This window comes from Bacillus sp. UMB0728, assembly GCF_002858875.1.
Lineage (GTDB): Bacteria > Bacillota > Bacilli > Bacillales > Cytobacillaceae > Bacillus_AB > Bacillus_AB infantis.
Genome location: NZ_PKLA01000007.1, coordinates 115343 through 156904 on the forward strand (window position 1 = coordinate 115343; position 41562 = coordinate 156904).

The following is a 41562-nucleotide window of genomic DNA, read 5'->3' on the forward strand; positions in this document are numbered from 1 at the left end:
CAGAACTGCTAATCGAAAAAGCATTAAATGGAGTGCAGGTTTGTTTTATGAGAGATAGCTTGGGGAGTTATAAATTCCCGCGTGAAAAAATCCGGCAGATGGTTGAAGCAGGGATAGAATGCAGGACAATATTTCCTCTGCGATTTCCCTGGATTTTGTCCAATTGGAATTATCGGGATCATTGTAAGATTGTGACGATTGACAGAAAGGAATCCTTTACTGGCGGTATGAACGTTGGGTATGAATATACAGGATTAAAGCCAGACGTAGGATTTTGGAGGGACACTCATTTGCAAATTATAGGGGAAGCAACAGGCGACTTGCAGACTGTTTTTGATGTTCATTGGGAAATCGCTGTGCCGGAAAGAATAAAATCAAAAACAAATTTGAAAACAAAATCAGAGGTAACGAAAATCAATTCAATCGGCAGAGCAGATCATTCCAAATGGTCAGCCGAATTGGGATCAGAGTTGAGCACCCTTGATGATAAAGAAATGGACATATCCGGAAAAACTAGGACATTGCATAAAGCGTATATCCATACGTTGGAAGGAAACCCTGGAATTCCTACCCCAGTCATTCGGCAAGCTTACTTTATAGGTATAACACAGGCGATCAAGACTATTGATTTAACAACACCCTATTTTGTACCAGAAACGGATATTATCATGGCATTAAAGACAGCAGTAACTCGTGGTGTCCGTGTAAGATTGCTGGTTCCTCGCCAGAATAATCAAAAAATCGTGGGTCTTGCAAGCCGTACTTATTACGGAGAACTTATAGAAGCTGGAGTTCAAATCTACCAGTACGACAAAGGAATGATACATGCGAAGGTGTTGATTATCGATGAGGAGATTGCAGAAGTAGGCTCAGCAAACTATGATATGAGAAGTTTTCGCCTGAATTATGAGGTGTGTCAAGTCGTGTACAGTGCTGATGTGGCAAGGGAACTCACAGAGCAGTTCGAGAGGGATCTTACTGATTCTGTACCATTAAGAATTGAAGACTTGTTGCAACGATCCCTGACCGAGCGCATTGTTGAACAGGGTGCTCGCGTGCTTTCTCCATTATTATAAGTTGATGTATCCTGTTTTTATTGTTCTATGTTAAATCTAGATTTAAAAAATTTCATTGTTTTTAAAATATTTCTGATTCATTTGAAAAGAGTCGAAAACCCGTGTTAGAAGAACTTTCAATATGGTTTTTTTTACGATGGAAATTCATTACTAAAAAACGGTAATACTAAACAGGCTGCTCAAAGTGTTTGAATTCAAAAATATCTGTTACTTTTTAATTTAAATATAAGGGATGATATCAATAGATAATATATTTGATAAGGAAATACGTTTATTAGAGGATAAACTGTACCTTTTAGAATTAAATAATTGGCTAAAGAATGAATTTTTAACTTGGGAATGGTGGATATTAGTTGGTTTTTTAGTTGTACCTTGGATTATATGGTCTAAACTCGTTAAACGAGACATTATTTTAGAAATTTTGTTGTTTGGTACCATAATTATCATAACAACAACCTTATTAGATGTAGTTGGTGCACAATACAGTTTTTGGGATTACCCCATTGCATTCCTACCTTTTATTCCCAGGGCCTTTCCTTTTGATTTTTCAATGGTACCTGTAGCTTACATGTTGTTATATCAATATTTTAGAACATGGAAATCTTTTATTTTAGCCCAGATCATTATGGCACTAACATATGCCTATATAGGTGAACCCTTTTGCGAGTGGGTCAAACTTGTTAATTATTTAGAGTCGAGATACAGATATTCATTCATATATTACATCATTGTTGGAATTGTAACTCGAGCTTTAATACTAAAACTAGCCTCTTTATCTAAACCTCAAGATCTTACAACTAAGTAAAATTTAAATTGGAGGAAAAAACTTTGGAAGAAGTTAATATTGGTTTACTGACGATCAAAGTCATCGTTGGTTTTGCAACTTTATTTTTTATCATTATCATAACAGGCAGAACATCCATCTATCAGTTAACCCCGTTTCACTTAGTTTTTGTGTTAGTACTTGGAGATTTTTTAGGAAATAACATTTATGAAGATAAGGTAGGGATTTTTCATTTTTTATATGCCATCGGATTGTGGACGTTTCTTATGTTGGGAATAGAGTTTATGACTCTAAAAAATAAATCGACACGTTCTCTCTTATTAGGCAATCCTAACATCATCATTCGAGATGGTGTTATGGACAGAAAGTTACTTACAAAGAACAAATTGGATGTAAATCAAGTATTGAGTATACTCCGTCAAAATAATGTCTTTTCAGTTCGCGAAGTCAAATACGGTATATTGGAAGCTAATGGGCAAATAAGTTTATTATTAAAATCCAAGTATCAAAAACCAGACAAGCAAGATCTCAATCTTCCAGAAAGTCCAGTAGACCTCCCAACATCGTTAATTATAGATGGGGAAATTTTATGGGATAATTTACATGAACTCGGATTTGATCAACAGTGGTTAGATAACCAATTAACTACCAATGGATATGATAATGTAAAGCGTATACTTTACGCAGATTGGCGAGAGAGTGAAGGCATACATGTAAGTCCTAAATAAAATTTGTTAGGATAAGAGCACATCAATTTTCTTGGTGAATATAAACTTTAGTCTTCAACAATCAGGCGCTTTAATGAAGTAACTAAAGCCTAATTTTTCACTTATAACACCGAGAAATTAGACTTTTTATATTTTGGTTTCCTTAACGTTGTAAATCCGCATTTTCCTGACGCTACCCCAACTATCTTCTGTTCACAGTTTGCCCCCGAAGGGTGGCATTCCAAACTTGGGCAGGCACAAGTGGCTGATGCAATACTGGACCGGATAGTGCATGATTCCTACAAGATTCTTATTGATGGGAATATGTCCATGCGCGAACGGCACAGTTTAGTAGCCACACGTTAATTAAGTAACAAGAGAGCCATTGGTTAATATAGGTCAGCGGCTCTCTAATATGCATTCATTGGCCACATAATCCGCAAATAGTGGCTCAAAACTCCGCACGAGTGGCTGTTTCGTTTCGCAATACTCAACCGGAATGGGTATTGCTGTAAAATCACCCAATAAATCCTTTTATTTTGTCTTTTAACATGCTAAAATTAATGTTATAAACCAAATATTATTTAAAAAAGCGGAAGGACCGCAAGTAGGGATCATACCTTATTTGCGTCCTTCTTTTTTTACTTTAAGGAGGAACCAAAATGAATATAGTATCAAAAGAATCATTCCAAATGCTAAGAGAAGCTAGGAAGTCTAAACATCTGCTATTAATTGAAGTAGGAAAGGCGTGCGGTCTGAATCCGACCACCGTTGCTAGGCTAGAATCTGGAACGAACTCTAATCCAGAACATTTCCAGAAAGTAAGTCGATTTTTAAATGTGAACCCGATCACTTCTCTATAAAGGAGCAGCTATCATTGAATATCGCTTCTATGGGTAAAGGAAAACTCGTGTCTGCACATGAATATCAGGTTGAAAAGCATGGCGCTAAATTGTTTTGTATTGACTGCAAATCCCCCATAATCTTCATTTCTGCAAGTGAGAACACAATGCCTCACTTTAAAACTACTGGAAAAGGAGACTCTTCCCATAAAAAAAGCTGTGGCTTTGCTAGAAAACTCAGCTTTGAAGAGTCTTTAAAGAAGATAGGGCAATACCAACAAGAATATTTAGAGAAAAACCTGGATCAAGTAATTATTAAATTGAATTTGGCTCGTTTGGACCCTGATTATGAAACAAAAGCAACTGAGAGGGTGCAAAAACTACAGAATACTTCTGAAATAATCATTAAGACAGACAGCTCATCCTCTCCAAAAAGTATTTCTTCCCTTAAGACAGTAGTGAAGCTTATACAAGAAAATCAATTAGAACTACTAGCTTCCATAATTATTCGTGTAAAGGGAGAAAGCATTCCACTCTCGCAGCTGATTATTTCACCTGAAGAAGCATACAATCTCATCAAGAATCGCGAAAAAAAGACACCCTACTTTGTATATGGCACTATCAGCAAATTTATCAAGCGTGAAAAGGTCTATTACTTGAACTTTGAAAGCCAGCAACCATTTAGTTTGGTGGTATTTGAAAAAAATTTTAAACATTTCACTTATACAGAGAATCAATTGCTTGGTAGGAGAATTTTAGCTTATGGCTATCTACAAAGAAATACATATAAGGGCGAAAGAGCGGAAATGATTATTAAGTCTAACAAGTATATAGAACTTCTACCGCTCTAATGAGAAAGCAGGCCATTGACCTGCTTTTTCGTGTATAAAGGGAACTCCCCATATGTCCAGGATGTATCGAATCATAGAGCCTTTTATTAAAAATAAATAAGGATCCAAATGGGATCCTTATTGGCTACTTTTCTTTTTAAGAAACATATTAGAAAGGTTTTTTAAAACTTCTGCATTTAATTCGATGTCGTTTTCATAAGCATATTTTAGTCCATACCCTAACGCTAAAGTCATACTCCCGGCAACTCCAGCACCTACTAAGGGTCCGGCTCCGGGTATAACCTTGACAGCTTGCCTAAATAGACTTTTTCCTATGTTACCAGTCAAAGATGCAATGGCCAATTCCTTTGCCCGTTCTTTTGTAAGTGGTTTTTCATATAACGCTGCCAATTTAACCATTAACCTGACTTGAATACCAGTAAGGGGAACTATATCGGATCCTGGAATTGGGGCAGCACCTACTGCACTTGCGGAGGTTGCTGCAGCTATAATCCACTTGTTTGCTGTAGATGATTTTTGCTTTATAAGCCTAGCGAATAAAATATCTTTTTTTTTCTCTTCCAGGATATTTAGAATTTCACTTCTTAGCTTTTCAATATTTTCACCAGTTTTTGAGGATATCGGGACAACCTTATAATCAAAATTTGTTACTTCTTCAATAAATTTAATTAACCCTGGAATATCTTCTGCTGCATCAATTTTGTTTAACACCAAAATGATTCTCTTATTCAATTTTCTTATGTTTTCAAAAGATTGTTTTTCAACTTCAGAAAATACTGTTCCCGCTGCATTCAAGAAAAAAAGAACAATATCGACTTCTTTATAAAACTTTAGCGTTTCCTCAGAGTTTTTAGTATTTATATCGTTTAGTCCAGGTGTATCCGCAAAAATAATTTTATCTTTATAAGCATATTCCTCAACAACAGTCTGTACCCCAGGTTTTGGACCAACTGCAGAAACTTCTTCCCCCATAAGTTGATTAATGGTTGATGACTTACCCGCGTTAACATCCCCCACTAACGCAAACAAAATTTCTTTTTCAAGTTGAGCATTTATATTATTTATCTCTTCCTCGTAACTTCTTTCAAAATCGCTATCATCAAACTGCATTATAAACTCATCCCCAATCATTGCATATTTCATATGAAAATAAACTACTACTAACTTTGTTTGAAAGAATAGAAATGAGACCTTTATATAGTATCTCTAATAATTAGAAGCACATCTATTAAAGATGTACTCCCCGATTGATACAAAGAATGTAGTTAGTTAGGACAACGGTAAAGTAAAGTATTCCATGATATTGTTAGCAATTTCATGAACTAAAAAAGTTAGCTTAAACAAACCAAGGATACAAACAAAACCGAAAAAATAAGTGCATTTAGTAAGGAAAGTGTCAATCATACAGATCACCTCCTTGCCTAAAAATATATTCGACATAGTTCAATAAAACTCCTTTAAAAGTCTGAAGCTTCTTGAAAGATGTATTTGATTTTATGAGATTATTGTCGAAAAGTTCCCTTGAAGGGGTCGACCAAGTAGATCAATAAAATGGATACCGGTGAGTTCCCTATTGATTGCAGTCCAGCTGCTGCAAGCGTAATAATAAGGCCACTATACCGACACAAGGTGAAGTTTGTATTAGTGGAAGCGTTATAGATGTGGGGACGGGTCCATCACTTACCGCAAAAAGCACAAAAAAAGGTTAGCTACATTGTGGGTGGGGGTGTTCCCATAGTCCACGTAGGTCTAACCTCTAGTAAAATTATAACCTAATAGCTTATTTTAGGCAATTTGCTATTATGATCATTTGAATAGTTCGTAAAATCCTAAGTTCAAAGGCACAGCCCAAATATAGGCGCCAAAAAGTGCCGCGAGGCCAATAAAAATGTTATAAACTCCTCTTGGTAGCCACTTGAACAGTAAATGAAACAGTAGCGTTGTCCCAATCATCATTGCAATTAATATGACTATTGGCCAGAAAAATTGAGCTGTATTAAGTTCTACACCTTCAAAAACATTCATTAGTATTTCGCCTCCAACATAGGTGAAATGTACCAATAAAATGAGAGAAAGTAAAGGTTGTATTTCAAGAGGAGTTATATGGTCTGCTTATGTCAGACAATGGACTGGGGTGGCTCATCGTAGGCAAACACCCGGAGGAACAGCTTATGAGACTCTCTCTGATTCCAGTGCTTAGAATGTTAACCAATATCTGAGCTCAAATGCTAGCCAAGAGGTGTGTATTGTCTCCTAGTTCATTTGTTGAAGTAGGAAGGGTAAAGGAATTTATTCTTATTGCCAAAGAAACATAATGAAGGTAAAATTATCCTAAATCAATCTTTTTATTTCAGTTCACTCCACGCGGAGAGAAACCTTCGGTATAAAAACACTTTTTCAGTGATAGAATCCATTAGGACAATTGTGTCTAATTGACTCTTTTACTAAAAAAGTGTTTTTTTTTAACACAAAAAATTAAATGATAGGAGTAGAAGAGGATGACAGTTCTTTTAGATTTACTTTCTCTACAATATACCTGGTTTTTTCTTATAGGTATTATTTTATTAGTTTTCTTAATTAAGGTAGTTAAAAATATCATTGCTACTCTTACAGGTATCATATTTACTGCATTCACGCTCTTTAGAATTTACATTTTTCTGAGTGACAAAATCTAAATAAGCCAGTTTTTACTACTTCCACTGTTAAAACAATTATTTCTCTCGTATAATGGGAGTATTAATTAATTGCAACAATACTCAACCCAAGCGGGATGAGAAACTTATTACTTAAAGCACTTTATTCAAGTGATTAAACCTACTCTTAGTAGTAATGGATTAATCAATGGATAGAGTGCTTTTTTGCGTTTCCAAATACCTTTTAAGGAGTGTTTTTATGTTAATGAGGTCCTACTTGTTAAGTATGTGGGTATATCTCGGAATCCAGGTCGCTGTATATTCTTTGATCGGGGATTTAGTGAGCATGCTGACTAATTCAGTTTTAATGGTTCTTTTCGCATTATTGGTTACAAAGCTACAAAGAAGGGAGCAAAGAAAATGAGCAGCAGTTTAATCCATTTACTCTTTGGGTCAGAAACTTATCTGATTGAACAAAGAAAAAGAGAAATTATTTTTCAGGAGCTTTCGGAAGAGGAACAAGAAATGAATATTAGCATTCATGATGCTAGAGAAATCCCATTACAAGAAGCCATCAATGAATGCCAAATGTTTTCTTTCATTGGTGGCAAGAGAGTGATCATCCTAAAAGATTGCTATTTCTTAACCAGTGAGAAAAACAAAGAAAAGATCGATCATAACCTGGATACTCTACAGTCCTATCTAGAAAAACCAAATGAGGACTCAATTCTTATCCTTCAAGTGCCATATGAAAAATTGGACAATCGTAAGAAAGTAGTCAAAGAGTTAAAAAAGGTTGCTGCTGTATTTGAAGCAAAGCCTCTGAAGGGCTCTCAATTATCTAATTGGATACAAAAGCAAGCTAAGCGTGAGGGTATCTTAATTGATAAAGATGCGAACAGTTTACTGGTTTCTTATGTTGGTTCAAATCTATATCAATTAGAGCAGGAGATTAAAAAAATGACTTTGCATATTGGTATTGGCAAAACATTAGGACCGTTGGATGTAGAAAATTTGGTTTCCCGTACCCTCGAGCAAGATATCTTTAAGCTGATAAATGCCATTGTTTCAAAAAAAGCTGAAGATGCTTTCCAAATGCTAGAGGATATGTTTAGACAAGGAGAAAATCCCATTATGATAGTTAATCTTCTTGGTAGGCAATTTCGGATACTTTTCCAAATAGGTGAATTAAAGAAACTTAATTTATCAAGTAGTGAGATAGCATCCAAATTAAAGCTTCCTCCCTTTGTAGTAAGTATGAATATGAAATTAGCAGAGGGATATTCCTCCAAGGAATTACTAATAATCCTATCGGACATTTGTGATTTGGACTATCAAATGAAAACTGGCCAGGTACCTAAGCAAATTTCCCTAGAGACATTCATTACCAAGATTGCCTAGGGGATAAAATAACTTTTTAAGGAGTGTTTTTCATGAAATATATTTATCATGTTGAAAATAAAAGTCTTAGACAAAGAATTTATGAAGAGCATGGTCGCCGGCAAGAGGTTGCTGCTCGGATTAATGAAAAGGTCGCAAAAAAGGAGAGACTCAAAGAGATAACAGCTAATATTCTTATTGGTACTCTAGTTAGTGCTGTAATGGTGGGAATCGTTCTTCTAGCTGGCTGGATGGATTCTTTATAACATTCTAAAAGAAGCTCATTATAAAAACATAAAGAAGAAGTTCATTGAGAAGTAGCTCTTATACTTCTAAATGAGCTTTTTCTTTTGGAATCATACAGGAGGATTTATGATAAAAACATATGACGAAACACTAATGGATTGGATGTTTAATGAAAAAGAGAAGCTAAAGGTTTTTGATGATCTACGAGACCACATAAAGGATGTTTACCTCGCTGATGATAAGCCGCTCATGGCTGCCGTTTCATTCGGTAAGGACTCCGCTCTTATGCTGACATTGCTCTTTCAAATGCTACAGGGACTTAACCCAAGCCTTAGAACTAAAAAGGTATATATAGTTTCTGCAGATACATTAGTGGAGACAAAAGTAATGTCCGATTATATTAGGAAAAGTTTAAAAGCAGTCGAAATAGCAGGAAAAAATCTTGGTATTGAAACCATATTGAGTGTACCCGATCCTAAAGAGAAATTCTTTTACAATGTCATTGGTAAAGGGTTACCGGCACCAAAAGGAAATTCACGTTTTAGATGGTGTACAGGAAAATTAAAGCTTTCTCCTATGGACAAGATTATTGAACATGTATTAAGTCATAGTTCCGTTGACTTTGATATGAATGGATACGATGCCACTCTTGCAATAGGAACAAGATTAGAAGAATCAGCGGCACGAGCTCGAAGTATTAAAAAACATGAAACGAGTGAGTACTTTTCCACTCACCATAGCTTTCAAAACTTAAGAGTATACACGCCTATTAGGTATATAAACACTTTTGATTTATGGATATATCTCGAAAATTATGTGGTTACCTTCCCTTGGGGAGAAAAAGTATCAACTCTAAAAGAAATGTATGAAGATGGAAAAGAGTGCCCTGTTGTAAAGTCTGCAAATGACAAAGCATGTGGAGGTTCCTCTAGAAATGGATGCTGGACTTGTTTGCAGGGCGGCAGAAGGGATGAAATGTTAGAAATCCTAGCTGCAAAAGGAAATAAAGATGCACCTTATTTAGCAAAGTGGAAGGCTTTTCTTTGGGATGTATCGATAGATGTCCGCTATAGAGAGCCTCTCCGAAGAACTGAATATAAAGCTCATTTAAGAAGGGCTAACGAACAATATAGACCCTTAAGCATCTTTGATGAAATGGATCCATACCAGCAGTTCTACGATGATTTCAAACGAGCTACAAGAGGGAATGAAGCTGGTGAGTATCGTCCGGGTGGTTTTACTATTACAATGCGTAAAATCCTCTTAGAGAAGCTTCTATTCACGCAAGAACAGGTGAAGTACACGCTTATTACTGAAGAAGAAATTCAATCCATCCTGGAAGCTTGGGAAGAAGATGGCTTTGAGTACTCAAGACAGGATCTGCTCCCAATTGATCATTTATACGATGGAGCGATTGTCTTTAGACCGGACTGGAGCCTGAACCGAGAAGAGAGCACCAACCCAAACCCCATATTTCATGTTGAATATAAATTTAAATATGGATTTGATGAAATGGTTGCTTATATCAAAGAGCGGCAGCAATTCTTAAAGCACCAAATTTTTTGCTATTTCGATCACGAAGACATGGAATCAGAAAAGCTAGTTTGGAACAAAGCTATTTTTGTTGTTTGCCAAGAGGATATTAAGTCGAAGGAAGAAGCAAACCACCTGGTCATGAAATGGTTATTTACTGAAGGAATTATGACAACTGGCATCGATGGCCGGCCATTTAATAAAATGGTTGGAAAATCAAAGGATGCTGCTTTGAACTTCTTGATCATTGATGCATTAAGCGAAGGTATTAAGAATAGAAACACGAATCAAGTAGAGCTAGAAGCAGAATACACTATTTCAAGTTCTGGCCAATTAATCCTAGCCATTTAATGGAGGACTAACATGAGTACATCAGATTTCTATTGGATCTTTTATAAGATTAAGACCAATAAGTATGTTGTAGTTTCCGAAAAAGACCTGAAGAATGGTGAGTTATGGGACCTCCTTGAAGATGATTATCATATCGTATGGGACAGTGCATTAAGCAGAGATTCCGCACATGAAAATGCTGCAGATCAGATAGCTGCTTTTTTAGACTGGTACCAAAAAGATATACCTTTGGAGTCTATATTTTTAGAGCAGCCTCAACAATTAAGACTCCAAACGATCCCAATCACCTTAAAAATTGCGCAAGAGTTCATTAGTAAGTTTCATCGTCACAACCAGGCTCCTCAAGGTCACAAATTTTCAATTGGCCTTTGGGACCATGATGTGCTTATTGGAGTAATTATTGCCGGCTCACCAGTTGCTCGTCATAACAACAATGGTTTTACATTGGAAATAACCAGGTGTTGTTTAAAAAGCAGCATATATAGAAATGGCATATCAAAAATGATTGGTTCTGTATATCAGGTAGCAAAAGCAATGGGCTACACCAAGATCATTACCTATACACTTGATCACGAGAGTGGAGATTCTTTAAAATCATGTGGTTTTGAGTTAGAAGCCATTACAAGCGGGGGTTCATGGAATTCTACAGCTCGTAAAAGAGAGAATAAGGCGCCTACAACGCCCAAAAAACGCTGGGTCAAATACGTAGGCTAAAATGATGGTGGGTTGGTAGAAATTACTATTATTTTTTCTACCAACTCTCTTTAGCATATAAGGAGGACAAAGAATGTTTATTAAAGAGAAGCAGGCATTCAAATATCCATTTCAATCAGTAAAGAAGGCTATTCCCCTAGCGGAGATAGCTTCAGCTGATTCAACCATAAATTTAGTGGATGGCACTGAAGAGGACTCATATTTTTTTCGTTCATTAGAGCAAGAAGGTATCTTCCTTAACGGTAATCAATTAGCCGCTGTAAGGAGTAAAAATGGTCCACATTTAATTATTGCTGGGGCAGGGAGCGGAAAAACTAGGGTACTAACATGTCGTACTGCTTACCTTTTAACTTTTGACCATGATTTAGCCCCAGAAAACATCCTCCTTGTTACTTTCACTCGTAAGGCAGCTGAAGAGATGATTGACCGAATCAAAAGGTTACCAGGTATATCCAAGTCGATTGGTGATCGAATAGTGTCAGGAACATTTCACTCGATATTTTTGAGATTTTTACGCTCTAATGGCTTTAAACAAAATATTTTAAGTAGTGAAAAGTACAAGGAAGTAATGGTAAAGAATATACTTAGAAACCTCTCTTTAGGAGATTCTTATGAACCAGAAACCATATTAAGTTCAATATCTTTTTACAAATCTCAGATGATACTTCCCAAAGAGGTTGAAGCCAAGAACCCTGTTGAGAAAGAGATTAAACAAATTTACTATGAATATGAAAGACAAAAAGAGAAACAGAATTTCATAGACTTTGATGACATTCTTTTAGAAACATACTTTCTTCTAAAATATAACCAGGCAATAAGAGAAAATTTACAGCAACGCTTTAAATATATTTGTGTTGATGAGTATCAGGATACAAATCTAGTGCAGCATGAGATCATCAAACTCCTCCTCAATCCAGAAACCGAGAATTTATTTGCAGTAGGAGATGAAGATCAATGTGTATATCAATTTAGGAACTCAAATCCGGATTTTATACTCAACTTGAAACATGAATTTAAGCATTTAAAGCAGATTACCTTAGATGTTAATTACCGCTCTACCACTGGTATTGTAGGGTTAGGCAATAGCCTAATTAAACATAATACCAAACGTTTAGGAAAAGTTTTAAAATCAACTAAAGACGGTGAATATACGCCTTTTTACATGCGACCGATTAATTCCGATCATGAGGCAAAAATGATCGTCGATAATATCGTTTCTTCAGTTGAAGATGGTGGGAGCCGGCATAAAGATTTTGCCATCCTCTATCGAATGCATAGTCTTTCTCGTGCAGTATGGGATGAATTAGTTATAAGAGACATTCCTTTTATAGCTCATGGAACTGGTCAAGCCTTTTATGAGAACAACCTGGTAAAACCAATATTGGATCATATGAGATTGTCCCTGGATCCTAATAACATAGAAGCAATAGCAAACATATCACCTACAATGTATTTAAGTAGAGAAAAAGTACGTCAACATTTAACCATTAATGCTTTTACTCAAGATAAGCAGGATCTGTTACTCATGCTGTTAAGACTACCTGGGATAAAACCATATCATCAGGGACAGATACTAAATCGAATACAAAATATAAAAGATCTTAACAAGCTAGAACCGCTTAAAGCTATTCAGCTTATAAGAAGCGGGCCGATTAGGTATAATCATTATTTAGAATTAGATGATAGAAAAACATTCACTCTGCATAAAGAAATCGTTAGTGAAACACTCGACGAGTTGGAAGCTGCAGCAGCAAGATTCCAATCCATACAGGAGTTTATTGAGTTTGTGGACCTTATCATTCAGAAGCAACAAGAAATGGACAAACTTAAAAAAGACCCTCTTGCTGATGCAGTACAGTTATTTACTCTTCATGCCTCAAAAGGGTTAGAATTTCCCACAGTCTTTATGATAGGTATGTGTGAAGGTATCATGCCTCATAAAGCTGCTGAAAAGGCAGATGAGCAAAAGGATAGAGCCGGTGATAAAGGAAAGAAACAAGAAGATGCGATCGAAGAGGAAAGGCGCCTGGCATACGTAGGGGCCACTCGAGCTATGAACGAATTGTATGTTTCTTCTCCTAAAAAATACCGTGGAAAAGATGTTGAAATATCAAGGTTTCTCATTGAATCATTTAAACCATAACCCAAACAAGGGTTATGGTTTTTCTATTAAAAACTACAGATTTTGTCTAAGTTTCCTTTTTATGAGAAGATATGTAAAACAATTCATACGAGGTGTTAATTATGGAATTAGACAAGTATCCAGCAACAAAAAAATTGATTGAAGAAGCTAAACTCGAAAATGATATAGATCGTATTAAATGGCTACAATTATCAAAGGAAGAAGCTGCTGTCAGCATTGCAAAGCTTTATTACGTCTCTTTATTAAGTACTTCTAATAATAAGTTCCTCCACCAAAAGGCCAAAAAGTTCTCTGATCAGCTATATTTTTCGGTAGGATACAAACTTCATGGTTTTGCTAAAGCTCAAGCCAATGACGAGTTAAATTGTGATTTTGATGATGTAGCAAGGATCTATAAACATATTTCTTTTAGTGGAATTAAATATCGGCAGAAATCAGTGAAAGATCAATAAATCATACCAGAAAAATTGTTTTGTTCCGTCTAGGCATATTAATGTATATATCGGATAAGGAACGGCATTGGACTCATGCTGCGTCCAAAATAAAGGAGGAAGAAATGAAAGCGAATATTGAAGATAAAGATTTCTTACAATCCCACCAACCGAACTACGAGAATTTTATCAAAATCGGCAAAGGGGATGACTACATTTTCCAAGCACTTGCTCATATGGGAAATGCTTCACATCATATGTCTTGGGCGAATACTGTTGTTGCTGCTTTGACAGAAGTACCAGAAGAACTTAAAACCAAAATGAAACATATTAATCAATCAATTCATGAACTTCAAGAACTTTTACGAGAGATTAAGTGATATTCATTTCGATAAGCTAGACCTAAAATGTCAGGAATCAACGGAGGATTAACATGAAAAAGTATTTCGATATTCCAACAAAAGATAAACAAAAAAAACTCATGATTGATACTATTATTAGTAGTAGCAACATTGAACTAGAGAAACTATATAAAGAAGTAAATTACAATATAAAGTATTGCCCTTCAAAAAGCTTAATACCTGAATTTAAAGAGGAAAAAAAGTTGATCGTAGAGGAGATGCAGAATAGGAATATAAAAAAATTCACATTTTCCGATTCCCTTTTAATCTGGATTAAAAATTATGCGATAAGGAGGCCGATAAGTCGCAATTTAAAAAATTGAGCATATTAGAGAAGTGAAAGTTAGGAAGCGTCGTTATATATGTTCTATTTTTAGAAGCAAAGAAGGTGGATAACTTGCGAACGTATAGGCCAGATAAAAAGAATACAGAATTATTTAGGCTAATGGATAAATTACACGAATGCAACGAAGAGATTAGTTTTTACGGTATAGGGAGAAAGCATAAAAGATTAGATCAAATTGAAAAAAATGCTATAGAAGTTGAGAAAATAGCTTATGAAATGCAAGAGTTAATTAAAACCATGCGGAGAAAATGCCATAAATAATTACAAAATAATATTTAAAGTTGCCTTCTTGCTTTGGAAATATCTATTCCAATGTAAGGAGGTTTTTTAATTCTCTTAGTAAGAGCATTTTGACCCATTCCATTATTACCCAATATATTAATTGATTACTAATTAAAATACTCTTTATACTAAAATCAATTAAACATATACTGAAAGAAGAGATAGCTGAAATAAGGAGTAAAATATGGACAAAATATTATTAGGGAATCGGGTCCGCGAAATAAGGAAAAAAAAGAATATTACACTTAAAGAATTAGCAGAGGGAATTTGTTCAATAGGAAAAATGTCTTACATAGAAAACGGGATTACAGAGCCTTCGTCTGAAGAAATTGAATTGATTTGTAAGAAATTAGAAATTTCAAGTGAGGATTTACTTCCAAAAAGTGAAAGTATCTTCTTAAATGAGATTAAGTTAATATTTCATGAGATTGAAAATTCAATAGAGTTGGGCTTTTATGACCGAGCTAAGAAACATATTAGTGACTTAAAGACAAATCAGGAGATCCACAGAAGGGATTTACTTGAGCTTTCCTATTTAGAAGCTTTACTTGCATTTGAAGAAGAGAAATATATATTTTCTATGGAGTTATTGGAGAATTTGCTAACCAATAAACCCAGTAATAGTTTTGAATATCTAACTATTTCAAAGGCATATAATCTTTTAGGAATTATATATAACGAATTAGGAAACTATAATAAATCAATAAATATGTATCAACAGGCTTTAGATATTTGTAATAATCGTCAATTAGAATTTAAAATCCTTTTTAATCTTGCCATATGCCAAGCTACTAGGGGACATACTTCTGATGCTAGAATAACAATAGGTTTAATACAAAATAAACGTAAAAACTTTAGGTACCCTAAGTTAACATATCTTTCATTTTTATTGAATGTCATTGATGGTGATTATAACTCTATAGAAGAGATTTTTGATTTAAGAAATGAGTTATTTGAATCGAAAGACTATGATACTTTCTTGAGAACCCAGATGTTCTTTGTGTATATGGCTGACAAGGATCCTAAAACATTTGAAAGATACATATCTTTAGTGGATGAGTTTATTACTGATCAAATAAATAATACCTCTAACAATTTAAAAATTAGCAGCAGATTAACTATCCAACTGCTCCAGGCATTAATCTCCAATTATCTTGATAAAAAAGAAATAATAAAGGCAGAAACACTCTTAGATTATGTTTTAGCATTAACGTTAGAAAGTAAAAGTGAAAAAGATAATGCTTTATCCTATTTTTTAAAAGCAAAATTAATGGAGGAAACAACTTCTAATAAAGAACTTCAAAAAAAATGGTTAACTCGCTCCATTAATGAACTTAAAGCATCTGAATACTCGATATTTGCAGGCATCATTTACTATGAACTAGCTTCACTAGAAGATACTAAGCATGATTATTGGCAACTAGCTTCAGAAAACTTTTACAAATCTATGGTAAAAAAGCATCTAAATACTCTGAGGTTATCTGTCATACTCCCCCGTGCTCTTTATTGAAAAGAAAGGGACTGTTCTTTAATTTAAGCAAAACCCATGATATAATTTTCTTTAATTCACCATTTTTATTTTCCTGACCCACGCGGGACAGGCTAGACATATTTAAATCCGCTCAACAGAGTGATCATTTTTAATCTCAATGATCCTTTGTTGAGTTTTTTTATTTTCAAAACATTAAGGAGGGACCCTTTTGAGCTCAATCATTGAATACAATCGAGTTGTATTTAAAACTGCAAAAGGAGAATTATTGCTGTTTTTAAAGGAAGGACATTCACATAGTTTTAATCTTAACAATCTAAGAAAAAGGGATTGGGTCCTTGCTGCATTCGGAAGCGAAAAAGAGATCTGGAAGTTCATTGGGAAAAGAGCGGGATACACGGAAGGAGGAAAGCTCTTAAGAGCAACTGGATGGAGCGATGTAACAACATTTAATATTGAAGAATATGTTAAGTTATATCGATCTAAAATATCCCATGCAAAGGCTATAAACACTCTCATGGACTACTTTAAAATCCACTTAGTGGTCCAGAATGATGAATCACCTAAAGACTCTGTTACAGAGAGCTGCATGCAAAGAATAATAGAGGAATATGGCTTAATATTCAAAGGGATTAACTATTATCAGACCAACAGAACTGTATATGAAACAGAGCTACAAACTGTCTATAAGGTTCTCTGTATTTTAAAGGAACTGCCATCTTTAATTTCTACTACCGAGTTGGATATTAACTTTACAGTAACCAGTAAAGTTAAAAGGGTATAGGAGGTTATCTTATTGGAAACAGAAAAAAATCGTAGATCCAATTATTTAAGCAATAGAAAAGGAGAAAAAAACTTAATAACTCTAATTGAAACCGAAAATGGCTGGGATACTTTAAGCATTGGCTTCCAGGCCACACATTGGGAAGTAATTGGAGAAAGAGCTGGTTTAGCTCAAGCTGGTGAATTAATCGTAAATGGCCGCCAAAAAACAAGTATAGAATCCTATATACATTTATATAGGGACCTTTTCAATTATCATATTAGACCTATTCAATGTCTGTTTGAAGATTTTGTTGTCAATAGTATAGTCGATATAAATCTTGCTAGTGATTTTTATGATGAAAAAAGGAAACTAGATTTAATAGGAAAACACAATTTTGTAAAATTGAATTCGGGAGTATTTTTCAAACAAGTAACCTTTAAAGACCACTGGTTGCTAAAAGAAAAGGATTTGTACCTAGAATTTAGCCCTGTACATAATTTAGAAAGGCTTAAACAACCAACTACGCCACAACAAATGGTTCTTTTCTAATAAGGCTTTTTTCTGTATAATAGTAGATAATTCCAAATAACTCTTTAAGTGACGAAGAACGCACTTTAGCCTTAGGGCTGAAGTGCGTTTTTTTAAAGGAGAATTTTAAAAATGAATTTATATAATATCCAAAATACAAAAACACACGAAGATTATAGTTCACTTATACATATAAGAGATGATGTTATAGCAGGAGAAACTTACGTAACTTTTAGATGCTTTTATACTGAAAAGATGTTTACTTTTAAGTTGCAAGATTTCGATATAACTGCTGAAAATGAATTTAATGATTCCTTATTATGTCTAGCTGAGTAAAAAGGCTGCCAAGATCAATCAAAAGAATATTGATAAAAAAATCTGTAGATAGAGGTGACCTATGGCAGTTTATATTAATCTACTTAAACTCACGAAAAGATTTAATAGCATAAAACGAAGATGGCATATTATTAGAGCTAACTATTTTGAAATGCTTTATAAAAGTTGCCTGGAAAAGGAAATGAGAGTTAAGCTGCAAGAGAAGTTTTCCTATCACATCTATAAACTTAAAAACTATGAAGGCTAACTTAGATGGAACCTGATAACGAATCTTTATAATAAGCTACTCTGGAGGAACTCTTCTTTGAAAAAGGAAACAGTAAATCGTTTAATTGATGAAAAACGTTTATTAATGTACCAAATAGCGGATATACATGGTATGACTCATGAACAAGTTATATCGACCAGTAAAGAGTTAGATGAATTAATAAATAAAAAGAATCTATATGGATCTAAGAAAAAAACAATCTAAAAAAATATGTGAGGATGGAATACAGTGATTGTTGATAACAATATACTCAATAAAGCTTTAAAGGCTGCTGAAACTGAATATCTATCTCTAAAACAGTTTATAGAACAAGAAGGTCATCCTAATGAATTTGTTTCAAGGACAATCCAAGATCGACTTAAACAGCTGGAAATTGAAATTTCCAACTTAAATAAATTTCTAGAGTAGCCAAAATGTTTTTTACTTTATTATGACTTAAAAGTATATGTTATAATGACATTATTAATTATATACGGCTCATTAAAGTGGAAGGACCACTCAACTTTATGTTGAGTGGTCTTTTTTTATTAGGAGGAGTAATAATTGAAAAAAAGAATAGCTACAGTTTTGATAACTGGAGTATTAGCCGCTTTCCTTACTAATCCTATGGATGCCGCTGCAGAAGATCTACATCCGATAATTAAGAAAAAAGGAGAAGTAGCGGAAGAAATAAATGAGTTAAACACACGCCTTTCCAACCTGAACGAGTTAATTGATAATATGAGAAAAAATGAAGAGCAATCAAAGCATTTGCTCAATCAATTTGAAGATACGATAGACAAAAAGAATGATGAAAAAAATGAAACATTTACTGAAATACAATCTAAGTCGATATCTTTTCTCGATAATAAAGAGCACCTATTAAGTACTGCCAACCTCCTGGTCCAGAGAAAAGCCTTACTAAAAAAAAGACTTGTAGCCCTCCAGGATCAATCAGGTCTATCCCTATATTTACAAGTCTTACTAGAGGCTGAAAGCATAGGGAACTTTTTTGACCGTTTCTCTGCCTTAAGAAAGGTTGTAGAGGCAGATAGGGACCTTATAAAACAGACTGCCAAAGACCAAACCGATCTAGAATTGCAAATAAAGACCATTCTCACAGAATATCGCGATCTACAAGATATTCACAGTAATAAAAATATAGAGATTGCTGAATTCCAGGATAAAACGATGAATGAAAGTATAACATTGGCCAATATACAAAAGGAAATAAATGAAGCACTCCTCCAAAAAGGAACACTGCAGGAAGATCAAGAGAGACTAAAAAAGGAAGAAGCAGAACTTTCAACACTATTTGAAAGCATCCAACCCGTTGAAACAAATTTCCCAAGAGGCAACGGACAAGGTGTACCTTCAGAATACAAGGAGTTTTATGTACGGTCCGGTGAAAAGTATGGTGTCGATTGGGAGGTGTTAGCGGCTATCCATTCAGTAGAAACTTCCTATTCAACCCATCCAACTATGATCTCCAGTGCAGGAGCCATAGGGCCAATGCAATTCTTAAAATTAACTTGGATTGGATACTCATATGACAATGGAAGTGGAGAGCCTCCCGCTCATTTGGATATTACCAATATAGATGTCATCAAAAAAGGAAATGGCTATGGGAGAGATGGAGATAATGACGGGATTGCTGACCCGTATAATTTAGCAGATTCTATAGAGAGTGCAGCTTACTATCTGGCTCAAAACGGGTATTCTACAAATCCTGCAAAAGCTATCTGGCATTATAACCATGCTCAGTGGTATGTAGATAAAGTCCTTGCAGAGGCTACCACTATAAAAAGTTCTAATGGTTATTAGTGCTCATCGTATATTGCCTGCTTCCTTTGCATACTTTTAATGTAAGATTCATTACCGGAGGGAGGGATAACGGTGAAAAATAGTAGAAAAGACGCTTGGACTAATGATGAAGATACAATTTTAGCTCGCGAAGTCTTAAGGCAAATAGAAGAAGGTGGGACTCAGCTGGATGCTTTTCAAGTAGTAGGAAAATTATTATCACGAACAGCCTCAGCATGTGGATTTAGATGGAACAGTACAGTTCGAAAAACATATGAAGAGGCAATTGCTGCAGCTAAAAAGAGAAAGAATGATCGGAGAAAAAAAGATAGCGGTCCTATTGATGCCATAGACATGCGAGTTATGATCGAGTCTATAAAGCTATTATATTCTTTTGCTGAAGGTGAGGATCCGAGAGTGACTGATCTAAAAAAAGTGAAAAATAAATTGGAAAATGAGAATCAGCAGCTTGTTTCAAAAATAAAGACGTTACAGGAAAAATTCGAGGAGATTTCCGCTATTTTTAAAAGTTGACCCCTCGTAAATAATCTACTCACCAAAAAATACCATTTTTCCTCATAATTTAGTATATAATGTAATTACTAAAGGAGGGAGAATGGTGAAAAGTACAGGAATAGTTAGAAGGGTAGATGAACTAGGCAGGATTGTAATTCCAATAGAAATTCGGAGGGTTCTGGAGATAAACATTAAGGACCCGATCGAAGTTTTTGTTGAAGAAGAGAAGATTATACTACAAAAATATCAGCCACATTTATCCTGCACAGTCACCGGCGATGTCTCACCAAGGAATCGAACTTTCGCGAATGGGAATATTGTATTAAGTCCAGAAGGAATGGAACAGTTAATTCAGGAATTAGAGCTCGCTATAAATATAGAACAGAGAATTACTTCACAGTAATATCTCCAAATTACATGGATAAATTATCTATAGATATTTTGTGGGCTTTCTTATGAAAGCTTTTTTATTTTATTAATTTCCAAGCTGTTGATTGAAGGAGATAATAAGAAGAAGCCAATTTATTACCCAAAGGAATAAAATAGAAAATATAGTTCCAAGCAGCAACAAAATGAAATTCAATTTTCCCCTTTTAAAAAAAATAATAGTTGCTATAAGGAGAAAAGGAATCAAAAATAACAGTCCTAAGTTAAAAAAGAGATTTACTCCACCATTTTTAGTACCAACATTTAAATAAAATACAGGATATTCTAATGAAAAAATACGTGCCAAGAAAAGAATAAAAATTAAAATCGCTGTTGGCAAGATAAAAATTATTATATGTTTTCTCATTTTATCCTCCTCAATTCTTCTGGTACCTTTTAAAAATGATATATAAAGAAGCGGAAAAAGCTGTTCGGATTAAAAGTATTTGATAAGGAGACTTATGAATTACATTTTGAACTTGGTAAGGCCCTTTCGAGCTTATTTTATAAATTATAAGATTAAAAAAGGCTGTCCAAAGTCACTTGACAGCCTAAATTTTAAATTAGTGGTTATAAATTATCCTTCATAACCCTTTTCATATATATTATTGTACTTAGACTTAAGACTATTTATCAGATCCACTTCGGAAATAATATCAATTACATCACTGCTAACATAGATAAGAGTTTGATCATTATAAAAGATAATATACGACTGGGGTAGCCCATTAATAATCATCTTTGTATATTCAAAGATATGTTCAGGACGTAACCCATTGACCGTTCCGAAAATAGTGGTCTTTTCATTATCGGAAACTTCTGTTTCCTTCCAGTTGGAGATTTTAAGTATTCTTCCTAGACCTGTTTTTAATGAGGTTCTTTTATTCTTATATAAGTACCCTGAAATAAAAGAGGAAGAGACTGAACTATCTGCCGGTAAGATATCCATTATTAAATTCTTAAGTAATTCAGTCCCCTGTGTTTCAAAAATCTCTAATCCAAATCTAACTCTATTTTCATCTTTTACTTGAAAAAATGGAGTTATGTCGATGTTAGTAAAGTCAATATTAAGATTGTGAATCTGGATCATATAATTAATCACCTATCCGATTTAGTTCAATATCATAGGTTCCAGACCGAGTTTTTTAATTTCTAAGATTCTTTACAGAAGTTGCACCCTTCCATGCGCCGCCGATATGGCCGTCCTTATCCCTAGTTATAAATTTGGGCCCTTTACCTTTACCTCTTTGATAAACTTTAGCTCCGTGGGAAAATTGCCCCTTCACCTCATTATATCCCAATTCCTTTGAAACTGCCTTAGCCACAGATTCATTGTCTTTTAGGAGTTTGGTTAAAGTTGTTTTCCCATATTTATTTATAGCAGCCTTCAAACCCTGTTTAGCAATAAAAGCGACTACTAAAGGAACAAGTGGAAGCGCAAGGGTTTGAAACTCCTCGTCATTTAACGTTAACTCTGTGCCATCCTTCTGATCAATTAATACCGCCTCAAAATTCTCCTCGTCTGCATCGTTTAATATTAATTTATAATCTTTTTGAACTGATATTGATTTAGTTTCTTCCCGATAAATTTCAACTGTAATAATATGTTCCTCAGTATCTTCATTGAAGTTAAGAGCCTTTAATTCCATCGTTTCATTATTAGAGACTTTAAGAGTACTTTTGACCTCTTCTGTTTGAGCATTTGCAAGACTGTTAGGCATCAAACTTATTAAAAGGGTTAAAGCGAGAATTTGGCTAATGATTTTTTTCATTTTTGTTCTCCTACAATTAATTTGAATATTGCAAGTGAATTGAGCCACTTGTGCGGAGTTTTAAGCCAGTCAATGCGGAAAATTGAGCCACCCTTTGCGAAACAGAGAGTCGCTAGTAAAATCACATAATGCAATTGGTATTGTGAAGGGTTACACTTAAACTAACGGGGCAGGTTTATTAAATAACAACGCGTTTTAAAAGGAGTAATTCCCAATTACGAATTGGGTTTAAGATGAAAATGCAAATGGAATGAAGTAATCGTAAAGAACGAGATCTTAGAAATCATGGAGTAATCTAAAAATCTTATTTGGAATTCATTAAGGATAAAATTCTCTTTCTTATAAAATCATTAAGATTAGCTGCCAAAAGGCAGCTTTTTTAGTTTTGCGGGAGGGTAGATATTCAGTTGACATATTATGGAGTTTTGATTAACATCTAATTAGATTAATATCTAATTAGATGTTCGTAGAATGTATATGGGAGTTGGAATTTGTGCTATCTTTAAAAAAGATTGAGCAAAATAAACAGTCTATTTGGAATGGAAAACTGGTACTTTTGTGGATAGGAAGTGTTTTTTCCAGTTTATCAATATCTATGTATCTAACGATCGAACAATGGTATGTTGTTGATTATTTGAATTTAAATAAGTCATTGGGGGTGATCCTAATGGCTACCACTATACCGAGAGTCTTGCTTATTATGCTTGGGGGTGTGTTTGCTGACAGATACAGACGTTCAAAAATTATTTTTATGTCTTTATTTTCAAGAAGTTTGATATTAATCGTTATGTCAATATTGTTTATAAACGACCATCTGTCCCTTTGGGTATTGTTTGCTTGTGCATTATTATTTGGAGCCTCTGATGCTTTTTTTTGGTCGGCCAGAGATTCAATAATCCCTAAAATTGTTAGTAAAGAACAACTCACCAAGGCCAACTCATTAATACAAACAACTAATCAAATTACAATTATGCTTGGTCCTTTTATAGGAGCAGCTTTGATTTCTTTTTTTTCATACTCGATCGCTTTCATAATAATGGCTGCTATACTCTTCTTAGGATCGGTAATAATATGGTTTTTGAGGGAAGAAAAGTCTAAGGAGATTAAAGAATCTGCCATTCTCACTGATATAAAAGAAGGTATTTCTTATGTAAAGACATCAAAATTCTTACTAACTGTTATGGGTACCTTTATTGTTGTTAACTTGTTTTTTGTCGGCCCTTTGATGTTAAGCATTCCTATTATGGCTAATGAAAATTTAGGTGGAAAAGCAGTTGACCTTAGCATTCTACAGAGCTCATTTGCAGGGGGAATGCTGCTTGGTGCGATTTTGATGGGAGTAATTAACGTTAAAAAGGGCCGCGGAAAGTTAGTGATTTTTTTAGTGGCTTTAGAAGGTGTTCTTTTAATAATATTCAGTCAAACCGAAATAGTCTGGATTGCATCGATTGTGTTGTTAATAATAGGAGTTTGCGTATCAAGTATCAACATTCCAATTGTAAGTTTGATTCAGGAAACTACACCTTTATCAGTTGTTGGTCGAATAATGAGTATAAATACTATGGTTTCTATGGGATTAATCCCAATTTCTTATGGAGTCGTGTCCAGTTTGCTTTCTTTCCATATTAGTATAAAATTTATCCTTTTATCTGCTGGTACTGTCGTACTATTCTTTAGTATATTTTTAATAATAAAGGCTTCTGAGTTTAAAAAGGTCTGACTTCATTTTAGTTTATAGGCTAGCCAAAACTACATTCCTTGTACAATAAAGACAAGCCCTAAAATAAGACTGAGTTTGTGAAGAAACGTACTTAAACAAACGGAGCAGGTTAGTGAAAGGCAAGTTATTTAAAATATATATTAAGACTTCAACAAATTTTAGTGTTATATATAAACCCATGCCCAGTCTTTTAAATTATGTTATAATTATCGCAAGAACAAGTATTTAAACAAAACTCGGAGATGTATAAGATGATTAGATTAGAGAAAATAAACGCTGATAACTACCAAAAAGTTTTTGACTTAGAACTTGTAGGAGAACAGGAAAACTTTGTTTCATCAAATATGAGATCGTTGGCACAAGCCTGGGTATTTTACGAAAGAGCCAAGCCTTATGCTATTTATAATGATGATACAATTGTAGGATTTATAATGTTTGACTATAAAATAGAAAATAGGAAAGTAGAGATTTGGCGATTTATGTTAGGGAGTGCATATCAAGGAAAAGGCTATGGTAAAGAAGCATTAAACAAAGCTATAGAATTTTTGAAGCAAGAAAATTTATTCGACTATATCCAAATAAATTATGTTGAAGAAAATTTAGTGGCAAAAAAACTTTATCAAAAAGTTGGTTTTTCAGAAACGGGAGAAATGGAAGGAAACGAAGTTGTTATGAGGCTCTCAATAGTGAAAGAATAGGTGTCAAATATATTCCAGTTTCATTACCTAACAGCAGTGATGAATAGCTAAAAGTATATTTCAAATAGATAGAACGTTTTAGGTTGGCAGCTGCTAGCCCTTTTTGTATTCTTGTTTTGTGAATAGTTACACTTAAACTAAAGGGTGCTTTAGTGGAAGATTATTTGCCTAATTCCTCTCCAAAAATTACAGAGGGATTAGGCTTTTATTACCCATTGGTAATTGTGTAAGTCCCTTTGACTGTCACCGATGACTTAACTTTTGTCCATGTCAGGAATAATCGCAGGTCTGGCAAAGTAATGCCCACTAGACACAAATGCTTAAATGACATAATAATACGGACAGATCCATTTTAATTCCCACCCTGACTACTACAGCCATAAAAAAGAGTGCACTGCTTCTGTAGTATTTTTTTTAATGAATGCTACACTATTTACCACCAATTTATGGTGAAAACATTGGTGGATCTCTTGTCCGCAATTGATGGCTTAATTCTCCGCATAAAGTGGCTCAAAACTCCGCAGTGCTGGCTCAAACTGTCCTCAATACTCATAAACAGATTCCCCAATCATAAAATTACATATATTGAAATTTTTTACAAATAATCATGTGCTAAGAAGCTTAAAACAGTAAAATTTGACTGGATTCTACAATTAATAAATAAGAAAATGTATTTACTAAGAGAGTAATAAGTCTTAGAAAAACTAATAAAGGCAAGAATGAAGGTTTTTAACCACCATCCTCACCTATAATATTAAATATATTTTCCTAGTACTTCTTCCTTCCACCCATGTATTGCATGCTGCTCCTTCTCCAAAACCTTCTCCAAATAGATCATCGTGGTCTCTATCTTTTCATGCCCCAGTGACTTCATAATCTTATATATATCAATGTTACTAATATGAGAGATGATGGCAAAGCTATGTCTAAAAGTATGAGGACCCACCTGGGAGCTTCTGAATGATAAAAACGGCAGTTCAGTTCGTTTAATCATCTTAGTAAGGTATTGAGATAGATAAGAAGGGGTGTAAGGTTTACCTGTATTAGTTGTAAATAAAGGGCTTGTCTGCTTGTCAGCGGCCAAATCTTCTAGCCCCCTTGCCTTTCGGAACATCCGTATACTGTCTAGTGATTTCTCCCTTAAAGGTATCTGTCTCCGTTTATTCCCTTTTCCCAACACATTCAAATAAAAACCATCGCATAATGAGTCATATTGAAGATCTCCAACAGTCAATTTACAAAACTCTTCATTTCGAAGGCCAGTGGTCGTTAACAGATGGATGATAGCAAATACAATCGGATGCTCCTGCTGCCTAAAGTAATCAAGCAGCATGATAACTTCCTTCGGCCCCAAATCACGGTTAGGCCGGTCATCTTTTCGTACTGTAGCCGATAAGAACCCTTTATGTATTGGATCCTTAATGTATCCAGAATCATATAAGAAAGAGAGAAAACTTTTGAGTATGACCGTCTTTCTTGCCAGGGTCGCTGCTGAATAGGAACCCTTAGCTTTAACGTATGGACTGCTTTTTGCTAACCATTGCTGGTACCTTCTTACGTGGCGACGTGAGAGGGATTTAAACAATGAACCTTCTATCACTGTATCTATATCCAGGTCAATATCTGAGGAGAACTCCATTAGATGTTCAATGAACTGAGTTAGCTCTCTCTTATATTCATTAATGGTCCGTTTAGACTTGTCGTGGTCAGAATTAAGGTGTTCTTTTCTATAAAGAAACCAGTAAAGCATTTCAGGATCGGTAAAGTCAGAGAAGGGTACCAAAAGCATTTTTTCAGCTTCATCAATCTTCGACTGTAAGTCTGGAATATAAGAGCTATCCTTTAAAAGGAATTTCCAATCACTAGCTTGTATTTGACTAATTGGTTTTATTAAATCATGCATATTCTAATTCACCTACCTATGTATTTATTACTTTGTAAATATAGAAAGACTTAAATAGTCTTTTAATAATATTATTTTATATGTCCATATTAACATTCAATAGATTTATATAGAATATTAATAATATAAAAAAACAGTCTCTTTGTTTATGTATAATTAAATATAAATATTTAAAAATTAATATTTTATCTACATTTATTAATATCAAGCTAAACTTGTAATATATGATAAAATAAAAATATTAATAATTTTAATATTGCATGTATAGGATTAGAGATTTATTAATTATAAGCTTGTATACATAACTTTTGAAAAAAAGATATTAAGTGCCTAATATAAGTAAATATCTAATAACTGTTTTGCGGTATTTGAAATTATAGAAAACGTGGAGGATATTATAGTGAAGATTAAGAAATACATTGGCCTTGGTGGCATTTTTTTGACTTTAAACTTAATGGGTTGTGAATTGGTCCCGGCGACCAATACTAAAGAAGTCATTTCTGCAGAAGAGAGCAGCTACAACTCATCTACTGAAAAAAACAATAATGAGCTAGAGAAATCTTCAGAGACAAATAACAGCACAATTTCTACAGCTGGCACAACCGAACAAATACCGGTTGAGCTAGTAAAGGTAGTCGACGGTGATACAATCCGAGTGATATTCAATGGAGAAAATGTCTCAGTACGATATTTATTAATGGACACGCCAGAAACAAGTCACCCGAAGTTAGGCGAACAGCCCTTCGGTAAAGAAGCAAAGGAACGGAATGCCGAACTTCTTAACGGAGGGCGTGTGACCCTCGAATTTGATGTAGGGGAGCGGTTCGACAAATACCAAAGATTGTTGGCATATGTATATGTTGATGGGGTTAGTGTACAAGAAAAATTAATTGAAGAGGGCCTTGCTCGGGTAGCATACGTTTATCCTCCGAATACCAGGTACTTAACGGCCTATGAAACCGCTCAAGAAAGAGCAAAAGAGAAAAAACTTGGTATCTGGTCTTCCGATGAATACGTCACTCCTAGTGGATTTGATAGCTCTATTATAGAAGCGGAGGGAAATGGAACTGAGAATACTTCCATTGACGCTAAGCCAGTAGAAAATCCTGCTGGTGAAGAAAAATACAAAAACTGCACAGAGTTAAGAAAGGTCCATCCAAATGGTGTTCCCCAAGATCATCCTGCTTACGAAAAAAAGCATGACCGTGATGATGATGGCTGGGCATGCGAGAGATAGAAATGTCTCTTAGTAGGAGAAGCGGAGAAGAAATTTTATCATAACGTAAGGAGAAGGCACATGGAATGGTATACGCAAAAAGAAGCTGCTGAAATATTAGGTGTTTCGAAAACAACGATTTATCACTATTCAAAGCAAGGTAAAATCAAAAAAATACCTGACCCTCATCGCTTGCATAAGGAAGCCAGGTACTATAAAGAAGAGATTGATCAGATGGCAGCTGTTTTAGCTGAACAACCAACTGGCTACAAGCCATCTGAAGTCGCTAAATATCTTGGATTGTCTGTCCAAAGTGTTTTGAAATACATACAGAACGGAGAAATCAGAGCAGAAGAAGTCCCATTCGGAGACGAGAGGATCTCCTATATAATCACCGAGCCGGCATTCCAGGAAGCAAAGGAAATTTTCGGCCCACAGCCCTATGAGCGGATACGAAAAGGGGAATATTATAATTCTAATCATGGCATAGCCCTATACCAGCACTTTCAGTCCCCATTAATTCAGACAGCAAGAGTTACCCTGGATAATGAGATGAATTGGGGATTCACTCTCCCTCAGAGTCAAAAATGGATCACAATAGAAGAGGGACTGAACCAATATAAGCTGCAGCCAACCTATGATATCCATCAGCAGCCTTTTCCTAATAAGGGCCATGCTACCTTTCAAATACCCTATAAGACTGACATTTTGTACCCATTTATAGATTATTTATATCCAATTTGGGGGATTGAAAATGTAGGTATCAGGGACCTAAAGGATTCTATCCTGATCATGGTAAGAGCAGGAGAAAAACCATTTAGCAATGTTCCTTTTTCACTTGAAGACATCAAGCCATTCTTATTTGACGGCATAATCGATCTTGCTGAAGATGTTTTTGTTGTAAGGAGCGCTTATAAGAAGACCAATATTGATTTACCAATTAGCATGATCACCAAGATTAAAGAGTTGGCCAACGAGGAGGACCCGAGTCTAACCATGAGTCAATGGATTGAAAAAGAACTTAATAAAGTCATTACCAAAAGGGAAAGTTAGTATATACAGGAAATATATAAATAGGATATACTCCAATAATGCATTTTTTAGAATAGAAGTTAATCTTCTTCCTTTTTTATTCCATTTAGGAGAGCATCAGGAAAATGCAGATTTACCACCCTAATAGCTCGTCCTAATTAACATCACAAATTAAGAAACGTATATATCCTCATGCTTAATATGGTAAAAACAGATTGCTTTGTGAGGGGAATATGAAATACGAAAATATTTAAATTCATGCGAATGCTTGTTTAAAAGAAGATTACCCTCCATTAATTATGGGAGTTTTAATTTTTAATTAGAGTGCAGTCACCTAAGATAAATTCATGGTATCTCTATATCAATCCAGAAAGGGAATATCTATATAGATTATTAAATTATGGTACAATTGTTACATAGTCGCATATAGCAGGGTGAGCGGCCAATAGCCCTCCGAAAGGAGGTGAGGCCCAGTGATTACAGCAGATGTAGCAAACGTCATATTAGCGTTCGGAACTTTCGTTTTAACACTAGTGATGGTTGTGATCATGCTCATTACACTAAAAAAGTAATCACCCCTAGCTATGACCGGCTGATTGGGTGATTACTTTTACTTACCTATATTTTGCTGGCCGCTCTTCACGCGGGCGACTATCGGACGTAGGTGTTACCAGCACCTGCGTCTTTGTTGTAATTATACCCTTATTCTAGTACAAATATGCATAAGAAGCAACAGGCCAGGCGTTCAGGAAAGGAGAGAGGCTCAAAAGAGAAACTGCCAATTTTGCTTTATTCCACGCTACAGACAAAGTACAGCTTCATATAGAAAGAATAAACCATACATAAGTTCATGTAATTAAAATCATTAATAAAGGTAGTGATGATAGGTGATGGAGAACTTTGACAACATAATAAGAGGAATGAGAATTTTTAAACAAGATGGAGAAAAAAGCCGTTATGCCCTCATTCCTGAAAAAGCGATTTTTAAATATGCGTTTCTCAACATGGATATAGCAATTAGAAAAGGAGATTTGCTAACCCCGCATAAATGGGAATATCACAAGAAAACATTAATTAGAGAAGAACTCTTTTCCTTTGATGACTATGAATATATTTTTTATCCTGACAAATGGACTTCAGAGCTTTTAAATAAAGCTCTAGAACCTTTTCTCCCTTCAAATTTAGAAAAGGGAGAGTCATTAGATTATCTTCAACAGCTAGAAAAGATCCCGGCAGAAGCAGAACGTTCTGTTAGAGAAATAATTGAACAAGAAATGATTCCTCCAGAGGGAGTAATGATTACAGAAGCTTATGTATATAAACATCATAATCAAAGTCGCTCGCTTATTTTAAGTGAGGATGTATATGGTGACGATATAACCGGCGAAGAAACAAATCGATTTCAACAACTTAAGCTGCAGGAAGTATATCAAAACGCGAGTTCAGCACAATATTTGTATAAGTTAAAGTCTAAGGATGATCATAATGACTCTTTTATTTTTAATAAGGGGGACTGGTATATATTTTATACAGATGAGTCCGGGACATTTAGCTGGATGGAAGAGTTATTTGACATTGACGATTTATTGCCTTTCACTAATTTCTCATAAAAAAAATAGATTTTCTGGTACCTAAGGAACAAAACGTACCAAATAGGTACGGGGAGAACCACCATCCATTTCAACTTCCTATGGGACACTCCTGGCCCTGCAGCAAGGGAGGGCTGCTCAGGAAAGTCCCTGGCTTTGGAAGCATCCTGGTCGGACGATTCATTCTTTCGGCACCCTCCGAACGAACCTTGTCGGCAGCAGGAAGGAGCAGCTCAGAATTCCAAAACAGAGTAATTGAATAAGGGGTGAATTCGGCGCTATTTCTAAGGAACCATGCTTAGTTCTATACGGCATAAGAAAAAAGATGACTGGAAAATAGCTTTCATTGCTAGTTATCTGAACGAGTTGCAACAAATTATTTAACTTAACGAGGTGTTATCATGAAAGATCCAGGTGGAGGCGGGTATTAATTGCAACTGTAGGAGCATCCTATTTTTTCGGATGCTCTTTTATTTTTACTCGGCCCGTCACCCGTTAAACTTCGAAAAGCAGCGCGTGAAAATTATTTGAGTAGTGCTTATATAGAGAAAATACCTACTCCAAGCATTAAGTCCTTCTTCTTTTACCAAGCTGTTTAGCTGCAGCCTTAGCTTTCTCCTGCTCAGGGTTAGAATAGAGAGCTGCAGTTGTAGTAGAAGAGTGACCCAGTTGACGCATTAAAAGGTGAATATCCCCAGTCTCCTCCATTAAATTGGTCGCGTATGTATGCCTCAATTTATGTGGGGACATAGATTTATTTGATTTGAAGGCCTTAGTATATTTGTTAACTAAGGCTCCAATAGCCCGATTGGAAAGAGGAACAGCCATGTTGTTTTTCTTATTAACAAATACGTAATCATAATCTTCATCTGAGGCATTATAACGCTCTTTACGTACCTCTAATAGTTTTTGAACATCTTCCATTGATTCAGGGACAACAGGTATATTATCAAGCTTACCGCCTTTTCTAATAATATTTATTGTGTTTTCCTGGAAGTCCAGGTCTCTCATTCGAAGATTTGCAAGTTCATTCACTCGGATCCCGCTGCCAAGAAAGAGAGAGAGGATAGCGATATCTCTTTCTTTATCTCTTTTAAAGTAAGCTTTTTTTCGGGAATTGTCCGGCAACTCAGTTTCATATATATTTTGGACAAAGTAAAGAAAATTAACATCTTCGTCGTTTTGAAAAATTTTAGAGGATATTTTTATAGCCCTGGCACCAAGGGTTTCTTTTACCTTATTGACCTCGATTTTTAGCATGACATTTCGATAAAAGTAGGGTTCTCCATCTTCATTTTCTGTTTGAGTAGTAAGATATTTGAAGAGAGAGCGGAGGGCAGAAATCTTCCGATTAATGGAGACTTTTTCAGCCTTTTTGCTCTCATTCTTATTAATAGGAATATCACGCCGCTGTAAGTATTTAAAAAAGTTTCTAGCGTCCTCTAATCGTAAATTCTCCAGGACAGATAATGGAATGTCTTTAATATGTAATCTATCCGAAATTCCTTCAGCAATCAGCCAATCAAAAAAGATCTTGTAGTCATGCAAATAGTTTAAAAGGGTGGAGGAGGAGCGGATGTCAAACTTGTCATCTACATATTCACCTACGTATGGAGGCATTATTTTGACCATTTCTTCGAGTTTCTTTTCGTGGATCATATGTTGTCTAGATAAAGCCATTTAAATCACCTCTACGTAAAAGATATAAGGGACCCATTGAGAAGAAGCCATTGAGTCCCAAATTTACTACTTGTCGAACATTGTCGAATTATGCGTAAAATCCAATTTTTAAGTAAAATTTTATATAGTCAGGTATAGGGTTAATACCATTATTCATTTTCTTCAATAAACTTCTCTATAAGAGGTAGTATTTTTTTAGCATCCTTGATATCCATGATTGTGTAAAACCCGGATTCAGAAACCCTCCTACCCTTGTATATTGTATAATTATCAAGTATTAAAAACCTTTCAATATAAGCTTCATAAATGTCTCTTAATTCACCCCTCTGGTTATCTTCTAGAAGGATATAATGTTCAATATTCAATCTTTTTTTGGTAAACTCATCTAATGGTTCAAGTCTGTTATTCCTATATTTTTCTTGATGGCGGTCATATAAATAGTTTTTAAACTTTTCAACCAAATCACTGAATTCATCTAAAGGTATCTCTTTTCCAGAAGGATCAATTAACTTAGCAGTATCATTCTCAAACTGAATTGTCATATTTTTCAATTCCTTATCATTGTGTTCCATATTTGCACTCCTTAAATATCAAAATAAAAAATAATTAGAAGGAGTATCAATTTGATACAACTTCTAATTTGGTGCTAATGTATGAACCTGCTCTTGAAGGTAGTATAATAACGCGTAATGATTCATCTTTTTCTCTTAACTCATTTTTCTTCCTAAGCTTAGAGAGATTTTCTAACTGAATACCCTCTAAATAGACATGTTGCCTCTTAATCATCAAATCAGCACCGAACATTTCTAAATTTTCGTTCCTAGAAAGTTCTAAATTGACATTAAAGCAAGCTGAATTTACACTCGCAACTGAGAATAGACGTTCAATATCTTTATCACTGTCTATATAAAACTCAAATTTAGTTGTAAAAGGTTGCCGCTGAAATTCACCTTTCATAGACAGATATATCAATTCAGTATTTAAAACCTCCCAATTTTCAAGTGGCCGTTCGGGTAAACAAAAATTAATATTGAGATTTTCTTCAATTTGTGATAATTTTCGTAAATACACTATAAATTCTTCAGTATTCTCATTATCCTTTTCATTAAACTTCCAGTTATCAGCCACTAAAACATCGGTATCATCTTTTAGCAACTTAAGAGCCAACTTGGGCTTTTTCTTTGGTTTTCCTGCCTCAACTAACTCTTTAAATTTCAAAACTTGCTTTACTGAGTTCAAAGATTCATCTCTGATTAGAATATTGAAATTCGCTGATAGTCTTTCTACATCAATCTCAAAGGAAATTGAGAAGGGGCAGCTTACATTTTGGGAGTTATCCATTAAAATTTTACTTCCGTTAATCTGTTTTACGCCGATTTCAATGTAATCTAAACTCCAAGAGTTATCCTTTAAATAGATTTTCATAGGAGAGGGAGGAGGAAACTTATTTGGAATCATCTTGATTCTTAATTTTTTATTATCTTCTTCAGTAAATTCTTCAAGAATATCTTCTCCAACCCAAGTCTTTAAGCTTTTAACATCCATCTCTAAAGGTTGTTGCATGCCATACGAGTAGTTAATTAATTCCCTCATATTTTTAAAATGTTTATACTCTTCAGGTATTACTAACCGAACATTTCCTTTTAAGGGTCGGAGTTTTTCTGCTCCAGGGAAGGCTGGAACATGGCTAACATATTGTTCACCTTCACTAGTGAGGCCGAATTCATATTTATAGTAGGGAGCAGCAGGATGCTGAGAGTCTACAAAATCCTTCATTTGTCGTATTAAATCGGCAGCTTGATTAATTTCTCCAGAACTAGTATAAGAGCGCAATTGATCTAATGCTTGTACTTGATTAACTGTAACATTCGGTGATTTAAATATAGCAAGATTACCCAGTCCATTTTGGACAACACTATTTTTTATTTTCAGCATCTTTTTTAGCAACGCCTTCACCTCTTTTGTTCAAATTTACGTATTTGGACTTATAAACCGCCTCATTATTATCTCCATTTTGAATTTGTGAACCTTTTATATTGATTCTTCTATTCATATAATACTTGGTGGCACCAAATCCGAGCCCGGCTACAACTAATGCTCCAATAATACTCCAAATTAATGTGTTTAAGTCCATTTATATAAGCTCCTTTTTATTAGTAAAAGATAACAGATACAATCCATTAATTTATCTGGTTATGTAGATTTTACCATGTTATCTACTTTTGGTCTATTGTTCTTAAAATTAGTATTTTACGCATAATACAAGTAAACATATAGTTGGGAATGTCCCTATTGTTTAGGACATTCCTGTTTATTTTTTTTGGATCTCCGGTAAACTAGCTGCTTATTTAGAAGACCTTACCTTTGCACCCCTTACATTCATATACATATGGGTTATCTGGATACATTAATGACAAACCTTTTTTTAACTCTGTATACGGGTAATATCTACTGCAGGAAAAGCAAAAGTCTCCTTCAACAAAAGTAAATCCACAAGAGCACAAAAATTCATCAGTTTTTTCTTTTCCGCATGCAGGACATTGATTCGTGATCATCGATTTTAGCCTTAAATTCTCTTTATTTAAATGTGTGATTTCTTCCTTAATGCGACGTTTTTCTTCATTTCTACCTTGAAAATATTCATATATCTTGACAATTAGTACTAAACCTAGCAATATACCGATCCATTGAAGTATTGATTCTATTTTTTACATCCCCTTTACTATTTCTCCAAATTAGCTGTGAGATTAAGGAATTCATGTGAGATTGTTATTATAATCTTCCCAAGCTTCAATAACTTTTTGGGGTATTCCATGCTCCAGATACTGGTTAGATAGGAAATTTGCTGAATACCATTCTATGAGGACACTTTCAGTGATATTCTGACAGGGTTTAAATTTGTCTAATAAAATTTTATGGAACTTTGAGTTTTTTCTACTTAGCTGAATAGTAAAACCCAAACTACCTAAAAGACTAATGAAATCACCTGGAGCAAATACATAATAACTACCGTAATCATCCTTAACTGCATTTATCCTCAGATATCCTCTTCTCCGTAACTCCTTGAATTTTTCATTCAAGGTAGGAATATAGATTGAAGGGAAGTCTTTTTTTCTCTGAATATAACTTTGGTTAAACACAAATTGGTCGTAAACCCATAGCTGCCACACGAAGCTAGGAGTCTTAATTAAATGAGCACTCGGTCCCTCTGTCATTAGAAATCCAGGTAGAGTCTTAATAGAAAATCCATGTTTATTGCATAGCTTTAAAAAAAGTTCCTTCTCTTTAAAACTCAACGCATTAAATGCTTTTTTTCTTTGTATCAATAGGTGCTTATAAAATTCATTATATTTTTCCCTTTTTTGTTTTTCTTTCTGGCTCTCCTTCTCTTTAATAAAGTCCATTACCAGCCCGTATAGCGAAGGAATATTTATTAGCTTATTAATTCGATTATACTTGGAATAATACTTACACATTTCGTTGTTCCAATAATGATCGTCAATTATTTGGATCGAATTAAGTGCGTCTGAGAAGTAATCCGATCCAATCGTAATCGTCTTTTCAAGTTCTCCTCCCCTAATTATATTCAACATATAGTATTCATAGGTAGCATCCTTTTCGTAAGGAGTAGCTAAATATGCTACATAATGGTATTCATTAAATATAGCTCGTTCAAGTTCTTTTTTCAGATAAATATTAGGCCTCTCATTTGCAGTCCAATCATTGAAGTGGACATTTAAAATCCAAAAGTCCTTAATTCCTGCTGCTTTATATAATTCGTGTCTTTCTCTCCATATTGCTTCAGGTATTGTGCTACATTGGAATTCAAAGGCCCATCTTTCTCCAGAAGGATGAATAACAATTACGTCCGCCCTTTGGTTGGTCTCCTCTATCCACCACTCTATCTCCACATTAGAATTTGGATATAAAGTTGTTAACCAGGAAGCTATTTGTAGTTTGCCGTTCATATGCCTCTCTGATTCAGGTTCTCCATAAGGGTAGGAACATGTATTTTTATGAGCAAAGTGAAAGACCTTTGACTTTCCTGCTCTAAATTCTAGGAGACCTTTACATGCTGGGCAGAAGATTTCTTGATTTTTACACTGCACCTTAATTTCCTTAGTATCGGTTACTTCCATAGCATTAATTCTATTGCCAGTTATAGTTTCTGCTATAAACAACGTTAATACACCACCCACATAGTGAACATATAATAAGAAAAAGTTTTGTGTTTAAACATTTTAATTATATCAATAATGGTTTAAATTTCCATATTTATTAACCTGTAATGTTCTAGGGTACCTACAGATTACCTTTTCCTTTCTAATCCCTACCCTAGTAGCATATCAATGCAGATTGTTGAATAAATTAAATGTAACCTTATTCTCTGGCATTGAACTCATACCGCTAGTTAAATGGTACCTGCAGCGTTTTATTGTCCTCTATATACTAAATATCATGTTAATGACCTCCTTCTTGCCTCAAAAAAACCATATTCCTCACTAATTGACCCCATATAACTACTGATATAACCCCATTTTTATAGTGTAAAGATTATTCCAACCCCATATTCATACCGATATCGCCCCAACTAACAAGTGGTATCGGTCCAATTAACAATCGATAAGAGTCCAACTAACAAGTTATATTGGTCCAAATAGATAGTGACTTGTACCAATAAAGTATCGGTATGGCCTCTCAATCCATTGATATTACTGGCGTAATATAGTCTCTTAACAAATAAACAATTAAAACAGTATTAACAGAAAAAACATCTTATAACATCAATTCTATTTTTTTCTCTAGTGGATAAATTAGCAATTTATACCCCATCTATATATCTATATTGCAATTTGATTAAGTTTCAACAAAATGCTATCCCATTTTAAGATCTTTGATAAAATAATACACATTAAACAACATTATTCGAGGTCGTTATATGGATAAAGATATAGGGTTAGTTGAACAAGAACAATTATCTATGGATGAAGAACTTTTTGAAGCAGAAGTTAAACCTTCCTATTGGGTTAACCAATCCACTAGTCTTATTAACATGGCCCAAAATCTTAATGTAACTGAACGGCGTATTATTTATACTCTAATAGCATTAGTGCAGCCTGATGACAAAGACTTTAAAAGCTATCTTTTAAGAATTAAGGACTTAGCCGATTTGATTGGCTATAAAGGAAAAAGTATATATTCCCAGGTTGAAAAGGCAATTGACGGAATCATGAACAAGCAAATTGTTATATATTCAACAGATGGTAAACAAAGAATCGTAGATAAAATCCAGTGGGTCCAACAAGCTACTTATATGCAGGGGCAAGGACTTGTTAAGATTAGGCTCTCAGATGCACTTGCCAGGTATTTATTAAACCTTGAATTTTACACAAAATACCGTCTAATTAATGTTCTAAAGCTGAATAGTGAGTATTCTTGGAGAATCTATGAACTCCTAAAAGAATACGAATGGAAAAATAGACCGATTGAGCAGCACACAAAGACAGGAATCAAAAAATGGAAATCTTATCGGATTATGAAAGTATCAGAGATCCGGAATATACTCGGGATTCCTGACGAGACGCTGAAAGAAATGAGTAACTTTAAAGCAGTGGTACTTAATAAAGCCAAAAAAGAGCTCAAAGAAAAGACAGATATTGAATTTGATTACGAAACTTATAAAAAAAACGGCCGTAATATTGATCAGTTTATTTTTTACATTAATCGAAACAACCAGCATAATGAAAGACTTGAAATAGAGTCAATCAAACAAGACATGCAATCTATTCTGTTTTTGCTTATACGCCATGGAGTAAGAAGAGATTATGCTGTAGCATTAGCGGAAACTTTCACTTATGAATATTTAGATGCAAATATTCGTTATGCCTTACAGCAAAACTTATATAATGTTAAAAATACAGCAGGCTATTTAGTAAAAGCTATTGAGGAAAATTACGCTAATTATGAGGGGTTAAAGGAAAAGTCTGATGAAGTACGTCCACTTTTCAATGTGATAATAACCCAAGTGGATCATAGGCTTAGTGAATTAACAAACAATAATAATCAAGAATTAATCCATACATTGAAACGATTCGAAAATTTCCTCTTGCAAAATCCAGATCAAACGGATCTTAAAGAACTTGTCGAAGAAAGAAAACAAGCTATCATACAACATATAACCGATATTCAAAATGCTCGAAAATCATCAAAATATCCTCCTTTATTATTAGAGGATATAACCCACCCTACGATACATGAAATATTTAAAGAATGGAAAACAGAAGAATATGAACAACTCCCCTATTAATATACATTCTTTATAAATCAATAAAAGCATCCGTAATGGGTGCTTTTTTATTTAGTTCGATACATTGGCCTCCCTCCTATATTCTTACGCAAAACTCCTTATTCTAATCACCATCCTAAACCACTAGTGCATTTCTAACTTTTTTGGCTAACTAGATTAAGAGGCGTTCCTTCTGGCTGCGCCTGTTAGAATATATGCCTCCTCTCTATTGATAACTAGGCTAGCTTTAAAATCTTTCAAGTTTTAGAGTGAGGATATACGTAATTTAAAATAACATATGAAATACCATTGATTTTCCTGCAGAAATAAATCATAATTTACGAGAACGCACGTTCTGGATAGGAGGAAGTTATATTTTGAGTAAAAATAGTTATCTAGTTTTTAATAAAGAAGGAAAAAGTCATTTGTGGCTTACTAAGCCTAAGTTTGATCAAATTAGTCGTTCTAAAATTATAACTATTATATGTCAAAGTATGGAGTTTCATATGCCAGTTATTATTACATATGCTGATAAAGGAACCCCATTTTTGATTATTGGAGATATTCACTTCTTTAACGAATTAGATAATTACATAAAGATAGTTGATAAGTTTGAACATACTGAAGCAATAGCGATTGAGAGTATCGTGGATATACAATACCATGAAAACCTTGATTAATTAGGCATCATATAAGAATCCTGCATGTTTAAGGGGCTTAAAATAAATATAAATGCTAAGAATATGTAAGACTGAACAGCCTGGCAGTCTCAAATTACGTTTTTAACCAAATCAACAAAACTGTAACTTTGATTTTAGGTACATGTCCAATCACTGATGAAATAATGTTTGGGGTGTTTTGTATGGCAGAAATTCTTCCTTCGGAGGATAAGGATCTGGCATTAGAATCTATAGTGAACGACTTACTAATTCGTTCTTTAGATAAAGATATTGGTTCCATTAAACAATCTAAATTGAAGCTTAAGGGCTCATACATTAAATTGTTAGAAGATCTCCATGATATTGCTATAAAGGAAGCCTCTCAAATCAAAAAAATGATGATGAAAAAAGGGATTAAGATTCTAAGTCAAACCGTCATTAATAGTGATTTTGTTAGCTACCAATACATCGTGAGAGGATATACATCCGAGTTTAGATTTTTAAAGCCGGCCTTAAAAAAACATGTGGAAAATAGATTGGAACTATACCTAAACAAACTATAGATAAAAGGTTAGGTCACCCAAAGAGCATTTGATTTAAGGGGTGTCAAAAATTGACGGGCGGAGATTTCAACGAATTATGTTGCTAAGAACACACGAGCTTTCTTTTTTGAATGCCCTAACCTTTAGTTAATATTTGAAACTGCAGCACAACCTTGAATAGTGGTAGTAGGGTTTAATTAATTGCTGTGAGCTGGCATCCACCTTAATTATCACACATGGGTTTCACGGAATAGTCAGCCCCACTCTGTACTAAATAGAAAATTTCACTATTTAATCTAAAGAGACATCTACTTCTTCCCCTCTCCTTTATAGACCCTTTTTCCAAAATTACTACTCCACCATCCAAAATAGAGCTTAGTACAGACAGGAATGGTTAAACCATGCCCCTGAGGGTGCACTGGAAGGGTAACAGCCTATCGTTAGGAACTTTACTAAAGCGGGAATGCTAAGAATCCCCTCCTTTGTCGATTTTATATCATACTCTTTAATTGAGTACCGCATTCTATTTATTTACTCTCCGAACCTGGTGTGGTATAATTTACCTATGGATTAAGATTTGGTAGGAAGAACTCTTCCTATACAGCTACTAATTTTAATCTCTATCTATCCATTCATTCATGTACTAATTTAGACCTTTCTCTTATTACGTTTTCTGCGTGCTGAGAAGGTCTCTTTTTTTGTTTTTTATTATATAAATTTCATTTATCCAGCCTCTGGAGACAGAGCGAAAAAAGTTCCAGTCAGGTAGGCTGAGCAATAATGTTCTGTTGCCGTACGGAGAGAGTCCGGGGCAGTGCTGGGCAGAGAGTGTCTAGGAGCTGAAAGCTAGATATAGATATAGATGGCCCGGGCAGCTGCCTTCCACCTAGGGAGTTACCGGCGCTGTCTTCCCCGCAGCCGAAAGGATTAAGTGTGCTCAGTTCCGCCGGGGGACATGTCGTAGCTACTTTCCTATGGCCAAGGAGCCTAGGGTTGAAAGTATGAAGTATATGGCCCGGTGCTCGGCCAGGAGATGGGCTGTAGCAGTTGGCTAATCCAGCTTATTCCTCAGTGATGCTATTATTGCTGATCCGAAGAGCCAGGAGCGAGGGTCTTTAATAGTGATTTTGTTAGCTACCAATACATCGTGAGAGGATATACATCCAAGTTTAGATTTTTAAAAACGGCCTTAAAAAACATGTGGAAAATAGATTTGAACTATACCTAAACTAACTAAAAGTTTAGGTCAACCAAAAGAACATTTGATTTAAGGGGTGTCAATAATTGACGGGCGGAGATTTCAACGAATTATGTTGCTAAGAACACACAAGCTAGAATCCCCTCCTTTGCCGATTTTATATCATAATCTTTAATTGAGTACTGCATTCTATTTATTTACTCTCCGGACCTGGCGTGGTATAATTTACCTATGGATTAAGATTGGGTAGGAAGAACTCTTCCTATGCTGCCACTAATTTTAATCAATATCTATCCATTCATTCATGTACTAATTAGACCTTTCTCTTATTACGTTTTCAGCGTGCTGAGAAGGTCTCTTTTTTTGTTTTTTATTATATAAATTTCATTTATCCAGCCTCTGGAGACAGAGCGAAAAAAGTTCCAGTCAGGTAGGC

42 protein-coding genes and 1 pseudogene (1 of these 43 running past the window's edge) are annotated in these 41562 nt (G+C 34.7%); 32 read left to right on the top strand and 11 right to left on the bottom strand.

Annotated elements, in window-relative coordinates; all coding sequences use genetic code 11:
* From CYJ37_RS23775 to CYJ37_RS23800, 6 genes and pseudogenes are all read left to right on the top strand, one after another.
* Positions 1-1076, top strand: partial view of a phospholipase D-like domain-containing protein gene (locus CYJ37_RS23775; RefSeq protein ID WP_101552367.1) — the 3' portion only. Its footprint begins 418 nt before the window's first position; only the last 1076 of its 1494 coding nucleotides appear in the window; its start codon lies beyond the left edge, outside the window; it ends in the stop codon at positions 1074-1076.
* Positions 1077-1308: 232 nt separating this feature from the next.
* Complete coding sequence (locus CYJ37_RS23780; protein ID WP_101552369.1) at positions 1309-1881, top strand: CBO0543 family protein; 573 nt, start codon at positions 1309-1311, stop codon at positions 1879-1881.
* A gap of 23 nt (positions 1882-1904) precedes the next feature.
* On the top strand, positions 1905-2588 hold the full coding sequence (locus CYJ37_RS23785) for a DUF421 domain-containing protein (RefSeq protein ID WP_101552371.1): 684 nt from the start codon (positions 1905-1907) through the stop codon (positions 2586-2588).
* Positions 2589-2768: 180 nt separating this feature from the next.
* A pseudogene (locus tag CYJ37_RS23790) lies at positions 2769-2933 on the top strand (ATP-binding protein); the annotation flags it as partial.
* A gap of 296 nt (positions 2934-3229) precedes the next feature.
* Positions 3230-3430 carry a helix-turn-helix domain-containing protein gene (locus CYJ37_RS23795; RefSeq protein WP_101552374.1) on the top strand — a complete coding sequence of 67 codons (201 nt, stop codon included), beginning with the start codon at positions 3230-3232 and terminating at the stop codon, positions 3428-3430.
* Positions 3431-3444: 14 nt separating this feature from the next.
* Entirely contained in the window at positions 3445-4260 is an 816-nt protein-coding gene (locus CYJ37_RS23800; RefSeq protein ID WP_101552376.1) for a hypothetical protein, read from the top strand.
* A gap of 117 nt (positions 4261-4377) precedes the next feature.
* On the opposite strand, the gene CYJ37_RS23805 is transcribed toward CYJ37_RS23800, so the two are convergent.
* A complete protein-coding gene (locus tag CYJ37_RS23805) occupies positions 4378-5370 on the bottom strand; it encodes a GTPase (protein WP_253619247.1) in 993 nt (330 codons plus the stop codon).
* 696 nt (positions 5371-6066) lie between these two features.
* Positions 6067-6285: a hypothetical protein gene (locus CYJ37_RS23810; protein WP_101552378.1), complete on the bottom strand. Its 219-nt coding sequence runs from the start codon at positions 6283-6285 to the stop codon at positions 6067-6069.
* Positions 6286-7313: 1028 nt separating this feature from the next.
* Between CYJ37_RS23810 and holA the strand changes: the two genes are divergently transcribed.
* The 18 genes from holA to CYJ37_RS23905 all read left to right on the top strand — a co-directional run bounded on the left by holA (position 7314) and on the right by CYJ37_RS23905 (position 20808).
* Positions 7314-8294, top strand: a complete 981-nt coding sequence (gene holA, locus CYJ37_RS23815; RefSeq protein WP_101552380.1) for a DNA polymerase III subunit delta — start codon at positions 7314-7316, stop codon at positions 8292-8294.
* A 32-nt stretch (positions 8295-8326) separates the two neighbouring features.
* Positions 8327-8539: a hypothetical protein gene (locus CYJ37_RS23820; protein ID WP_101552382.1), complete on the top strand. Its 213-nt coding sequence runs from the start codon at positions 8327-8329 to the stop codon at positions 8537-8539.
* 106 nt (positions 8540-8645) lie between these two features.
* Complete coding sequence (locus CYJ37_RS23825) at positions 8646-10403, top strand: phosphoadenosine phosphosulfate reductase family protein (protein ID WP_101552384.1); 1758 nt, start codon at positions 8646-8648, stop codon at positions 10401-10403.
* A gap of 12 nt (positions 10404-10415) precedes the next feature.
* Positions 10416-11117 (top strand): XF1762 family protein, encoded by a 702-nt coding sequence (locus CYJ37_RS23830; RefSeq protein WP_101552386.1) that lies wholly within the window; start codon positions 10416-10418, stop codon positions 11115-11117.
* A 73-nt stretch (positions 11118-11190) separates the two neighbouring features.
* Positions 11191-13260: an ATP-dependent helicase gene (locus CYJ37_RS23835; RefSeq protein WP_101552388.1), complete on the top strand. Its 2070-nt coding sequence runs from the start codon at positions 11191-11193 to the stop codon at positions 13258-13260.
* A gap of 101 nt (positions 13261-13361) precedes the next feature.
* The gene (locus CYJ37_RS23840) at positions 13362-13712 is read left to right on the top strand and encodes a hypothetical protein (RefSeq protein ID WP_101552390.1); all 351 of its coding nucleotides are present in this window, start codon (positions 13362-13364) and stop codon (positions 13710-13712) included.
* Between the two features lie 104 nt (positions 13713-13816).
* Complete coding sequence (locus CYJ37_RS23845; protein WP_101552392.1) at positions 13817-14071, top strand: hypothetical protein; 255 nt, start codon at positions 13817-13819, stop codon at positions 14069-14071.
* A gap of 53 nt (positions 14072-14124) precedes the next feature.
* Positions 14125-14415 carry a hypothetical protein gene (locus CYJ37_RS23850; protein ID WP_101552394.1) on the top strand — a complete coding sequence of 97 codons (291 nt, stop codon included), beginning with the start codon at positions 14125-14127 and terminating at the stop codon, positions 14413-14415.
* Between the two features lie 65 nt (positions 14416-14480).
* Entirely contained in the window at positions 14481-14699 is a 219-nt protein-coding gene (locus CYJ37_RS23855) for a hypothetical protein (RefSeq protein ID WP_142385311.1), read from the top strand.
* Between the two features lie 205 nt (positions 14700-14904).
* The gene (locus CYJ37_RS23860; protein ID WP_101552398.1) at positions 14905-16230 is read left to right on the top strand and encodes a helix-turn-helix transcriptional regulator; all 1326 of its coding nucleotides are present in this window, start codon (positions 14905-14907) and stop codon (positions 16228-16230) included.
* 190 nt (positions 16231-16420) lie between these two features.
* Positions 16421-16993: a hypothetical protein gene (locus CYJ37_RS23865; RefSeq protein WP_101552400.1), complete on the top strand. Its 573-nt coding sequence runs from the start codon at positions 16421-16423 to the stop codon at positions 16991-16993.
* Positions 16994-17005: 12 nt separating this feature from the next.
* Positions 17006-17524, top strand: coding sequence for a hypothetical protein (locus CYJ37_RS23870; RefSeq protein ID WP_101552402.1), 519 nt, complete (start codon positions 17006-17008; stop codon positions 17522-17524).
* A 111-nt stretch (positions 17525-17635) separates the two neighbouring features.
* Positions 17636-17839 (top strand): hypothetical protein, encoded by a 204-nt coding sequence (locus tag CYJ37_RS27535; protein WP_101552403.1) that lies wholly within the window; start codon positions 17636-17638, stop codon positions 17837-17839.
* Between the two features lie 304 nt (positions 17840-18143).
* Positions 18144-18311: an aspartyl-phosphate phosphatase Spo0E family protein gene (locus CYJ37_RS23885; RefSeq protein ID WP_253619256.1), complete on the top strand. Its 168-nt coding sequence runs from the start codon at positions 18144-18146 to the stop codon at positions 18309-18311.
* A 24-nt stretch (positions 18312-18335) separates the two neighbouring features.
* Positions 18336-18515 carry a hypothetical protein gene (locus CYJ37_RS23890; RefSeq protein WP_101552407.1) on the top strand — a complete coding sequence of 60 codons (180 nt, stop codon included), beginning with the start codon at positions 18336-18338 and terminating at the stop codon, positions 18513-18515.
* A 135-nt stretch (positions 18516-18650) separates the two neighbouring features.
* Positions 18651-19910 carry a PcsB-like coiled-coil domain-containing protein gene (locus CYJ37_RS23895; protein WP_101552409.1) on the top strand — a complete coding sequence of 420 codons (1260 nt, stop codon included), beginning with the start codon at positions 18651-18653 and terminating at the stop codon, positions 19908-19910.
* A 72-nt stretch (positions 19911-19982) separates the two neighbouring features.
* The gene (locus CYJ37_RS23900; protein WP_101552411.1) at positions 19983-20423 is read left to right on the top strand and encodes an RsfA family transcriptional regulator; all 441 of its coding nucleotides are present in this window, start codon (positions 19983-19985) and stop codon (positions 20421-20423) included.
* Positions 20424-20505: 82 nt separating this feature from the next.
* Positions 20506-20808: an AbrB/MazE/SpoVT family DNA-binding domain-containing protein gene (locus tag CYJ37_RS23905; protein WP_101552413.1), complete on the top strand. Its 303-nt coding sequence runs from the start codon at positions 20506-20508 to the stop codon at positions 20806-20808.
* Positions 20809-20880: 72 nt separating this feature from the next.
* Here CYJ37_RS23905 and CYJ37_RS23910 read toward each other — a convergent pair whose 3' ends face one another.
* From CYJ37_RS23910 to CYJ37_RS23920, 3 genes are all read right to left on the bottom strand, one after another.
* Entirely contained in the window at positions 20881-21198 is a 318-nt protein-coding gene (locus tag CYJ37_RS23910) for a hypothetical protein (RefSeq protein ID WP_101552415.1), read from the bottom strand.
* Between the two features lie 210 nt (positions 21199-21408).
* The gene (locus CYJ37_RS23915; RefSeq protein ID WP_101552417.1) at positions 21409-21921 is read right to left on the bottom strand and encodes a hypothetical protein; all 513 of its coding nucleotides are present in this window, start codon (positions 21919-21921) and stop codon (positions 21409-21411) included.
* Positions 21922-21976: 55 nt separating this feature from the next.
* Entirely contained in the window at positions 21977-22603 is a 627-nt protein-coding gene (locus CYJ37_RS23920) for an SAR2788 family putative toxin (protein ID WP_219620059.1), read from the bottom strand.
* Between the two features lie 493 nt (positions 22604-23096).
* Here CYJ37_RS23920 and CYJ37_RS23925 point away from each other — a divergent pair, with 493 nt between their 5' ends.
* A complete protein-coding gene (locus CYJ37_RS23925; RefSeq protein WP_257964297.1) occupies positions 23097-24323 on the top strand; it encodes an MFS transporter in 1227 nt (408 codons plus the stop codon).
* A 251-nt stretch (positions 24324-24574) separates the two neighbouring features.
* Positions 24575-25021 (top strand): GNAT family N-acetyltransferase, encoded by a 447-nt coding sequence (locus CYJ37_RS23930; RefSeq protein ID WP_000620148.1) that lies wholly within the window; start codon positions 24575-24577, stop codon positions 25019-25021.
* 754 nt (positions 25022-25775) lie between these two features.
* On the opposite strand, the gene CYJ37_RS23935 is transcribed toward CYJ37_RS23930, so the two are convergent.
* Positions 25776-26924 (bottom strand): tyrosine-type recombinase/integrase, encoded by a 1149-nt coding sequence (locus CYJ37_RS23935; protein ID WP_101552421.1) that lies wholly within the window; start codon positions 26922-26924, stop codon positions 25776-25778.
* Between the two features lie 400 nt (positions 26925-27324).
* Here CYJ37_RS23935 and CYJ37_RS23940 point away from each other — a divergent pair, with 400 nt between their 5' ends.
* From CYJ37_RS23940 to CYJ37_RS23950, 3 genes are all read left to right on the top strand, one after another.
* Entirely contained in the window at positions 27325-28161 is an 837-nt protein-coding gene (locus tag CYJ37_RS23940) for a thermonuclease family protein (protein ID WP_257964298.1), read from the top strand.
* Between the two features lie 60 nt (positions 28162-28221).
* Positions 28222-29193, top strand: a complete 972-nt coding sequence (locus CYJ37_RS23945) for a helix-turn-helix domain-containing protein (protein WP_101552423.1) — start codon at positions 28222-28224, stop codon at positions 29191-29193.
* A gap of 869 nt (positions 29194-30062) precedes the next feature.
* The gene (locus CYJ37_RS23950; RefSeq protein WP_142385312.1) at positions 30063-30782 is read left to right on the top strand and encodes a hypothetical protein; all 720 of its coding nucleotides are present in this window, start codon (positions 30063-30065) and stop codon (positions 30780-30782) included.
* Between the two features lie 546 nt (positions 30783-31328).
* Here the strand turns inward: CYJ37_RS23950 and xerS are convergent.
* From xerS to CYJ37_RS23975, 5 genes are all read right to left on the bottom strand, one after another.
* Complete coding sequence (gene xerS / locus CYJ37_RS23955; RefSeq protein ID WP_101552427.1) at positions 31329-32441, bottom strand: tyrosine recombinase XerS; 1113 nt, start codon at positions 32439-32441, stop codon at positions 31329-31331.
* 149 nt (positions 32442-32590) lie between these two features.
* The gene (locus CYJ37_RS23960; RefSeq protein ID WP_101552429.1) at positions 32591-33013 is read right to left on the bottom strand and encodes a hypothetical protein; all 423 of its coding nucleotides are present in this window, start codon (positions 33011-33013) and stop codon (positions 32591-32593) included.
* A gap of 46 nt (positions 33014-33059) precedes the next feature.
* Positions 33060-34388: a hypothetical protein gene (locus CYJ37_RS23965; protein ID WP_101552431.1), complete on the bottom strand. Its 1329-nt coding sequence runs from the start codon at positions 34386-34388 to the stop codon at positions 33060-33062.
* Complete coding sequence (locus CYJ37_RS23970; RefSeq protein ID WP_101552433.1) at positions 34357-34575, bottom strand: hypothetical protein; 219 nt, start codon at positions 34573-34575, stop codon at positions 34357-34359. Before CYJ37_RS23970 ends, CYJ37_RS23965 begins: the two co-directional genes overlap by 32 nt.
* 622 nt (positions 34576-35197) lie before the next feature.
* Positions 35198-36622 carry a competence protein CoiA gene (locus tag CYJ37_RS23975; protein ID WP_101552435.1) on the bottom strand — a complete coding sequence of 475 codons (1425 nt, stop codon included), beginning with the start codon at positions 36620-36622 and terminating at the stop codon, positions 35198-35200.
* A gap of 758 nt (positions 36623-37380) precedes the next feature.
* Between CYJ37_RS23975 and CYJ37_RS23980 the strand changes: the two genes are divergently transcribed.
* The 3 genes from CYJ37_RS23980 (at position 37381) to CYJ37_RS23990 (ending at position 39949) form a co-directional block, all read left to right on the top strand.
* Positions 37381-38748 carry a replication initiation protein gene (locus tag CYJ37_RS23980; RefSeq protein WP_101552437.1) on the top strand — a complete coding sequence of 456 codons (1368 nt, stop codon included), beginning with the start codon at positions 37381-37383 and terminating at the stop codon, positions 38746-38748.
* 356 nt (positions 38749-39104) lie between these two features.
* Positions 39105-39407: a YolD-like family protein gene (locus tag CYJ37_RS23985; protein WP_180827436.1), complete on the top strand. Its 303-nt coding sequence runs from the start codon at positions 39105-39107 to the stop codon at positions 39405-39407.
* Between the two features lie 182 nt (positions 39408-39589).
* Positions 39590-39949, top strand: coding sequence for a hypothetical protein (locus CYJ37_RS23990; protein ID WP_101552442.1), 360 nt, complete (start codon positions 39590-39592; stop codon positions 39947-39949).
* Positions 39950-41562 lie beyond the last annotated feature (1613 nt).

What these genes read in the sequence shown, in the direction of transcription:
- CYJ37_RS23780 (WP_101552369.1), top strand. Translation starts at nt 1,309, where the DNA reads ATGATATCAATAGATAATATATTTGATAAGGAAATACGTTTATTAGAG.
- CYJ37_RS23795 (WP_101552374.1), top strand. Translation starts at nt 3,230, where the DNA reads ATGAATATAGTATCAAAAGAATCATTCCAAATGCTAAGAGAAGCTAGG.
- CYJ37_RS23805 (WP_253619247.1), bottom strand. Translation starts at nt 5,370, where the DNA reads ATGCAGTTTGATGATAGCGATTTTGAAAGAAGTTACGAGGAAGAGATA.
- CYJ37_RS23810 (WP_101552378.1), bottom strand. Translation starts at nt 6,285, where the DNA reads ATGAATGTTTTTGAAGGTGTAGAACTTAATACAGCTCAATTTTTCTGG.
- holA (WP_101552380.1), top strand. Translation starts at nt 7,314, where the DNA reads ATGAGCAGCAGTTTAATCCATTTACTCTTTGGGTCAGAAACTTATCTG.
- CYJ37_RS23820 (WP_101552382.1), top strand. Translation starts at nt 8,327, where the DNA reads ATGAAATATATTTATCATGTTGAAAATAAAAGTCTTAGACAAAGAATT.
- CYJ37_RS23825 (WP_101552384.1), top strand. Translation starts at nt 8,646, where the DNA reads ATGATAAAAACATATGACGAAACACTAATGGATTGGATGTTTAATGAA.
- CYJ37_RS23830 (WP_101552386.1), top strand. Translation starts at nt 10,416, where the DNA reads ATGAGTACATCAGATTTCTATTGGATCTTTTATAAGATTAAGACCAAT.
- CYJ37_RS23835 (WP_101552388.1), top strand. Translation starts at nt 11,191, where the DNA reads ATGTTTATTAAAGAGAAGCAGGCATTCAAATATCCATTTCAATCAGTA.
- CYJ37_RS23840 (WP_101552390.1), top strand. Translation starts at nt 13,362, where the DNA reads ATGGAATTAGACAAGTATCCAGCAACAAAAAAATTGATTGAAGAAGCT.
- CYJ37_RS23845 (WP_101552392.1), top strand. Translation starts at nt 13,817, where the DNA reads ATGAAAGCGAATATTGAAGATAAAGATTTCTTACAATCCCACCAACCG.
- CYJ37_RS23850 (WP_101552394.1), top strand. Translation starts at nt 14,125, where the DNA reads ATGAAAAAGTATTTCGATATTCCAACAAAAGATAAACAAAAAAAACTC.
- CYJ37_RS23860 (WP_101552398.1), top strand. Translation starts at nt 14,905, where the DNA reads ATGGACAAAATATTATTAGGGAATCGGGTCCGCGAAATAAGGAAAAAA.
- CYJ37_RS27535 (WP_101552403.1), top strand. Translation starts at nt 17,636, where the DNA reads ATGAATTTATATAATATCCAAAATACAAAAACACACGAAGATTATAGT.
- CYJ37_RS23905 (WP_101552413.1), top strand. Translation starts at nt 20,506, where the DNA reads ATGGTGAAAAGTACAGGAATAGTTAGAAGGGTAGATGAACTAGGCAGG.
- CYJ37_RS23910 (WP_101552415.1), bottom strand. Translation starts at nt 21,198, where the DNA reads ATGAGAAAACATATAATAATTTTTATCTTGCCAACAGCGATTTTAATT.
- CYJ37_RS23915 (WP_101552417.1), bottom strand. Translation starts at nt 21,921, where the DNA reads ATGATCCAGATTCACAATCTTAATATTGACTTTACTAACATCGACATA.
- CYJ37_RS23920 (WP_219620059.1), bottom strand. Translation starts at nt 22,603, where the DNA reads ATGAAAAAAATCATTAGCCAAATTCTCGCTTTAACCCTTTTAATAAGT.
- CYJ37_RS23930 (WP_000620148.1), top strand. Translation starts at nt 24,575, where the DNA reads ATGATTAGATTAGAGAAAATAAACGCTGATAACTACCAAAAAGTTTTT.
- CYJ37_RS23935 (WP_101552421.1), bottom strand. Translation starts at nt 26,924, where the DNA reads ATGCATGATTTAATAAAACCAATTAGTCAAATACAAGCTAGTGATTGG.
- CYJ37_RS23945 (WP_101552423.1), top strand. Translation starts at nt 28,222, where the DNA reads ATGGAATGGTATACGCAAAAAGAAGCTGCTGAAATATTAGGTGTTTCG.
- CYJ37_RS23950 (WP_142385312.1), top strand. Translation starts at nt 30,063, where the DNA reads ATGGAGAACTTTGACAACATAATAAGAGGAATGAGAATTTTTAAACAA.
- xerS (WP_101552427.1), bottom strand. Translation starts at nt 32,441, where the DNA reads ATGGCTTTATCTAGACAACATATGATCCACGAAAAGAAACTCGAAGAA.
- CYJ37_RS23960 (WP_101552429.1), bottom strand. Translation starts at nt 33,013, where the DNA reads ATGGAACACAATGATAAGGAATTGAAAAATATGACAATTCAGTTTGAG.
- CYJ37_RS23970 (WP_101552433.1), bottom strand. Translation starts at nt 34,575, where the DNA reads ATGGACTTAAACACATTAATTTGGAGTATTATTGGAGCATTAGTTGTA.
- CYJ37_RS23980 (WP_101552437.1), top strand. Translation starts at nt 37,381, where the DNA reads ATGGATAAAGATATAGGGTTAGTTGAACAAGAACAATTATCTATGGAT.
- CYJ37_RS23990 (WP_101552442.1), top strand. Translation starts at nt 39,590, where the DNA reads ATGGCAGAAATTCTTCCTTCGGAGGATAAGGATCTGGCATTAGAATCT.